Below are 57,671 nucleotides of genomic sequence, written 5' to 3'. Positions count from 1 at the left end.
CTTTTACTTCAAAAGCGAAAGACAAACCCGATTTGCAAAACAAATCTAGTAAAACCGCTTCAACAAGTGAAAAGAAAATAGAAGACCCGGAAATTACACTCACTTTCTCTGGTGATACAATGTTCGATTGGCAATTACGTCCTGTAATCGAAAAAAATGGGGCTGATTATCCATTCCAACATGTAAAAGAAGAAATAACAAAAGCTGATATTTCTTTCGTTAATTTAGAGTCAGCATTTACAACGAGAGAAAAGAAAGCTCCTGGACAACTGTTTTGGATTAAAAGTGATCCATCCACGCTACAATCTATAAAAAACACTGGATATGACATCGTAAATATCGGAAATAACCATACACTTGATTATGGGCAAGATGGATTATTAGACACGATTTCTCACGTAGAAAAATTAAAATTCCCTTATATCGGAGCCGGAAAAAATGCAAAAGATGCATATACAGCACGAGAAATGACTGTAAAAGGGAAAAAGTTCAAATTTCTTTCCTTCGTTCGATTTATGCCTGATACGAACTGGGTAGCTGGTAACAATAAACCTGGTGTTGCAAACGGATATGATTTAAATCTCGTAACAAAAACAATTAAAGAGCAAAAACAAGATGCAGACTATTTAATCGTCTATATGCATTGGGGCGTTGAAAAATCAAATCGTCCGGTAGAATACCAAAAACAATATGTACCTAAAATGGTTGAAGCAGGAGCTAACGCAATTGTCGGAAGCCATCCACATTGGTTACAAGGGTTTGAGTATTATAATAAAGTTCCTATCGCTTACTCATTAGGTAACTTTTTATTCCCGAGTTATGTGAATGGGAAAAGCGCCGAAACTGGCGTATTAACTTTAACTTTTAAAGGAAAGGATGTACAAATGTCATTCAATCCTTACATCATTCGTAACAACCAAGTTTCCCCTGTAAATGTGGAAGAAAAGAAAAAAGCTCTTCAATATTTACAAACAATTTCAACTGATGTAGAAATTGATGCTACAGGGAAAATAAAAAACAAACGAAACTAGACAGCTCAAGATCTATTTCTCTGTAACATACATTACAGAATAGGTGATGAACATGCTGAAAGACTTATTAGAAAATGTAAGTTTGTTAGAGAATATTTATAAAATATCTATAGCCGTTCTACTTTTATGTTCAATTTTCTCTGTTAGACTTCTAAAAAAAATAAAACGCGAACGAAAACTTACTACCTTTGAATTTACTATGTATGTAATCATTCGTATTGCGATACTCTTTTGGTTAACTAGCTTTATCCTTCTTGAATATGGAAAATATTTAGTTTAACTATAAAAAGATAGATACAAGTAGCGTTTCTACTGCTTATATCTATCTTTTTTATTTCTAGTAAAACCGTATGTTATCCCTTTCCTTCTATTAAATAAGTAAATCAAACAAAATAGGATTTTTATTAAGCTCCATAAATTGAATATTATTTTCTTTAAAGCGAGTAATTAATTGCTCATAATCTTCTTTATGTTTCAACTCTACGCCGACTAACGCTGGACCATTTTCTTTATTATGTTTCTTAATGTATTCAAAGCGCGTAATATCATCTTCTGGTCCTAATCCTTTATCAAGAAATTCTCTTAGCGCACCTGAACGTTGCGGGAATTCAATAATGAAGTAATGTTTTAATCCTTCGTAAATGAGCGAACGTTCTTTCATTTCTTGCATTCTATCAATATCGTTATTTCCACCACTTAGCGTGCATACAACTGTTTTACCCTTTATTTCATCTCTATATAAATCAAGCGCTGCAATAGATAGTGCACCAGCCGGTTCAGCTACAATTGCATTTTTCTTATACAGTTCTAAAATCGTCGTACAAACTTTTCCCTCTGGTACTAAAACAATGTCATCAATTACATCTTTACAAGTTTCAAATGTTAACTTTCCTACTTTTTTAACAGCTGCCCCATCAACAAAACTATCTATTTTCTCTAATGCGACATTTTCATTTTGAAGAAAAGCCTCTTTCATAGATGCAGCTCCCATCGGCTCTACACCAATAACCTTTGTAGCAGGACTAACACCTTTCACATATGTACCAACACCTGATGCTAACCCACCACCGCCGATTGCCGTAAAGATATAGTCAACCGATTTCTCCATATCATGCATAATTTCAACTGCAACTGTCCCTTGACCAGCAACTACATACGGATCATCAAACGGATGAACGAACGTCATTCTATTTTCTTCACAATAGCGCTGCGCTTCTTGGAAAGAGCTATCAAATGTATCACCAACTAATACGATTTCCGCAAAATCACCACCGAAAAATTGTACTTGTGATACTTTTTGTTTAGGTGTTGTCGTCGGCATGAAGATTTTTGACGCAATCTTCAATAAATTACACGTATAAGCAACTCCTTGCGCATGATTACCAGCGCTCGCGCATACAACACCGTTTTGTAATTGTTCTTTCGATAAACTTTGAATTAAATTGTACGCACCACGAATTTTGAAAGAGCGAATCAATTGTAAGTCTTCTCGTTTTACATAAACGTCACAATCATATTTCTCAGATAAAACTGTATCACGTTGTAACGGTGTTTTAATAACGATATCTTTCATGCAATTATGAGCCATTAAGATATCTTCAATTTTCACTCTCTCCTTTACCTTCTGCACCATTATATATCATCCTTATCTCTTTTAAATTGGCTCAATCAAAATCCGGGATTTTTAGAACTGCACCTGTATTCGCCGATGTTACCATCTGTGCATAACGTCCAAGCCAGCCAGTTTTCACTTTCGCTTCTGGTCGTTTCCATTCTTTTTTACGCTTATCTAATTCTTCATCACTAACTCTTACTTCTAGCAAGCGTTCTTCAACATCAATACATACAATATCCCCTTGTTCAAGAAGTGCAATCGTTCCACCCGCAGCTGCTTCTGGTGAAATATGTCCTACTGAAATACCACGTGAAGCACCCGAGAAACGACCATCCGTTAATAGCGCAACATCTGCACCTAATCCCATTCCAGCAATCGCTGAAGTTGGCGCTAACATCTCTGGCATACCAGGGCCACCTCTTGGTCCTTCATAGCGAATAACAACTACATCGCCTTTCTTCACTTTTCCAAGCATAATGCCCGCAAGCGCCTCATCTTGTGAATTAAAAATAACGCAAGGTCCTTCAAAACGCTTTACCTCTGTTGCACCGCTTTTAATAACCGCTCCATCTTTCGCAAGGTTTCCTTTTAATATACGTAATCCCCCTTCTTCACTATGAGGGTTTTCGAGAGAATGAATAACTTCCTTATCTTTAATCTCTGCATGAGCAATGTTTTCTCTTAACGTCTGCCCGGTAGCCGTTATTCGGTCTAGATGAAGCACCCCTTCTTTTCGGCTCATCTCTTTCAAAATTGCACTAATCCCGCCCGCTCGATCAATATCTTCCATGTGCCAATTGGAAGCAGGGCTTACTTTACATAAATGTGGTACACGTCTTGAAACGGCATCAATGCGATTCATATCGTAATCTAAACCCGCTTCTTGTGCGAGAGCTAATGTGTGCAATACTGTATTCGTTGATCCACCCATTGCCATATCAAGCGCGAACGCATCATCAATCGCTTCTTCCGTTACGATGTCTCTCGGTTTAATATCTCTTTCAATTAAAATTTTTAATTTCTCTGCTGCTTGTTTAATTAACTCTTCACGTCTTGGATCAATTGCTAAAATACTCCCGTTACCAGGAAGAGCTAAACCTAACACTTCACATAAACAGTTCATAGAGTTCGCCGTAAACATTCCGGAACAAGAACCACAAGATGGACAGCCATGATCTTCAATATCCTTTAATTCTTCTTCTGAAATTTTCCCAGATTGATAAGCTCCTACTCCTTCAAAAACAGAACTTAAATCGACAACTTCTCCTTTAGATGTTTTTCCTGCTGCCATCGGGCCGCCTGAAACAAACACAGTCGGAATGTTAATACGTAGTGCAGCCATCATCATACCAGGTGTAATTTTGTCACAATTTGGGATACAAATCATGCCGTCAAACCAGTGTGCATTTACAACCGTTTCTACTGAATCTGCAATAATTTCACGACTCGGAAGAGAATAACGCATACCGATATGTCCCATCGCAATACCATCGTCAACTCCAATCGTATTGAATTCGAATGGTACCATACCTGCCGCGCGAACTGCCTCTTTTACAAGTTTCCCAAACTCGTTCAAGTGCTTATGCCCTGGAATAATTTCAATAAAAGAATTACAAATCGCTATGAAAGGTTTATCAAAATCTTCATCTTTCAAACCAGTTGCTTTTAATAAACTACGGTGCGGCGCTTTATCAAAACCTTTTTTAATCATGTCACTTCTCATCTTGTCAAATCCCCTCTTACGTATTTTTCACTTACAATCACTTACTCTATTTTTTCACTAATTCTTTCGGTGCATGAATCCAGCTCATCATTTCACGAAGCTCTGCCCCTACTTTTTCTAACTGATGATTTCGCTCTGCTTTTTTCATCGCATTATACGTTGGACGCCCTGCTTGATTTTCTAAAATCCATTTCTTCGCAAATTCACCTTGCTGAATTTCTGTCAAAACTCGTTTCATTTCTTTCTTCGTTTCATCTGTAACAATTCTCGATCCTGTTACATAATCTCCGAACTCTGCCGTATCTGAAATAGAATGGCGCATGTTCGTTAAACCGCCTTCGTACATTAAATCAACAATTAACTTTAATTCATGTAAACATTCAAAGTATGCAATTTCAGGTCGATATCCACCTTCTGTTAATGTTTCAAAACCAGCTTTCACAAGCGCAGTTACCCCGCCGCAAAGCACTGCTTGCTCTCCGAATAAATCCGTCTCTGTTTCTTCTTGGAATGTCGTTTCAATTACGCCTGCACGTGTACAGCCTACACCTTTTGCATACGCAAGAGCTAAACTTAATGCTGTTCCTGTTGCATCTTGATGTACTGCCACTAATGCCGGAACACCATTTCCTTCTTGAAATACACGACGAACGAGGTGACCTGGACTTTTTGGCGCGACCATCGCTACATCTACGTAACTTGGCGGGTTAATTTGTCCGAAGTGAATATTAAATCCATGTGAGAAAAGTAACATTTGTCCTTCACGAAGATTCTCTTCTACCTCTGCTTTATACACATAAGCTTGCTGTTCATCTGGCAATAACATTTGTACAACTTGTGCGGTTCGAACCGCTTCTGAAACAGACATTACTTCAAATCCATCTGCTTTCGCTACTTCATACGACTTACCAGGACGAACACCAACTACAACTTCTACACCAGAATCACGTAAATTTTGTGCTTGCGCATGACCTTGTGATCCATAACCAACTACTGCAACAGTTTTTCCTTGTAATAACTCTACATTTGCATCTTTCTCATAATATGTTTTCATATTCCATACACTCCTTATAATTTATTTACTTGCAGTACATCAATTAATTTTTTCAACTGACTAACAAGTAATGTCGCTTCATTTTCAGTACAAACTGCTGTGAGTTTCATTTCAGAAACACCACTTGTATCTCTTTCATTTAAATGTAAAGAAGAAATATAATAACCACGCCGAGCAAAAATCCCACTTATACGTAATAAGACGCTTGGCTCGTTATGAATAACGAGTGAAAAAGTATGACTCATTCTTCCCACCTCTTCATAATCATTTCGTTATTCCCTTTGTTTGGCGGAACCATCGGAAATACGTTTTCACCTTCTTCTACACAAAAATCAACTACGGCAGGACCTTCATGAGCAAATGCTTCTAACATCACTTGTTTCGCCTCTGTTGAATTTGTCGCTCTTAATCCCTTCACTCCATAAGCTTCTGCCACTTTCACAAAATCTGGCGATCCAATTTTTGATTCTGATAAACGATTTTCATAAAACATTTCTTGCCATTGCCTTACCATCCCTAAAAATTTGTTATTTATGATAAATACTTTTACAGGGATGTTATTTTCAGCAATTGTTTGTAGTTCTTGAATGTTCATTTGAAAAGAAGCATCACCTGCAATACAAATGACAAGTTCTTCTTTTTTAGCTAGCTGAGCACCAATTGCTGCTGGAAAACCAAACCCCATCGTTCCTAATCCTCCAGAGGTAAGGAACGTCCGAGGTTTTCTTGCTTTATAGAAGTGAGCAGCCCACATTTGATGCTGTCCTACTTCTGTTGTGACAATCGCTTCACCATTCGTTAATTCACTTACTAAGTTGATCACATGCTGTGGTTTTAACTCAGATTCTTTTTGCTTATAAGAAAGTGGATATTCTTCTTTCCATGCCTTTACTTTCTGAAGCCATTCGTCTGTTTGTGTATAAATAGACATATGTAACAACATGTGTAACGCTTTTTTCACATCACCAACAATGGGATGCTCTACAGTTACATTTTTATGAAACTCAGAAGGATCAATATCAATATGTACTTTTTTCGAGTGCGGAGAAAAAAGTTCTAATTTTCCTGTTACACGATCATCGAAGCGAACACCTAATGCAAGTAGTAAATCACATTCTGTTACCGCCATATTAGCAGCGTATGTCCCATGCATACCAAGCATCCCTAAAAACAATGGATCTCCCGGTGGATATGCACCAAGTCCCATTAAAGTTGAAACGACTGGAATACGGTTCTCCCTTACGAATTCAAAAAGTTCATCGGATCCACCTGAATGAATGACACCTCCCCCAATATAAAGAAGCGGACGCTTTGATTTTGAAATTGCTTTAGCTACCTCTCTAAGTTTCATACTGTCTGGTACAAGTTCTGGTTTGTACCCCGGAATATCAACTTCTTCATTAAAGAAACTGGTGACTTTTGCATTTTGAACATCTTTTGGAATATCGATTAATACTGGTCCCGGGCGTCCGCTTTCGGCGATGTAAAAAGCTTCTTGCACAATTCGTGATACATGATTTACATCACGAACTTGGTAATTATGCTTCGTAACAGGTACTGTAATTCCGACAACATCCGCTTCTTGAAATCCATCTTTACCAATTAAAGGCGTTGCAACTTGGCCGGTAATGACAACTAAAGGAATCGAATCCATATAAGCGTCTGCTAAGCCGGTAACTAAATTTGTCGCCCCTGGGCCAGAGGTAGCAAAGACTACCCCGACCTTTCCAGAAGCTCTCGCATATCCTTCAGCCGCATGAATGGCAGCTTGTTCATGACGAGTTAAAACATGTTTCAAACCACTTTCGTATAACGCATCGTATACTGGTAAGATCGCTCCGCCTGGATAGCCGAAAACGGTCGTTACACCCAATTTTTTCAAACATTGAATCACGTGCCCAGCGCCTGTCATTTCTTCACACTGTAACTTCTCATACGCTGTATACTGCTGCTTCATTTCAATTAACTCCTCTCCTTATTTATGCTAAGCTTTCCGTCAGCCCGGGAACACGTACTCCTCTTTCTCTCGTTAATTTTTTAAATTCTTCGGTCAATTGTTTCGTTACACTTCCTGGTTTCCCATCTCCAATTTCTCTCGAATCAACTTTTACAACTGGAATTAACTCCGCTGCTGTTCCTGTTAAAAATACTTCATCCGCTACATATACATCATGGCGAGTGAATGGTCTTTCCTCACATGGAATACTCAGTCGTTCACATAGCTCGATAACACTATTTCTCGTAATACCTTCTAATGCTCCTAAATAGGATGGTGGGGTTAATACTTTTCCATCTTTCACAACGAAAACATTATCGCCAGAACCTTCACAAACATATCCTTGTTGATTTAACATAAGAGCCTCTAACACTCCTGCTTGTGCCGCTTCAATTTTTACAAGTACGTTATTTAAGTAGTTCATTGACTTAATGCGTGGATCTAATGCATCTGGCGTATTACGTCTTGATGCAACAGATACAACGCTTAATCCATTATCGTAAAATTCCTGAGGGAATAACTTTAATTGTTCTGCAATGATAATAACGCTCGGTTTCACACAACTTCTAGGGTCGAGCCCTAAGTCACCTTTTCCTCGTGAAACAATTAAACGAATGTAAGCATCCGCATACTCATTTTTTTGCAACGTTTGTAAAACTGCTTCTTCCATTTCGTCAACTGTCAGTGGGACTGTAAGTAAAATAGATTTTGCCGATTCATATAATCGTTTTACATGTTCTTTTAAACAAAATACATTTCCTCCGTAACTACGAATCCCTTCAAATACACCGTCTCCGTATAAAAAGCCATGATCATATACTGAAACAACTGCCTTTTCTTTTTCTACAAATTCCCCATTCATGTAAATGTACTGGTTTCCCATCTCACATCGCTCCTCTTTTTTTCTCTATTTTTTGCAATCTATTTCTACATCGATTGCTGAGATGAGTATTTTTAACAGAATATTCAGTATATAAATATTAAAAATATACTCGTCTCAACAATCGATTACTTACATACTTGTAGCAATCCATTGCTGAGACGAGGGAATCGTGGTACCACTCAGCTTCCTTACACTTCTCACGAAATATAAGCTCTGCAAGTCCAATTAGACTTTTGTTTTTCTATCGGGAACAAACCCGCTACTTTTTACTAATTTTCAAAAGTAGTGCTCCGAGGTGATTTTCAATGAGTGCATTGTTACCACCCTCACAGCCTCGGGGCAGCTCTCTGAAACAATCTTTATCATTTACTCTCCTCTTCCACGCATTCTCTTATTCTATTTTCTAAAATAAAAACTCTCGCCTCAGCAATCAACTACTACAATTTAGTAGCTTTGATTGCTGAGGCGAGAGTTTCGCGTTACCACTCAGCTTCCTTATACTTCTCGCGAAATATAAGCTTCGTAGGTCCAATTAGACCCCCGTCCTTTTACCGGAGACGATGCCGCCGCCCTCTACTCAGTTTCCCTTTCGCAAGCGATGCTCCGAGGTGATCTTCAATGATTCGATTGTTACTACCCTCACAGCCTTGGAGTAGCTCTCTGAAACGATCATAATCATCTACTTTCCTCTTCTTTGCATATACAACATATAAAGTTAGAAAATTCTTAATTAACTTTTATTTGTTACACGTATTATAGGACGTTGTTCTTTTCCTTGTCAACATGTTTTTTCAAAAAAATCAAAATTCATTCTATTTATTTTTTCTCTAATCAAAATTGGAATGCATTACTTACATACACTCATATATTACTTAAGTATGTTTGCATTACTACATAAAGAAAAACTTATAAAGTTTATGAGGAGATGAGGAAACTATGTTAAAAGGGAAAGTAGCGTTAGTTACAGGAGCAAGCCGAGGAATAGGACGAGCGATCGCTAAACGTTTAGCAAATGACGGTGCATTGGTTGCTGTTCATTACGGTAATCGAAAAGATGACGCTGAAGAAACTGTTCATGAAATTCAATCAAATGGTGGCCAAGCTTTTTCTATCGGCGCAAATTTAGAATCCTTACACGGTGTAGAAAACCTTTATAAAGTTTTAGATACTGAATTACAAAAGCGCACTGGTGAAACACAATTTGATATTTTAATAAACAATGCTGGCATTGGTCCTGGTGCTTTTATTGAAGAAACGACTGAACAATTTTTTGATAGAATGTTTTCAGTAAATGCAAAAGCACCATTCTTTATCATTCAACAAGCACTGCCACGTTTACGTGACAATAGCCGAATTATTAATATTTCATCCGCTGCGACCCGCATTTCTTTACCTGATTTTGTTGCATATAGTATGACGAAAGGCGCTATTAATACAATGACTTTTACACTAGCAAAACAGCTTGGAGCACGAGGAATAACGGTGAATGCAATACTTCCAGGATTTATTAAAACAGATATGAATGCAGAACTCTTGAGCGACCCGATGATGAAGCAGTACGCTACTACTATTTCCGCTTTCAATCGCTTAGGTGAAGTAGAAGACATTGCCGATACTGCTGCATTTCTTGCTTCTCCAGACAGCCGCTGGGTTACTGGACAATTAATTGATGTGAGCGGAGGATCTTGTTTATAAAAAACATATATTTTCAAATCTTTTTTATTGCGCAATAAAACAATTTATATAATACTATATAAAACATATACATTTAGGAGGATTACAGCAATGTCCGAAAAAACATACGAACTCGCAACCTTCGCAGGCGGTTGCTTTTGGTGCATGGTAAAACCATTTGATGAACTTCCTGGTATTCATAAAGTACTTTCTGGCTATGCAGGAGGTCATGTAGAAAACCCAACATATGAACAAGTAAAAACCGGAACATCTGGACATTTAGAAGTTGTTCAAATTACATTTGATCCTTCTATTTTTCCTTATCAGAAATTACTAGACTTATATTGGCCACAAATCGATCCAACTGATGATGGCGGACAATTCTTTGACCGTGGTCCATCTTATCGTACCGCTATTTTTTATCATAACGAAACACAAAAAGGGCTTGCTGAAAAATCAAAACAAGCTCTTGCAGAAAGCAGTATGTTTAAAGATCCAATCGTGACTGAAATTCGTCCTGCTGCACCTTTTTACGAAGCAGAGGAATACCACCAACATTTCTATAAAAAGAAGCCAGAGAAATATGCTACTGAGCAAAAAGAATCTGGCCGTGAAGACTTTATTAAAGAAAATTGGCAAAAAAAATAATAAAAACGCATCGTGCTTTTTTAGTACGATGCGTTTTTATTTTTGATAAAAGTACCATACAATTAACAGAACAATTGCTGTTAGTGACCAAAGTACTATCTCGTTTTTTACTCTATTCTTTTTCTTAGTCATTTCATTCCCTCCTAATAACTATTAAACATATTCAAGTTTTTCTTTGTTTAATTGTCCACCTTATATATATGAATACATCCTTACAAATTCTAATAGCAAGACCACCAATAATTCCGATTGCAATTGAAATTACTAACATCTGTCCAAAACTAAAAGAATTTGTGTACGTTATGTAGAGAACGATACATATAAGTAAAACATCCGGTAAAGAAAGTAAAAACCTTTTAAGCATTCCTTTATCTCCTCTATACTTTATTTATATCTTCTACTGTAATTTTGAAAGAAAGTTTGTTCAAAAATTCCATTTAGACCCTCATTTTACGAAAAATAATAAGAATCCCTTTTTAAAAGAGATTCTTATTCAACAGATTTAAGTTTAATTATTTTCTACATATCCTATTCCATAATTACTCCTAAAATAGAATAATATTACTAATCATTTATTGTAAATTGACTATTTGCCAGGCAACCGAATGTCGCGCCAGCTACCTACATCGCATTGGCCAAATTCATTATTACCTACCGCGACCACCGTGCCGTCTGATTTTAGTCCGACTGTATGTGCACAACCAGCCGCTATCGCTACAATATCGCGCCAATCGCTTACGTTACATTGACCATACTCATTCCAGCCCACTGCCACCACGGTACCGTCTAATTTTAGTCCGATTGTATGATTCGGACCAGCCGCTATTGCTACAATATCTATCCAGCCACTTACATCACACTGGTTATGTTTACCATTCCCCACTGCTGTCACCGTACCGTCTCGTTTAAGACCAACAGTATGAAGATACCCAGCCTTGACCGATACAATACCTCGCCAGCTACTTACATTGCATTGACCATATCGATTATTCCCCACAGTCGTCAATGTGCCGTCCAATTTAAGACCGACTGTATGCCAGTCACCCGCTGTGACTGCCACAATACCTTGCCAACTGCTTACATTGCATTCTCCTTCTTTATTTCGGCCCACCGCTACTACCGTGCCATCCGATTTAAGACCAATAGTACGACGCCACCCTGCCGCAACCGCTACAATATTATGCCAATCGTTTACATCACATTGTTCATGCTTATTCCAACCCACTGCTATCGCAGTATTGTCACATGTAAGACCGATTGTATGAGCATTACCTGTGTTCGTCGCCATATGAACATTGCCTGCTGCAACTGCTTCAATATCTCGCCAGCCACATACATTGCATTCTCCTTCTTTACTCCGGCCCACCGCTACTACCGTGCCATCCGATTTAAGACCAACAGTATGACCACGCCCCGCCGCTATCGTATCTTTTGGCCATCGCTTCAATTTTTCTTTCGGTAAAATGTAATCCATGTTTTACCTCCTTGCATATAAGCAACTGTATCATAATAGATATTTTTATCAAATTTCATTATAAATCTACATTTACAAAGAAAGCTTATTTTACTTCTTCAAAAAATAAAAACCTCCAGTTTAAATACTAGAGGTTTTCTCGTTATTTCTTCAAGCGGTCAATAAAATCGTTCAATTTATCTAGCGATTTCATATTCAGATTGCAAGCTACACCATCTTTGCAAATGTAGTTTCCCTTTTTAACGAAAGTTCCTGGTACATCACCTTTAATTTCAACTAAAAACATCCCTACTTCTTCATGCCCATGACATAATGAACAAATACTTTTTTTATTTAAACTTTGGAACGTTCCTTGCAGACCAACAAACTTATTTTTATCATTTTTCGCTATAATAAATTTCCTGCTTGATCCTTTGTCAATCCAGCTTAAATAAGATAATTCTTTCATATCCAGTTCTTCCATATCGGGAAGTTTTAGCTTTTTTGCTTTAGGAAATAATTTTTTTAATGTTTGTGCTGTAACTTCTTGAAACGGAATTACATACGGATTTATTTTCATTAAAAATGATTCTGCATCTTCTCTATTTTGAACTGTTAATACCGTATCAATTAACTCTTTCTGTTCATCGGTTAAATTCTCAAATACATGTATTATCTTTTCAATCGCAAGTGATTTTAACGCTTGAATTACACCTCTATCGTTTGCCGTTGCATGCCCGTTTGCTAAAATATAAGCTTGTGATTTTATAAAATTATATTGATCACTTCTAATAAACGCTTCCATCTTTATCACTCCATACAAATTGTTGATCTAGTTTTATTGTATACAATGATTACGTTTTTTGATATGTAAAAGATAACTTAGAAACAAACATTACATATATCACTTATTCTCTACCGCTGCATTTCCTGACAAAAGAAGCCATCATCTGTTTTCCATTCCGCATATAATACGTCTTCAAATTTAGTAATTCCTTTTTGCTTAATTTGTTTATAAAGCCATCCTTCATCAAATCCCGCTTCCCTCAAATTATCCTTAACTACTTTTCCATCACTAATTAATGAAATTGGTAAGTATACAGGCTTATGTTTTAAACTTAAATCATTTATAGTAGGAGATTCGTATTTACTTTTTTTCAGAACGCTTATGTTTCCGTTAGGCTCCAATATCATATATTCAACTTCTCGGATTGAAAATATATCTTTTTGTTGTCTTAACATTTGTTGTAATTGGTTAATGTCCAAATGATTTGATTTTAATTGTTCTCTATCAATATGCCCATTACGAATGATAATAGAAGGGTATCCTTCAAAGAACTTTCTTGTCCTTCTAAATTTTTGTGTTATTACTTCTATTGCGTAAATTAATATTACCCATACAAACACAGCGTATAAAATAGACCATACTCTCACCTCAGGATCATATACAGTGTTTCCAACTAGTTCTCCGATTACAATCGCAGAAATAAAATCAAAAGGGGTTAGCTGTGATATTTGTGTTTTCCCTAATATTTTAGTAGCAATTAATAAAACAAAAAAACCAACAAAAAGTTCTATCGTTATTTGTCCAAGATGATTCATATGTGTTCACCTTTCTGTAATATGAAATATAACGTTTTTATTCCTATTCACATTTCTATACAATACTATTGCGATTCATTTTTTCTATTATCATGCCCATTCACACCCTATATATCCAATACATACAAAGCAAAAAGAGTCTAGTTCAAAATAATATTTGAACTAGACTCTTTTATGCTCATTTAGAATACACAATCTTTTTAATCGTTTCCCCAGAAAGAAAATATTCTTCTGCAAGTTGATGAATAGCAATCCCACTTTTAAACGCTTCTTTAATTGCTTTATTTCTTTCATCTAGTTGTTTTCTTCCGCCAGATCGTGTACCCCATTTATAATGTTTCGTTTCTTGTTTCGGAATGTAAATTGTTTCACCTTGTATATACTTTTGAATTTCAGTAATTAAACTCTCTGGTAAAACAGCATTAGCTTTTACGTATTTCATTTCTGCTCGCCCCTTATTTTTTATGGTTCATTTCAATAAGGTGCAAAGCCAAATATAAAAAATGATACGAGCTCATATAGGCGATTGTATATTACTTGTCTACCTCACGCAAAGTATCGCCATTTCCATACTTGGCTTTGCATGAGACGTTGCAGTGTCTGGCAATTGAATTATAATCGCCATATAAACACCTCCTAATATACCTTTTGCATTTTATTATATGATAAAATCCCTCTCCTTGCATCTTCATACTTTTTCAGCAATAAATAATTAATTTTGATATAATACTTTTTATTGAATCAAAAATCATTGTGAGGTTACGTTATGAGGAAAAAAATTATCATTACAATCGTTACACTATTCTTTATTATCACGGCATTATTCGGAACATACAAATTGATGAACGCAAGAAGCTTTCAATTATTTGGAGATTTAACACAACGCGTAGAAACAAATGAAAAAGTGATCGCTTTAACTTTTGATGATGGCCCTACTAACAATGTAAAACAAATATTACCGTTACTAGATAAATACAACGCTAAAGCTACTTTCTTTTTAATTGGAAATGAATTAGAGAAAAGTCTATCATTAGGAGAAGCTATCGCGCAATCTGGGCACCAGCTTGGAAACCATACATATTCTCATAAAAGAATGATTTTCAAAACACCTTCTTTTATTAAAGATGAAATAGAAAAAACGAATTCATTAATCCGCCAAACAGGATTTACAGACGAAATTGATTTTAGACCGCCTAACGGAAAAAAATTAATTGGACTACCCTATTATTTAAATAAAAATAATATTGAAACGATTATATGGGATCTTGAGCCCGATACTTTTTATAAATCTGCGGCTGATAAAATTAAATATGTTAATAAAAATGTAAAACCAGGTTCTATCATTTTACTGCATTCTATGTATGATGAGTCTGATGACAATTTAAAAACGATTGAAGGTATTTTAGATTCTTTATCTAAGAAGGGCTATCAGTTCGTAACAGTAAATGAATTGCAAAAAAGAGCAAAATAAAAAGAAAGGTAGCGTATCTTTGTATGATACGCCACCTTTCTTTTTATATAATGCCAAGTACATTTAAGAATACGATAATAATCGCAATTGGTGCGATAAAGCGAAGTAAGAATAACCATAATACGAATAGTTTATAACCTTTATTTTTACTTACACCTAGCTCTTTCATTAATACATCTTTCTTCATTTTTAAAGGAACAAAGATAGAAACTAATAATACACCAAGTGGCATTAAAACGTTACTTACTGCATAGTCCGCTAAATCAAAGACTGTCTTTCCGAAAATCTTCAGATCACTTAATATACCGAATGATAATGCTGATGGTACCCCAACAACGAAGATTAATAACCCTACGATTAAGGCCATTTTTTCACGTTTCCCTTTACCTTTTGATGTTAACGATGCAACACTAATTTCTAACATCGAAATTGCTGATGTAATCGTAGCGAAGAAGAATAGTAATAAGAAAACGATGAAGAATAATTTTCCGAATGCCATTTTACTGAAAATAGCTGGCAACACGATAAATAATAGTCCCGGCCCTTGAGATGGTTCCATTCCAAATGCGAACACAACTGGGAAAATTGCAAGTCCTGCAAGTAATGTAATAACAAGAGTTAAGGCTACGATAGAAAATGCTGAACGTGGTAAGCTTTCTTCTTTCGGTAAGTATGAGCTATACGTTACCATAACGGCTACCCCGACAGATAATGAGAAAAACGATTGCCCCATTGCGTATAATATAACTTCTGATGTTACATGTGAGAAATCAGGTTGTAAGAAGAAACGAACGCCTTCTCCAGCACCATCTAATGTAAGTGCACGAACGATTAATACAAAGAATAAAACGAATAGTGCTGGCATGAAATATTTATTTACTTTTTCAACACCATTTTGTACACCTTTACTTACGATGAAAATAGTAATAAGGATGAATAATAGCTGTGATCCAACTGCTAAATATGGATTGGAAATGATTTCACCAAACGTAGCTTCGTATGCTCCATTTCCTTCCCATAGTCTACCTGTAATTGCATTCCATAAATATAATAAAATCCAGCCTCCTACAACACTGTAGAAAGAAAGTAATATGAAACATGTTACAATTCCTAATTTACCTAACCAAGGCCATAACGTTTTAGGAGCAATCTCTCTATATGCATCGACAGCCTCTTTTTGTGTACTTCTTCCAATAACAAATTCAGCTAATAATAGCGGTAAACCAATTAATAATGTGAAACCGATGAAAATTAGGAAGAACGCTCCGCCTCCTCCAATGCCGGCCATATATGGGAATTTCCAAATCGCCCCAAGACCAATTGCCGAACCTGCTGCAGCTAATACGAAACCTAATTTCGATGTCCATTGCTGTGAATTCATTTGTTAATCTCCTCTCTGTCTCTTTTTCTTTGTTACAATTCGGTATTTATATTGTTCTATCAATACTCTTTTCTAATACGTTCACTTCCTCCCTAATAATAAAAAACGCCCCTACGTAAATACGTAGGGACGACAAAAATATCGCGGTACCACCCTAGTTGTGAAGAATACTAAGAAACCACCTAAATAAAAATGCCCCTACGCAAAAACGTAGGGACGATAAAATATCGCGGTACCACCCTAGTTATGAAGCCACACCAAAGTTAGGACCTAAATAAAAAACGTCCCTACGTAAATACGTAGGGACGATAAATATCGCGGTACCACCCTAGTTGTGAAACAATCTTCACCACTTTATTTGATAACGGTATAAACTACCGTCTTTCATTTCCTCATAATGCGAGATTTATGAAAGATGCTCCAGGACGAACTTCATGAATAATCTATATACTGATTCACACCAACCATCAGCTCTCTGAAATAGGGAGATATTCACTACTATACCCTTTCATTGCCCAAATATTATTTTCCGAATTGATTACTATCATTTTTATCACACATTAAAAATAGTGTCAACTTATATTTTGAATTTTTATGTATTACAATCTATTTAAAAATTTGAAATATAAGTTTTAGTTTAGAAAACAAGTAGATTAGTACATAACGAATTCTAACAGGCAATAGAAAAAGAATTACGTATTATTGATACTTATTCCAGAAGAAAAATCATCTAGAAACATAACCTATCTCTATCTGTATTAGTTTTTAAGAGTTTGATGGATACCAAGAAAATTTCGCATCACTATCCAGTGGTCTATTTTTCGTTTCTTCTTTAATTACACGAAACCATTCATTTAAAATTTGAGTTTTGGGCAATTGAGCAGCAAGGTTATCTTCCCAAATTATATGTGAGAACCAGGCTTTCGTTTCCCATTCAAACTGCAATTGTGCGAACGAAATTATAGGGTGATCAGCTTCACGAAATTGCTCATTTACTGCATTTGAAACTTCTGGAGCTTGCGGTAACAACTCGTTCTGAATTCTATTTCTTATCGTCACATTTTCTAGCTGATCCCAGAAATACAATTGCCCATTTATTTGATAAAAAATATCAAATGAAGCCTCACCTTTCTTCAAATTCAATAATACGAAAGCACGTTCCACATCATTGTCAGCCGCCTTTACAGCATTAACAATTATATTTTGTGCCATTGATACCCAGTAACTAGTCGCTTCCTCTACCGGTGATTCAACATACAATTCTTCACTTAATTCATGAAGAGTGGCTTCTTGCTCATTTACTTTTTCAACTTTTTTAAAAAACCTATTAAAAAAACCCATAACTTCCCCCTTATTACTGTTTTCTATTTCACAAAATAAAAAATAGATTTTTCTTGCTCATCCACATTTACTCCTGGCGCGTATGTATGAACTTGTTGCAACACTTCTTCTATTAGCAACTCTAACTCCTGCACACTATTTTCTGGATTCCCTATTAATGTGTCCGCCATACGTTCATATAATTTTTCAGGTTTAATAGTCATTCGTTCCACATTATTAGGCATCCATTTAAACGCTGGATGATGTACGTACATTTTATTCAAACCAAATAAAACACCGAATACGTTCCTTTGTACTTCGCAAATAACGTCATAAAGCATAAGCCAATCTTTCCGTTTTAAAAGCGCCTTTCGATTGTGCCAACGATTACTTAACCATAGATTTTCTGAAATCATCCGTTTTACTAGTTCATCTGGATATGCCGCTACTTTTTCTTTTAATTCATTCACTTTCCCTTCTCCATACAAACTAACACCATCATGAACGGATGATACAATACATTGTTTTTCATAACTTATATCATATTGATCCACCACATCCGAAATCACTTTCTCTACTGTCTCTGTTAAAAAGTTACTAATCTCTAATTTAATTCCCTCTTTCGTTAAATACGTTTCCGACCATTCTTCTTCCTCATACGGATGATACGATAATATTTTCCCATCAATATGATAAATAGGGGCCCTACGATCCTCATCTTCCGGCGGTGTTGACCATAAAATATGTAATTCTATATCTGAATGTTCATCTTCAAGCTTTCTAGCTACTGAACCCGCTAAAATAATGGCTTCTACTTTCGGATTTTTCCTATAAATCTCTGACATCTCTATCGCTTTCTCTTTTAATCCCATTTCATTTCCCCCTAAAATTGCAGTAATCCCCTATATTCCATTTATCTATTTCGATATTACAGCTTGCATTACCTTTTCAAATTCCTACTGCATCATATTTCTATCCAAAAGCGCTGAATAACTTCACCAGTACGAGAAGAAACTATTTCATTTTCTAACACACCGCCGACCTTTTGAATCGTTTTAGCAGAACCGATATTGGATTTATCGCAAGTTATTAATACTTTCTGCAATCCTAATTTTTGCGCTTCAGCTAATGCAAGCTTTAGTTGTTTCGTAGCGTAACCGTGGCGACGTTTATTCGGATGGACACTATATCCAATATGACCGCTTTCCCGTAATAATTCTGGATTTAATCTATGTCTAATATTCACAAAACCTATAAGTTCTCCTTTTTCAAAACTTAAAAACTGACTAGATGGCATTCGATTAGCTAGTAAATTTTCTCCTAATTCTTGTTTACTCACTTTTTCAAACCATTCATCAAGAGAATCAAAGTTTTGTAAAGAACTACTTCCATGTGGTTGTTCCCCTGAGTGTAAAAACGCGTGTCTATACGCTGTAATATGCTCACTATATTCATGGGTTGGTTTTAATAGTTTCATTGTTCTTCTCCCCCTCTTTATTCCATAAAACAAACACCTTAATAGCAGTTATTCACTATTAAGGTGTTTCTATCCTTTTTATTCAAATAACCCCATACTCAAATAACGTTCACCTGTATCAGGCGCAATACATAAAACTTTTTTACCAACGCCTAGGCGTTTCGCTATCATGATTGCAGCGTAAACAGATGCTCCAGAAGACGGACCAACTAATAATCCCTCTTGTCTAGCTAAGTTTCTCATTGTCGTTAAAGCCTCTTCGTCTGCAATTTGAATAATTTCGTTATACACTTCTGTATTTAAGTTTTTCGGGATAAACCCTGGGCTTGTTCCTACTAGTTTATGAGGACCTGGTACACCACCTGATAAAACGGGAGATCCTTTCGGTTCCACTACTGCAATATATAAGTTTGGTAATTTCTCTTTTAACGTTTCACCAGTCCCTGTAATCGTTCCGCCTGTTCCTGCCGTTGCAACAAAGGCGTCAAGCTCTCTATCCATTTGTTCATAAATTTCAAGCGCAGTCGTATAGCGGTGAATATTCGGATTAGCTGGGTTTTCAAATTGTTGCGGAATAAAACTATTCGGTATTTGCTTTTGCAATTCTAACGCCTTCGCAATTGCTCCTGGCATTCTTTGTTCTGCTGGTGTTAAAACTACTTCTGCTCCGTATGCTTTCAATAAATTAATACGCTCTTTTGACATATTATCTGGCATAATTAAAATCGCTTTATACCCTTTAGCTGCTGCATTCATCGCTAAACCAATCCCTGTATTCCCGCTTGTCGGTTCAATGATTGTATCTCCTGGTTTGATGAGACCATTTTCTTCTGCAACGTGAAGTAAATTATAAGCAGCACGGTCTTTCACACTGCGCGATGGATTAAACATTTCTAGTTTCACATACACATCTGCTGCGTCTTCCGGAATAAATTTAGATAATCGGACGACAGGTGTATCGCCTATTAATTCTGTTACGTTTTCACATAATTTCATAGCGCATCCCCTATTCTATCGTTTTCTTATCACTTGGCAGTAACCATGAAGTGAGTCCAATTAATGGTAGACAACTACATAATAGCATAATAAATTGCAGGCTATATATATCTGCTAATTTCCCAAGAACTACTGCACCTAATGCTCCAAGTCCAAACGCAAGACCTACGATTAATCCTGACACCATTCCCACTTTTCCAGGTACAAGCTCTTGTGCATATACAACAATTACACTAAAACTACTTGAACTAATAAAACCGATACATAAAAATAACGGTACGACCCACACAAGTGAGACATGTGGTAATAACAGTGCAAGTGGCGCTGAACCTAACATTGAAAATACGATGATATTTTTCTTACCAAATCGATCTGCTAACGGTCCTCCGAAGAAAGTTCCTAACACACCAGCAATCATAAATGCGAATACGAAATACTGGGCATTTTTTATAGATAAACCGTAATGCTCTATTAAGTAAAATTGATAGAAATTCCCGATACCAGCACCGTACCAAGAGCGTACAAAAGTAAGAAAAACAAGAAGTATAATAACGAATTTAATGTGTGTACTTACAATTGCATTTTCCGCCTCAAGCGCAGCCCTCTTCTTCCTTCTTACAGCGCCGGTTGCTAATTCATTTTTGTACCAATTCGATACGAAAATTAATAATACAATTCCTACTGCTGCAAATGCTGTAAAACCTAATGAACCAATTTGACCGAGTGGAACGAAAATTAGCGCTGTAAAAATAGGAGCTAAGGAATTCCCCGTGTTTCCCCCAACTTGATAAATCGCTTGCGCTAACCCTCGTTTTGCACCTGCCGCCATATACGCAACACGAGCGCCTTCTGGATGAAAAACTGCGGAACCTAAACCAATAAATAAAACAGAAATAATAACAATAATAAAGTTTGGTGCAAACGCGAGTCCAATCATTCCAAGCATGCTTGAAAACATACCGAGTGGTAATAAAAATGGTGATGGCTTCTTATCTGAATACATACCAAACACCGGTTGCATAATCGATGACGTCATATTTAAAGCAAACGCAATCCACCCTACTTGCATATAGGATAAATTCATCGTTTTTTCCAAAATAGGAAACAACGCCGGCACAACTGCTTGCATCGAATCATTTAAAAAATGCCCAAAGCTAATCGCAAATAAAATTCGATATATTGTCGGTGTTTCTACAGTTTTTTTGTGTGAAACTGCCTGCATATGTGAATCTCCCCTTTCTGTACAAAATATATATTTATTACAGTAGGTGTAATAAATTCTGACTTTTGAAACATTTCTATTCTATACTGCTTTCATTTCTTTTTCCAGAAATATAACTTAACTCCAGTCATTGGCTTGCATCCTTGTAACTTTCAGCGGTAAAACAGTACAAAAAAAGACAACCCAATCACATACTGGGTTGCCTCTTACATTAAATTGCAAAATGCTTATACTTCTCGTAATCACTCGTCTTACATTCTATTTCTAATTTGGTACCTTCGTTTTCGTAACTCGTAGATAAAACGTGTGCATGATTATTGAAATACGAAACTACCTGTCCTTGATCATATGGAATTAACATTTCACACTTCGTATACTCTTTATAGATGTGTGAGCGAATCATTTCTACAAGTTCTTCAATTCCAACATGTTTCTTCGCTGATAAATAAACGCGATCTTCTTGCACTTTCGGAATTTCAACATCTACCATATCTGATTTATTATAAGCATAGATCGTTGGAATATTTTCTACTCCAATTTTCTTTAACGTTTCATTTGTAATATCAATTAATTGTTCATAATTTGAATTTGCGTAATCTACGACGTGAATAAGTAGGTCTGCTTCCGCTACTTCTTCTAACGTTGAACGGAACGCCTTCACAAGATGATGTGGTAATTTACTTACAAATCCAACTGTATCTGTTAATAAGAATGATTTATTATCTGGCAAATCAATATTTCGTACAGATGTTTCTAACGTCGCGAATAACATATCTTTTTCAAATACTTGTTTTTCTTCTGTACCATTATAAATTTCAAGCATTGCATTCATCGTCGTTGACTTTCCTGCATTCGTATAACCTACTAATGCTACTACAGGTATTTCATTTTTCTTACGTTGCTTTCGCTGCGTTTGACGCTGGGCAACGAGCGCTTCTAAATCTTTATTTAACACTGAAATTTGTTCTTCAATTTTACGACGGTCTAACTCTAACTTCTTCTCACCGACACCTTTATTTTTCGTACCAACGCCGCCGCTCTGTCTTCCTAACGATTCACGAAGACCGATTAAACGAGGCATCATATACTGAAGATGGGCTACTTCTACTTGTAGCTGTGCTTCTTTCGTTTTCGCACGTTGCGCAAAAATATCTAAAATTAAAATGGTACGATCAATTACCTTACAATCTAAATCCTCTTCTAAATTTCGAATTTGTGAAGGAGATAATTCATCATTAAAGATGACCATATTCGCATCTATTTCTTGTACATACGCTGCTACTTCTTCAATCTTTCCTTTTCCGATATAATGCGATGGATTTACTCGTTGTAAATTTTGCGTTACTTGCCCAATTACCTCTACATCACAAGCTTCCGCAAGATTTGTTAACTCTTCCATCGAATATGCAAAATCATCTTCATTACCTACATTTACTCCAACTAAAACTGCTCTTTGTAATACTTCTTCCATATATTTATTCCTCCATTTCGATTACGTAAAATAAAAAACACAGGTCGCTGCCTGTGTTTTCGTAAACGGATAAGGGTTCATCAAAGAAATAGAAGAAAGCTGTGCTTTCATCCTATCTCATAGTAAAAAAAGTCCCAAAATCGTATACGTATCCACAATAAGTGTTCACCTATACAATCCCATTCTATTTATAAAGGCAAAACAAAAAGAGGGCGTATTCGTCCCTCCCTCTTTTTCACATATAAGCTTAATAAAGGGTTCCTTTAAAATAGGCAGACCAATCCCGTTCACTCTGTACACAGACAGAGCCTTTGAGCGCTATTCAATTATTGGCACAAAGTATTGAGACGTAATCTGATTAAGATCAAAGGAAGCCCCTCCGTTCATTTTAAGTTACATAAAGTGTAGCATAAGTAATTCGCTTTCACAAGGTTTAACAACCTATATCACACCAAAGAAAATCGTTATATTTTTACTTTAATCGTCATTTTTTGCGAATTTTTCTCACAATAAAAATAACAAAAGCAATTATCAATTTTAGAAACTTCTCGTATATTATTTTTACAACACTCGCTAAATTCCTTCATAGTAAGTTAAGTCGTTCAATACATCAAAAATCTATATTGACATTTTTATAACCTAATATTAGTATCAGGTTATAAAAATAAAAATTAGGAGATGTTCCTATGCATTCTAAATCTCGTATTACTGCAATTGGTACTTATGTTCCAAATCAAATATTGTCTAATAACGATTTAGAAAAGATGGTCCATACGAATGATGAATGGATTGTACAAAGAACAGGAATGAAGGAAAGAAGAATCGCTAGCGAAGAAGAATATTCCTCAAACTTAGCCATTAAAGCAATTAAAAATTTATGTACAACATATAAGAAAAACTTAGAAGATGTCGACTGTATCATTGTCGCTACTACTACTGCTGATTACGTTTTCCCTAGCGTTGCTTGCCAAATACAACAATACTTCAACATACCTCATACACTAGCTTTTGATTTAAATGCAACTTGTGCTGGTTTTACATATGGACTACACGTCGGTAATAGCTTAATCACTTCTGGATCACATGAAAAAGTACTTGTCGTAGCGACAGAGACATTATCTAAAGTTACTGATTATACCGATAGAACGACCTGTATTTTATTCGGTGATGGTGCTGGAGCTATTTTATTAGAAAGAGATGAAGACACCCCAAGCTTTATCGCTGCTCACATGGGAACAAACGGTGATGGCGGCATTCATCTATATAGAACAAACTTATCTACTACTATGAATGGCACACCACTGCAAACAAATGAAAAAATCGTTCAAAATGGAAGAGAAGTATATAAATGGGCAACACGTACAGTGCCAAAAGGCATAAAAGATTTAATACATACCGCAAATATGCCAGTAGATGATATAGACTGGTTCATACCCCACAGCGCTAACTTACGAATGATCGAATCTATTTGCGAAAAATCTCAAATTTCAATACAAAAAACATTAACGAGCGTGGAATATATGGGGAATACCTCTTCAGTCACCATTCCACTCGCTCTAGATTTAGCTATAAAAGAAGGGAAGTTAAATAATGGAGACACACTTTTACTATACGGATTCGGTGGTGGTCTTACACATTTAGGGCTTATTGTAGAGTGGAATTTAATTTAAGTGTATAAAAAGAGGCTCTAGTCAGTAACTAGAACCTCTTTTTCATTTAATTTCTTGCCCCTTTTCGAGACCATATCACAACAGGAATAAGTAATAACGCTAACACGCCTCCAGCCAATGACAATACCGCATAACTTGAATTCGCTACTACCATACCTGACATCGCTCCACCAGAAGCTCCAGCTAGCGCAATACAAACATCTATTTTCCCTTGTGTTTTAGCACGTGTAGACGGTGTTGTGGAATCAACGATTTGTGCTGTACCACTTATCAATCCGAGGTTCCATCCTAGCCCAAGTAAAGAAAGAGCAACGATTAATAATAATAAAGAATCACTTGGCGCTATCGCAGCTATGACACCCGCTGCAAGTAAAATCACTCCACCAGCTATACTCATTGTAGTTCGGCCAATTTTATCAATTAACATTCCTGTAACGAGAGATGGAAGATACATTGCACCTACATGAAAACCTATCACAAGTCCTACTGCACTTAAACCGTGACCGTGGTGTCCCATATGAACTGGCGTCATCGTCATAATCGCAACCATCACTATTTGCGTAAGTATCATTACGATTGCTCCAACTGTAATACCTCGTTTATTTTCTTTCGCTTCTTCTGTTACTGGTTGCCCTTTATATGTATGTTCCTGTTTATATCTTTCTATTATGTTAGCAATAATTAACGGATCTGGACGAAGCATAACAAAAAGAACTAGACCCGCCAGTATAAATGCTGCTGCCGATAGTATGAACGGACCTGCAAGTTTAGGAACTCCAATTGAATGAGCAAAACTTCCCATTACCCCTACTAAATTTGGTCCTGCAACTGCACCGAAAGTCGTCATTACCATCGTAATACTAACAGCCGTTGCTCTCTGCTTCTTATCTGCTAAATCTGTACCTGCATAACGAGCTTGTAGATTCGTGGCTGTACCGGCACCATATATGAGTAAAGAAATAAGTAAAAGAATAATACTATTTGTTAAAGCTGCCATTACAACACCAATTGCTCCAAATCCACCTACTATGAACCCTGTTGCAAGACCTATCCGGCGTCCATATCGTTGCGAAAGCTTCCCTACTATGAAAGCTGCTAATGCCGATCCTAATGTAAACATAGCAGTTGGTAATCCTGCAAATGCATCTGTTCCAAGCATTTGCTGCGCAAGAAGTGCTCCCACTGTAATACCAGCAGCTAGTCCTGCACCGCCAAACATTTGTGAAATGCTGACGATTATTAACGTTCGTTTGTATAGTTTTTGTTGCTCTTCTTCTGTGTACACATGATTATCTATTAAAGCCCCTGCCTTATCTAGCAATTCCCCATCCTCCTTTTAAAATTAAGCCCTCTTGTTAATGTACTATGTATAACGTTACATATTCAATGGCATTTTCCATTCATCCCTTTCATTCTAAAAAACTTTCTAATCATACTCGACTTATCCCATGCTATATTAAAAATACTACTATTCACAATATGCAAGGAGGAAACAATGAAAAAAACAGGCTGCTATAGCCTGTTTTTCTTTACGCTTCTTCTACTAATCTTCCCCTTCTCTTTTTACTCAAAGCTTTCCCTTCCCAAAACAACAAACTTACGAAAGCACAAATTAAAATAATTGGCACACTTGCTTTATATAAATCTGTAAAACTCATAGCCATCTGATTCTTGGCATAATGATTCACATCATTTGAAAATGTGAGTACCTCTTTCTTTATACTTTCCTCTTGTTTTTCAACTTCTTTTGTCACTTGCCTCATAACTTCTTCTCTTTTTACATCTCTATATTCTACTGGAACTTCTCTTAATATTTCATCCGTCTTGTCGCGAATCAATTCTTCCTTTTTCTCTTTACTTAATCCTATTGTCATTGCATTTTGTTTCTTATTTATATTCGACTCTAAACTTTGATTCTCTATTTTCTCTTTAGTCATTTGTAAAATTTCAGTTTGCTCAGCACTATTCACATGAATATTACGCACCTTTTCTTCTGCATAACGATATACTTTTTCTTTATTTACAGTTAAATTGTGAGTTAAGTTAGAGACAAATATTGCAACCGCCAATACAATTCCAACTTGTCGTAACATTGATACAACACTTTGAGAAGCAGTTAACAGTTCTCCTTCAAATGAAGAAGCACTTAAAACTGTAATTGGCCCCACTACTAAACCATATCCAACACCTAATATCATACACGGAATAATAATTTCTATATTTGTTGAATGAACATCAATCATTTGCAACCAATAGTAGGAAAGCCCCATAACAAGAAATCCTGACAAAATAATAGTTACTTTTCCGAGTTTTTTAATTAAAGTTGCTGCAACTGGTGAGATTAAAAATATCATTGCTGAAATAGGTGTCACTAAAAAAGCCGCTTCAATTTCCGTCCGACCTTGTAGTTTCGTCAAGAACGTTGGAAGCAATACAGTAACTCCAATTAAAAATAAATTACTTAATATAACAACGATAGACGCTCCGACAAACATTCGATCTTGAAATAACTTTAAATTCACCATTGGGTTATGAATCTTTCGTTCTACTAAAACAAATAGAATATGAGAAATAGTGCTAATTGCATAACAAGACAAAGCAATATTACCTTGCCATCCCCATGTATTACCTTTTACTAATATGAGAGTAAATGAAAAAATTGCTGTGCTACTTAATAGTAGTCCTATCCAATCTATTTTTGAGATAATACGTTCTTCATTTTTTATTTGTAGCATGATGCAACATAACACGATTCCTATTATACAAACCGGAACATTAACGAAGAACACCCATCTCCATCCTAAATTTTGCGTAATAATTCCACCTATCACTGGTCCCATAGCAGCTGACAATCCTTGTGTTACTCCTAAAATCGCAAGCGCAACATGCCTCTTAGCTAATGGCATAGCTGATACACCAATTACCATACTTGTTGGAAATAAAATCGCCGCACCAATACTTTGTATAAAACGAGAAAAAATAAGAAAATCACCTGTATTAGCAAAAGCGCAAAGTACCGATCCACCACCAAAAATCACCAGACCAAGAACATACATCTTTGCTTTTCCAAAGATATCAGCTATCCGCCCTAACGGAATGGCAAGTACTGCAATCGTCATTGTATAAACATTTAATACCCAAGACATCTTTTCTAATGAAGTATTTACACTCGATTGTATTGCTGGTAAAGCTATATTCATAATTGTCGTATCAATCATACAAAGAAAGATACCTAGACACATTAAAAAGACAATCTTAATACCCTTTGATTGTTCCATCTTTATATACCCCTTTATTTATTGTGAACGCGTTTTTCATTCTTCTGTTTTATTGTTTTCTTCCGCCTCTAACTCTTCTAATTTTTTCTTCAAAGTCTCTACTTGTGCACTATACGATGCAATACCTACATCTAGTGAAATTTCTTCGACGAAAGTAATACCTACTCTCCACTTTTCATATTTCAATCGAAGATCTGCAATGTACGCTTCTTTTCTTTCAATTTCATCTTTAATCCATTTTTTTATCGTCACATCATCACTATAGTTGCCAAAATACATTCTCATTAAAAAATCCGAACGTAAAACATCCTTCTCTACAGGCGTCTGCATATATTGATAAAACTCTTCACGTCCTTCATCTGTAATAAAGTACATTTTCTTATTCGGTTTCCCCTCTTGCATGACAACCTCTTTTTTTATTTTCCCCTCATTCTCCAATTGTCGTAACGTTGGATAAATCATTCCAAAACTTCCATCAAAAAAGTGGGTAAATACGTCTTCAAAAACAATTTTAATATCGTAACCAGACATTTCTTTTCCCATTAATAAACCTAAAACAACATCTCTTCCCTTCAAAGTAAAACCCCCACATATTATATAATCAATAATCATATTAACAATGTTAATATGATTATTGATTATATACCTTATTCTGTTAATTGTAAAATGTTTCTAAATAAAAAAGCCCCATAATTTGGTTTTACCAATTCACAGGGCCATTTTCTTATTTACTCCTTCACACCTACATCTTGCAAAACTTCAATATCCTCTTTCATTTCATAATAATAAGAAGGCAATTCTATACCATGTTCTAAGAAATAATCCTCTATGAATGAAATAATGATTTTTAACGTTTTCACACGGGCATACAATTTATCGTTACTTTCAATAATATGCCACTTCGCATTTGGCTTACTTGTTCTTTCAAACATGTCTTCCATCGCTTCAACATACTCATCCCATTTTTCACGATTACGCCAATCTTCATCTGTAATTTTCCATCTTTTCAAAGGATTTTTCTCTCTATCGTTAAATCTCTTTAACTGTTCCTCTTTACTTATATGGTAGAAGAACTTCCCTATTATGTAATGGTCATCTGTTAGTAGTTTTTCAAAATCATTAATCTCATCATATGCTCTCATCCACTCTTCCTTTGTAGCAAAACCTTCAACACGCTCAACTAACACACGACCGTACCATGAGCGATCAAAAATGGTAATTTGCCCGTACTGTGGAATTTTGCGCCAGAAACGTTGCAAATAATGGTAACGTTTTTCATGAGGTGCAGGCGCTCCAATTGGATCTACTTGGAACCCACGTGGGTCAAGATGTTCCGTCACCCGCTTAATTGCCCCACCTTTACCAGCCGCATCCCATCCTTCCATAACAAGCATAACCGCGATTTTTTCTTCTTTCAAAATTTGTTGTAATGCTAATAAGCGCCTTTGATATTTTTCGAGTTTCTTGTTGTACTTAGATTTTGATTCAATTTTTTTCGTTAAATCTACTTTAGCAAGATGTCCATTTTCCATAAAACAAATCCCCCTTGTTGTATGACAATGTTATTTTAACATATTTTTGGTAATTTTTTCATATCCTAAAAAGCTGTGTAGGAACATCTCTACACAGCTTCCTTCTCTAATTTCACATCTACAAGCACATTTAACTACATTAAAATAAATAATTTATACGGAACTCTTAGTATATTCTTTTTTTAAAACGTAAAAATAGCCCTTTTAAAAAGGGCAGTAATCTAAGTATAGAAAAAACAAATTTATTCTTTCTTACTACATACGTAATTATGCCAGCTATAAGAGTAGTGAATAAGATATTGATTCACTACTCACAATACTCACTTTACATTATATGGTATATTTACTCGTAAAAAGAAGATAATAACAAGTAAATCCATTAAAGAATGGGAGCTCTCAAAAAATGAAACGAAAAATATTAACTCTCTTTACGCTTATATGTTTAGCACTACCAATGCAAGCTAGTGCTTACACATTTCAGTCACTACCGATTGCGTCAAAGTCTAAACAATGGTATGTCGAAATTGATAAATCTCATAACTCAAACAAGCAAGCAATCCAGCCAAAGCAAGGTGTATTTGATACGTATAGTTTACTCGTAAAAAACATCGGTCATGATGTATCAAACGTATCTGTGGAAATACTTGATAACAATCCTACCTCTAAGGCTACCTTTAAACCTACTACACCTAATGAAAATATTTCTAAAAGTCATACAAGCTTTGAGTACATGGTATTCCCATTAGACTTTAATAGTCATAATTTTAAAGTTGTGATCACTTGGGAAGAAAAGAATTTCTCTTATAACGGCCATCCGGTAAATGAAGGTAAAAAAATGAAACAAACATTTGTATTTAATGAAGAATAAGTCCTAATTTCTTTAGGACTTATTCTTTCTTATGGATACCAATCGATACAGCACTACATCTTCCTATGCAAGATTGGTTTAAAGAGAGATTCCCATTATTTTTTGAAACAGGCACTTTTGAAATTCAACGTGTTTGGGATAATGAGCTAAATAAACAAATTTCTATGACAATTACCCATACATAAAAAAAGCTTGGAAACCTGTCCAAGCCTTTCTTACTTCTAAGTAATTTTTTCAATCTTATAATGAATATGTAAAAATTTAAGTCCAAATATCCACATGCTATGATGAGCTGTTAACATTTTATCCTTATCCTCTGTAATGACGAAAGTCTCTGCTAACGGTAAACGGATTGTTAAGAACCGAGTATGTAAATAAATACCCTCATCTCCCTGACCATTTTCTCTTAACTTACTAGTAATGATTAAATCATGACTATCATTATATATTTTCAAAATACCAGTCATATTCGAATAAGGTAAAGGTAAGGCGATATTCATATATGTCTCATTCTTATTTGTATGCTTTGAATAAAGAGCTACAAAAATAGATTCACCTGCTTCATTTTTCCTTAGCCAAGCCCTTACATTCTCTCTTCCATCTTTCTCATCTATTACATTAATGATAGAGCCATGCATCGTTTCCCAATTGCCGCCCATCCCTAAATGTATTTGTCCCACACGCTTACTCATTTTCTCATAACAAAATGCAAATGGGCGGAACCAACGAGCCCATTTAATATTTGATTGCAACTCATACTCTGTTGTATTTTCATAAAAACGAATAATACTTAAAGGTACCTTCGTCACGTCAAATGACTCACTATGAAAATCAGTTATTTGATCAACTAAACCGTTGTATTCCTTACTGCCTACTAAATTGCCGCTATATAAAAAAGCCTCACCAATTGCCACACTTCCTCTTAATTTACTCATTGGTTTCCCATAGTATTTATAATTCGGAACACTCTTTTCGATCATCCAGCCGACAAATGCCGGTAACGCTACTCCAATTCCGTTGACAACACCATGAATCCAAACCATTTGAGCAATTGTAATCGTCAAGACATGCTTCAAATTCCCGTATGAATATATAAGTGAGAACATAATTGTAACCATGAGTGTACTAGACGAAACGATTAGAAAAATCTTTGCACTGATAGCATTAAATTTTGCTCTCCAAACGTAAAATCCATACCCATAAATTGCACATAAATATAGGAACACTGCAAAAAATTCAAATATTCTTGAGTATGTAATTCCTATTGCAACTGTCATAGGTGAAATCATGATGATAAACATAATAGCATCATACACTTTACTTCTCTTTTCTCTTTTTCTCCCTATTAAACCAGCTGATAATGGCAATAGAAACGCCGAATAATGAAAATGTGCAGCTGTGAGTAAAACAATGTCAGAGCTAAACTGCATAATTGAAAGTTTTGCTACTGAAGCAAAAAACCAAAAACCACCTAAAAACAAATAAATAAACGCACTATCTATGGCGGTCTCTTCTAACGGCTTCCATCCTCTTTCTAGCAATCTACTTACACCAAATAACGCAACAATTCCTGTATATACAAACCAAACTAGCGCAAATACATAGTGATTTGTGACGAAAGCTAGCATTGCACAAATTGCTGCAATTGGATATAAAAACGATACGAATTTATAAAATAATAAATACGATCCATCTCTTTTTCTTTTATCAATAATACAAAGTGACATTGGTATAAATAATAAAACAGATAATAATATAATTGCTTCAACAGGATTTATATTCGACCGCTCACATAATAGAAAAACAACATAACCAGCAAGCCCAAATATTATATTTTTCATATCGTTTATTTCCTTTCCACAAATGTTCCCTTATATGAAAAAAGCGAGCCAATTAACGGGTTTCGTACTTGTACATGAATTCGAAAACACTGTAGTGTTGCATCATAACTTTCAACAATTTTTGCTTCACCATACAAGAATTTTGGCAACGGAATTTTTCTTCCAAACATATAAAACCATTGTTTCTTTGAAGCAATATGCATTGCCCCTAACTCATCGATATGAAAATGTAGTGTAGAAACGAGTAAATGTGGTTCGCCAAAATAATCTACAATTTCATTTTCGTTTTCATCCAATTGCATAACTGCGTTAAAATATCTTTTCTTATTATGAAAATAAAAAGTACGGTTCCACCTTACTAATTCTTGTCCATATTCATCTCGCTCAGCTATGTTTTGTATCGTAAATGGAATTTCCTCTCCTCGTTCCGAGAAAAACATTCGAAACTTCGATGCAATTTTTAATATAAATTTCACGAAAAAAGAGCCACCGTAAATTTCATCCATCTTTCCTTCCCCTGTAAAACTATTCTCTTCTGTAATCGCATAACGCTTCTGCAATTCAGGATGAAGATTTTTATAGGTATCCCCTAATAATCGTTCATACATATTAGCCATACACTTATCCCTTTCTCGCCCTCTTGCAATTTTTCGCTCTTGGTAAATCGAAACTATTTATATAACCGACAATTGATAACCCCATTAAAAGAACATTTAATGTAATAGGATTAAACGGCCCTGTAAAGCTTGCGATATTCGTAAATCCTGCCGCTATCGTTAAAACTAGTAACACAATAATATGCAATATAAATAGTTTTCGTTTTGTTAGTGGCAACAGCCATACGACACCGAAAATTATTTCTAACACCCCAATTATTTTAAGTATATATACACTATTTTCATTTGAAGCGATTAATACAGACAGCATCTTTACTTCTTCTAAATGAGTAAACAGTAGTTTCGGCACTATTCCTTGATATATCCATACAAAAGCAAATAAGAAACATACGAGCCAATACGTCATTGTTCTTCTAATGAGTAACCTAGGATGAAGCCCCTTTTCTAACCATAATTTTAAAGCATCAAAACTCCAAGCAGTCGCCCACCCTAATAACGGACGAAAAATATAGGAATCTATCACATTTCCGATACGACCAAATCTTGTATCATAATCATATTGTGTTTCAAAATGAATGTATTCTTTACCCGGTGTATACTTCCAATAACCACGCCCTATTTGAATAAGAGATAATGTATTATCTGTCCAAAATTTTAAAGAAGAAATTCTTTCACCAGTTTCTTTTCTTATTTCACCTATTGATTCCCCTTCTCCAGCTATTTCAAGCCCAAATCCAATCTTTGTTTTATACAAAAACTTCTGTGGTTCTCCTTCTTTTTTCTCTAAATACGAAATTTCAGTAAAGCGAGCATCCCATTCTGTATGTATATCTGGTTCTTGCGTATATTCCCATAACTTTTCCATCGTCGTGTTCATTTTTGTCGCAACATAAATAGGCTGTTTCCTTTTCATTCCCCCCACCTCCTATGCACTATAAGTTTAATGTACATGCAATGCATTTATTTTGCTACATTTTTCACAAACTTTTCTAGGGAAAGAAAGAATTTTTAAAATATATATAAAACACTTGATTCCCCGAAAAATTTAAATTATTATAAAACAAATGTTACCAACAACTTCATAAATCAAACACTCTCGCCTAAAACGTGAGATAGAGGTTGCGATACTTATGAGTATTCTAATGGAGACACAGAGATGTCTATGAACTTAGATGAAAGGAAGTATTGCCGAAATTGATAAGTTTCTCTGTATTTATCAATTGGGGCTGTTTTCGAATAGAAACAGAACTGTCATATGTACAGACGTGTACGTATGAAGAGCTATCTACAAAAAAGAGATATCATTTTTTATGATATTCCTTTTTTGGCGGTTTTTTTATTAGCTCCGTTTTCTGTTTCCCTTTTCCTGTAACAGCACCATCCTCACTTATTTGAGATGGTGTTTTTTGTTTGTCTTTCTGGTAACTACAGGAGTATTGGGATTTATATATTTCCTAATCTATTCTTAAAAATAGACGAAAGAAGGAATTTGTAATGGAAACAATTGTTCAAAAATTTGGTGGCACTTCTGTCGGAAGCGTCGAGCGCATTCAACATGTAGCAAATTTAATTATTGAAGAATATGAACGAGGTCATAGCGTTGTCTCTGTCGTTTCAGCAATGGGAAAAAGCACGGATGAACTTGTCGCACTCGCTAACGTTATCACAGAAAATCCAAGTAAACGTGAAATGGATATGCTTCTATCTACAGGAGAACAAGTAACTATTTCATTATTAACAATGGCACTGCAAGCAAAAGGCTATCGTGCAATTTCATTAACAGGGTGGCAAGCTGGTCTTACGACAGAATCTGTACATAGTAGTGCACGGATTACTGACATTCATACAGATTGTATTCAATCTTATCTTGCTGAAGGCACGATTGTTATCGTAGCTGGTTTCCAAGGTATAAGTGTAGAAAATGAAATTACAACGCTTGGCCGTGGTGGCTCTGATACGACTGCTGTCGCACTAGCCGCTGCACTTAAAGCAAAAAAATGTGATATTTATACGGATGTTACAGGCGTATATACGACGGATCCACGAGTTGTAAAAGATGCTTATAAATTAGATGAAATTTCTTATGACGAAATGTTAGAACTTGCAAACCTCGGTGCTGGTGTATTACACCCGCGTGCTGTTGAGTTTGCTAAAAATCATAATGTCATTTTAGAAGTTCGCTCAAGTATGGAACAAGAAAACGGAACAATTGTAAAAGGAGAATGTAACATGGAACAACAATCAATCGTTAAAGGTATTGCATTTGAAGATAATATTACACGCATCACAGTGAAAGGATTAGAACAAGGTTCACTTTCAACTGTTTTCTCTACATTAGCAGCGGCACATATTAATGTAGATATCATCATTCAAAGTATTACAAATGAAGGAACTGTTCATCTCTCCTTCTCCATCCATTCTAATGATTTAAGAGAAACATTAGAAGTATTGGAACAAAATCAAGAGGCACTTCACTATGAAGCAGTAGAATATGAAAATCATTTAGCAAAAGTATCAATCGTAGGATCTGGCATGGTATCTAACCCTGGTGTCGCTGCAAATATGTTTACTACTTTAAAAGAAGAAGATATTCATATTAAAATGGTAAGTACATCAGAAATTAAAGTGTCTGTCGTTATTGACCGCCTTCATTTAGTAACAGGTGTTGAGGCACTGCATCAATCATTTATGGCGAAAATTGAGCCTTTAGTGCAGATGAGCTAATCTCATCTATTTAGTAATACTAAAAAAATCATATTAATGTATTACATTCCTATTAAATAAAAAGCTGTTCGTTAACACGATGCTATATGACATATTAAAAAACACCTTGTCACATTTTCCTATACTGTGACAAGGTATTTTTAACTGAAAGGAATTTGTAACTACTTAGTAGTATAATTATGAGGATAATTAAATGATAGACTTTTATACATAAGGAGATAAGACTATGGCAAAAAACAAATTACTACGAATGGACAATGTCAGCATCGTTGTAGAATCCCTTGATAACGCAATCTCTTTCTTTGAGGAGATTGGCTTGAATCTCGAAGGTCGAGCCAATGTCGAAGGTGAATGGGCTGGTCGCGTAACTGGACTCGGTTCTCAGTGCGTAGAGATCGCTATGATGGCCACTCCAGATGGCCACAGCCGAATTGAACTTTCGCGATTTCTCACCCCTCCTACTATAGCAGATCACCGAACAGCTCCTGTAAACGCCCTCGGTTATCTACGCGTCATGTTCACCGTTGAAGATATTGACGAAATGGTATCGAGACTCACTAAGCATGGTGCAGAGCTCGTTGGCGAAGTAGTTCAGTACGAGAACTCGTATCGTCTCTGCTACATTCGTGGAGTCGAAGGAATTTTAATCGGTTTGGCGGAAGAACTCGGTAATAAGTAAGCAAGTGACGTTTTGTAAAAAAGAGGGAATAGCTCTATATTTAAGCTATTCCCTCACTTCTATTAAAACAGATGAATGTTTTCTTTTTTACAAGCTGCACGTAAATCGTCAGGCCATACAGAAGATTGAACTTCACCGATATGTGCTTTACGTAAGAAGTACATGCACATTCTTGATTGTCCAATGCCACCGCCGATTGTTAATGGTAGTACGTCTTCTAATATACCTTTATGGAAATCATACTCACGTTTGAAGTCTTCACCAGTTTTCGTTAACTGCTCATCAAGTGATTTACTATCAACACGAATTCCCATTGATGATAATTCAAATGAAGATTGTAGTACTGGGTGCCAGAATAAAATATCACCGTTTAATTTCCAATCGTCATAATCAGCTGCGCGTCCGTCGTGCTTTTCACCTGAACGAAGTGCATCACCAATTCCAATAATAAAGACTGCACCGTGTTCTTTCGCAATTGCATGTTCACGATCTTTCGGTGTTAATTCTGGATATTTATCTTCTAGTTCTTGAGAAGTAATGAAAACAATCTCTTCTGGTAAATACTTTCCAAGGAACGGATATTTTTCAAATAAGTGATCTTCTAAATCTTTGAATATTCCATAAATTGTTTGTACTGTTTTTTGTAAGTAATCGACAGTACGCCATTCTTTTTGAACGATTTTTTCCCAATCCCATTGGTCAACGTAAATGGAATGCGTTGCATCAAGTTCTTCATCACGACGAATCGCGTTCATGTTTGTATATAAACCTTCACCAGCTTCGTATCCGTATTCATGTAATGCAAATCGTTTCCATTTCGCTAGTGAATGAACAATTTCTAATTCTTCTCCTGAATGTAACATATCAAATTCAATTGGGCGTTCTACACCGTTCAGGTGATCGTTTAATCCTGATTTTTTCGTTACGAATAATGGTGCAGATACGCGGAATAGTTCAAGGCGTTTTGCTAATTGGTCCTCGAAAAATGTTTTAACTTCCTTAATTGCGATTTGAGTCTCTCTTACTGTCATTAATGATTGATACATGGTGGTTTCCTCCTAAAATGTTTGGATGTTGTGAAAAGAAGCCAACAAAAAAAGCCCTTCTTTCCCAAAAAACTGGGACGAAAGGCTTTGGTTCCGCGGTACCACCCAAATTAGCAACAGAGGTTGCTCACTTATACAGTACGGAGATAAAATATCTCGATACTGTTCTTCTTGTAACGGCGAAGTTCCCGGCTAAGTCTACTTTCCTATAAAGGATTTCGGTTAGCAACTCCAGGAGGTTCTTCATAATAGGCTTCGTATCAGGCTCACACCACCCCTGACTCGCTTAAACTACGTCCTACTACTACTCGTCCTTTCATAGTCGTTTTGTTGTCACATCTCTGAAACATTTTATTAATGATTATTCTATACAAAAAATAAAGAAAGTCAACAAAAAGTTTTAAAATGTTTTTCAATTCTTTATTTTACGGCTTTATTGATTGTTGTTAATTTAACATCTTTACTTTTTCTGCCTCGTCAATCCAAAAAATGTTTCACTGATCGAAACTAACGTATACACAACAATTAATGTGATCGTTCGGAATATAGAATCCGCAGTATTTCTTATTATTTTCATTTTCTTTATAATTCCTTTCAGTTTACTTGCAATTTCATGATATACTATAGCATTCAAGCAGTTTATTTTTACTTAAAGTAATCATAGTCATTTATAAAGAGTATTTTCTAAATCATTGACTATTATCAAATAAGATTTTTATATAACGGAGTGATCATATGAGTAAAACGAAAGCAAAACCGAAAAAAGGTGTAGGACAAGGTACAGGAAGTAAAGGATGGAACCGTTGGCAATCAAGTGCAAAGAAAAAGGCAGCTGCCAAACCATACAAAAGTAAAGGTACAAAGAAGTAATTTAAATAACATTTGATTTCTTTACTTTGTACAAAACAAAATATAATTATTACAACAAAAAAGCTATGCCCTCATCAATTTGAAGGCATAGCTTTTTTATATTAAATCATTAAAATATCTCGAATTTCTTCCTCTGTGATTGAGGACAATTTCTCTTCTCCCGGCTCAATCACTTCAGCGATTAAATTTTTCTTACTTTCTTGCAGTTCATGCATTTTCTCCTCAATTGTTCCCTGAGCTACTAGCTTTATAACTTGCACTGTATTTTTTTGTCCCATTCGATACGCTCTATCGGCCGCTTGTTGTTCAACAGCTGGATTCCACCATAAATCATATAATATTACTGTATCTGCACCAGTTAAATTAAGTCCGGTACCACCAGCTTTTAAAGAAATGAGAAATAGCTCTCCTTCTCCTTCGTTAAACCGATCGCACAGCTCTACACGTTCCTGCGCTGGTGTACTCCCGTCTAAATAAAAGTATGGAATTGCTTGTCGATTTAACTCACGACCAATAATAGAAAGCATCTTCGTAAATTGAGAAAAAATTAATATTCTCTTCCCTGTACTTCTACATTCCTCTAGAATCTCTAACAGTTGTTCAAATTTAGCTGAACTTCCTTTGTAATCATCAACAAATAAAGCGGGATGACAACAAATTTGTCGCAATCTCGTTAAACCAGCTAAAATTCTAATTTTATTTTTACGTAACGTGTCTTTGTCTAAATGCTTTAACGTTTCTTCCCTTAACTTCGCTAAATAAGCAGCATAGAGACTCTTTTGATCGGGTAATAACTCCGATGATTGTAAGTGCTCTATTTTCTCTGGCAACTCATTTAATACGTCCCCTTTTAACCGTCTTAATACGAATGGTTTCACTCGCTTCGCTATATCTTCACGCCTTAAATCACCGAACTCTTTTCTTCCTGGTAATAATTCCGGGAAAACGACATGGAAGATAGACCATAGCTCTTCTAATGAATTTTCTACAGGTGTCCCCGTTAGTCCGAAACGGTATTCAGCTTGAATTGTTTTCACAGCTCTTGCCGTTTGTGTTGTAGGGTTTTTAAACGCCTGTGCTTCATCAAGAAATAGTGTATGAAATGGTCTTGCATATAATCTTATATCTCTTCTCAGTAATGGATATGACGTAATTATGACATCAAATTCCGCTATATCTTTCAAAATCTTCCGGCGCTCTGCTTGGTTTCCATCTGCAATAACCGCTCTAATATGCGGGGCGAATTTTTTCAATTCACTAAACCAATTATAAACAAGAGATGATGGTGAAACGACTAATATAGGCAGCTTCTTTTCTCGAATCTCAGGCAAAACAGAATCTATAAAAGCAATGCTTTGCAACGTTTTTCCAAGTCCCATATCATCTGCCAAAATACCGCCAAAACGGTAATAAGCAAGTGTTTTCATCCATTCGAACCCATATACTTGATACTTTCTCATTTCTGCATTTAAAGTATTTGGCACAGCAAACTTTAATTTTTTCGGATTTTGAATGTTTTCTACTAACTCTTGAACAGAATCATCCACACTTAAAACATTGCCTTCATGAAGTCCATTCATCCATTTTACACTCCGAATAAGCGGAACATTTACCTCTTCTCCATGTAAAAATTCTTTCCGAATACCTGATTCTTTTATAAACTGATTAATTTCATTAAACTCTTTACTCTCTAGCGATAAAAAAGAACCGTTCGCCAATCGATAATATTTACGTTTCTCTTCAAGGGCCGCTAATACATCTTTAATTTCTGCTTCTGGTATTCCTTTTATATCAAAACGAAATGACAACCAATCAATTCTTTCTTTTCTTCTCACTCTAATAAGAGGAACTACATCCCCTTTACTAATTCGCAATTTAATTGCTGTCGTCGCATAAATATCAACTAAACCTTTTAATGTTGGCACGACGTGATATAAAAAGTTATACTCAGCTTCTTCATTATGCATAAAGTAACCGCCTTCTGTTTTTGCAAAGGCACTTTCACTCATAATGTCTAAAATCTCTTTTTCCTTTTTCTCATCACGATTAAAAACAGACGGCTGTCCATCCTCTTCTAGCGGATTAATCATGACGTTCCCATAGTGAAATTCAAGACCTGCTAATAAGCGATTTTTCACGCGGTCTAAATACAATTTCGCTTTTAGCGAAGGTGTTTCAACACGATCCGATATTACTTCATCAATGTGTACAGTTCCGAGCTTCATTAATCCTGGTACAACTTTCCCGACGAAATGTTCCATCTTACTTTCTGGAATATAAAACTGATTACTATTTGAGCGACTTATCATCTTTTGTAATTCAATAAGTCGCATACAATCTTCAATGTGTAAGTGATATAATTTCCCATCGTAAAGTGCATTGTTATACATATCCATAACTCGTACACGATTTAGACCATCTATATGAAGTGTAAATCCGCCATTATTTCCCTTTGTAAATTCAAAGTGTAACGGCAACAAACCTTTTGAAACTTGTAATCCCTGAAACAGTTGTTCATTTTGTTTCAGCTGTACATATTCAACTTTAGAAAGTGAAGAGAGCATATCTTTCCATGAAGCTGGTGGTATGAATATCATACTTTCATCTTGTTTCGCATGTACTTCTAGCGCATCCTCATACATTTTTTCGTTATGATACATTTTAATGAGCTGCTGGATAATCGCATCCGTTTCTTGTTTAAAACTATGTACATCTGGCGTATATGTAAATTCATTTGAACAATGAAAAGACTCTCTTTTCTCCACCTTAGAAAGAAATTCTCTAATATGATTTATGAAATACACTTTGGCAAGTTTCAATTGAATTCCAAGTAGAGCCCCACCACTTCTCGTAGCTACTGGTGTACATATAAACTCAACATCTAATATTTCGCGTGTATCAAAACGGTGTTGTTTACTTTTTGGCCTCAGTGGTTTGTCCGCAAACAGCTGAAACATACCACTTGTCAATTGATCGTTTCTGTTACTAGTGGAGCTCATTCCACCTGTTTGTTGATTATAGTTTATTTGTATTAATACTGCTGCAACATGTTGACAATACGTTTGAAAAGACGATAATGAAGGACAACTACATTTTGCAACAACATCACCCTTTTTAGCTTTTTCTACTGTAACATGGAAATCCTCGTTCCCTTTTACTGTAGCCTCGCAAATTTCTTTATTTTTATCATAATGATTTATTATCACTTTATTTGATTTATAATAGGCTTCACCTCTTTTATATGAGGTCTCTCCGCACACTTCTTTAATAATCGATTTATTCAATGTGAAACTCATCGCTTTGACACTTCCTTAATATAAAACCATTTTCTCTTACTTAACATTTTACATGCTCCACGAGAAAATATAAAATGTTGATTTAACAAAAAAGATGCTTATTTATAAGCATCTTCTTCACTCTATTTCCATCAACCTCTTCGCCTCAAAATACAACACTTGAATAAACTTCTTTGTATTAATTCGCGTATGACCAGAAGATGCAAGTTCATCTTTCGTCATTTCTGTCATCCGTTTTCTAACTACAGTGAAATCGAAAAATTTTGGAGCATAGCTTTCAAATTTTGGATTTGAAAAGTCTGTTAGTCCTAAAGAAGCCAAATGATTTAACGACTGATAAATAGCTCGACGTACTCTTTGTTCAGACGCTTTTTTCTCTTTATCAATATCCGCCTCTAAAGCTATATCCCCTAATTTCCTTATCGTAATATGATGAAAAATTTCTTTTAACGCAGGAAAGCCAAAGTCAAATGTCTGTGCCTTTTCTTGACCATATAAATATTCCAGCATACTAAGTAAATCTTTACTTCCATTCTCTCCCGCAATACCGAGTTCTGATAGTAAAAAGCGCCCTAAATCCCCTATCTTTTTTCCTTCTTGTACTGGTTCAGTACGCAATTGCGGTTTTTCCCACTGAAACACGTTATTCAATGATTTTTGAATATCATGTATAGAACGCTCCAATCTAATACGCTCTATCACTTTGCGTACAACAGATACAACTTCGATTTTATTTAATGGTTTTGTAATATAATATTCTACACCAAATGTATATGCCTCACCTATAAGCTGCTTCGATTCCACTTGAGAAATCATAATAATTTTCCCCGTGAAAGTTGACGCAATGTGACGAACTGTTTCAATTCCGTCCCTCATCGGCATCAACAAATCAATAAATAAAATATCTATTTTTTTAAAATTTAGTTGATCCGCTTCAATAAAAGCTCCGTCATCCGCCTCACCAATTACTTCTCCAAGATCTCCATCTTCAATAATTTGCGACAGCATTGAACGGAAAACTTCATCATCGTCTACGATATAATAAAACAAATCTATTCCCCTTCCCGCTTTAAACTGCACTCCGGTAAACAAACGATAAACTTACACCCTTTTCCGGTTTCATTGTCTTCTAATCTTACTTCTCCGCCTAGCTCTGTTACCATTTCATGTATGTAAGAAAGTCCAATGCCTGTTGACGGTGTTCCTGTTTGATCATACTTGGAAGTAAACCCGGGCTTAAATACTAATTTTTTATACTTTTGTGCAATACCAGGGCCATCGTCAATTACTTCAAATATTACATGTTGCTCTCGTTTATATAAATCAATATGAATGAGACCTCTATCTTCAATTGCTTCCACTGCATTGGCAACTAAGTTATTAAAGATTGATAGCACTGTATACACGTGATATGCAGCGTGTTCACCTTCTATATATTTAGAAAAACGTATATCTTTCTCTAGCATTCCAGCGTACTTTTCATTTATTCTTACAATCATTTCTGTAAGCTCATGTCCGTCTACATACTCAGCTACATTTTTATCTAATAAGAGTTTAGATAATCCCGCAAAAATTCTTTGATTATCCTTTTTTATTTCGTGCACTTCTCCTGCTATTTTCAATGCTGTTTTATTATTGGGATCATCGTTCGCTTGTAAATTTCGATATAGTTGATATGCTTCTTGTGTAATTAACTCTGCATTTTGTAATGTCTTTTTCAAATGAACAGATTCCACATATAAATTAGAAAGATGCATTAACATGTTTTCATTTTCTTTTCGAACTTGCGATTCTTTTAATTTCGTTTCATATAAATTCATCATATTTAAAAAACCAAGTGCAAAGAAACTACGAAAAATAGCAATAATAATAAGTTTATTTACTTCAGAAATCGTTATTGTTGTACCGAGTACTAACATGTGATAGAACGCAAGTTCTGACATACTTGCAACAATTTCAATTGAAATGCCAAGGCATCCAATAATGATTGGTTTCTGATGGAACTTATTTACCCTGCAAAGCGAAAAAAGACTGCCATAAATAAAGTAATAGAAGAACACAGGATAACGCAAATAAAATGATTCTGTCATATGAAATGAACCTTGCATGATCCAGTCAAGACATACTCGGAATAAGACTACAGATATACCAACAAGAATACCTGCAACTCCTGCTGGTACTCTTCTTAAAAATAATAATAAAAAGAAAAATAGCGGTGTACCGAAGCTAACTCGAAACGTATCATTAAAGGGATGAAAGTTCAGCTCCCCAGCAATAGGAACAACGACCATTAATATAATTAAAAGGGACATATCTTTCTTCCATAATTGATTCCAATTCAAAGGTGCCACTTCCTATACTTTTTTTCAGTAGTAAAGCGAAAGCCCGCTTATTGTTATAAACGGGCTTTTTTTCTATATTCTAACCTTTTCTACCGCTTTTATTTGGCGGTACTCCGGCTCCCATATTGCTTCTTTCACTGCCATCTTAATATCGTTATCACTTAAGTTCACTCTTGCAACACCTTCTGCAACTGCAACTTTAGCTACTTCAATTGCAACCATTTCTGAGATATTACGTAATTCTTCGACCTCTGGTAAAATAGGTGCTCCTGGCTGACTTGTATCTACCATACTTGCAACTGCTTCAGCAGCTGCTGCGAACATTCCATCCGTCATAACGCTTGCACGTACTACAATTGTTCCAAGACCAAGCCCTGGGAAAATAAGTGCATTATTTGATTGTCCAATCACATACGTTACACCGTTATATGTAACTGGTTCAAATGGACTTCCTGTTGCAACTAATGCTCTTCCTTCTGTCCACTCGATTACATCTGCTGGCTTTGCTTCAGCAAGCGGTGTTGGATTCGACATTGGTAAAATGATTGGTCTTTCTACGTGAGAAGCCATTTCTTTAATAATTTCCTCTTTAAATGCGCCCGCAACAGTAGATGTACCAATTAAAATTGTCGGTTTTACATGTTTCACAACTTCAGCAAGTCCGATCATATCATTTTGCTTCCACTCACTTACTTCCGCTTCTTTTCTTGCGTACGGAATTTGGAAATCAAGAAGGTCTTCCATATTATCTGTAACTAATCCGTTACGATCAATACACCAGAAACGCTTATATGATTCTTCTTCAGATACGCCTACGCGGACCATCGCATCTCTAACTTGATCTGCGATACCGATTCCAGCCGTACCAGCACCAAATACAACAACGCGGTGTTCACTTAATGGTACACCAGAAGCTTTCACTGCCGATAACACAGCAGCAAGTGAAACTGCACCTGTACCTTGAATATCATCATTAAATGTACAAATATCATGACGATATTTATCTAAAATTTTTCGTGCATTTCGAGAACTAAAGTCTTCCCAATGTAAAAGTGCTTTCGGGAATTGTTTATTCACTGCTTGTACAAATGTATCAATAAATTCATCGTAAGCTTCACCAGTTATACGAGGGTGACGATTTCCAATATAAAATGGATTGTTTAATAGTTCCTCACGATTTGTACCCACATCTAAAATTACCGGTAATACACGGCTAGGATCGATACCAACTGCGGCCGTATAAACAGCTAATTTCCCGATTGCGATGTTTATACCACCAACACCCCAGTCACCAATTCCAAGTATGCCTTCTCCATCTGTTACAACGACTAAATCAATGTTTTCAGCTGTTGCACCGATATTGGCGAATGCTTCTTCGATACCCGACGGATCGTTAATTGATAAATACACACCACGCGGTTTACGGTATTCATGACTATACCTTTGAATTGCTACACCGACTGTTGGTGTATATACAATTGGTAACATTTCACGTAAGTGATTTGTTAATATACGATAAAATAATACTTCATTTCGATCATGTAACGCTGTTAAATATACGTTCTTTAATAAATCATCCGGCTGAGAACAGAATTGTTCATATGCTCGGCGTGCTTGTTCTTCTAATGTTAAAACTGCTGGCGGTAATAACCCTTTTAAACCTAATTCTTCTCTCTCTTCTTGCGTGAAAGCGACCCCTTTATTTAAAAGTGGTGTCGATAATACTTCTACTCCTCTTAATGTCGTTTCTAATGAACCATTAGAAGCTACTGTAAACTTACTCATAACATCCCTACCTCTATTCATATATAGCATTTCTATATTGTAAACAAAAAAGAGGGGATTGTCCCCCCTCTTCTTTTAATTTTTCTTTAAAAGAGTTGCTCCTGCAATCCCTGGGTGCGTCATTTCGAATGGATCTAGAATTAACTCTAAGTCTTCTTGTGACAGTACACCGTTTTTCACACAAAGTTCTCGAACGGATTGACCTGTTGCAATTGCTTCTTTCGCAACGCGAGCTGCTGCTTCATAACCGATATGAGGGTTCACGGCTGTAATAATTCCTACACTCTTCTCAACATACTCTTTTAAGCGATCTTCATTCGCTTCAATTCCTTTTAAGCAATTATCTGTAAAGGCACGGAAACCGTTATTCATAATGCTAATAGATTGAAGTAAGTTGAAAACAAGTACTGGTTCCATAACGTTTAATTCTAACTGTCCTGCTTCTGAAGCAAGGCAAATTGTATGGTCGTTACCAATTACTTGGAACGCAATTTGATTAATTACTTCTGGCATAACAGGGTTTACTTTCCCTGGCATAATAGATGAACCTGGTTGACGAGCAGGCAACATAATTTCCGCTAAGCCAACACGTGGACCTGATGCCATTAAGCGAAGGTCATTCGCAATTTTAGACATATTCATCATACATACTTTCAGTGCTGCTGATACTTCTGTGTATGCATCCGTATTTTGCGTTGCATCTACTAAGTCTTCTGCACCAACAAGTGGCAGTTCACTAATTGTAGCTAAATGTTTTACAACTGCTTCAATATATTCTGGATCTGCATTTAAGCCTGTACCAACTGCAGTTGCTCCCATATTTACTTCATATAGATGTTGACGTGATTGCTTGATACGTTTCATATCACGTTCAAGTACGCGAGAATACGCTTTAAATTCTTGTCCAAGACGAATTGGCACAGCGTCTTGTAAATGTGTACGACCCATTTTAATAACATGATCGAACTGCTCTGCTTTTAATTCAAATACATCGTGCATATAACCCATCGTTTGTAATAAGCCTTCTAATGCATTTAATGTTGCAATATGAATCGCCGTTGGGAATGCATCGTTTGTTGATTGCGCCATGTTTACATGACTATTTGGACTAATATAATGATAGTCTCCCTTTTCCATTCCTAATAATTCAAGAGCACGATTGGCCATGACTTCATTTGCATTCATATTCATTGAAGTACCTGCTCCGCCTTGGATTGGATCTACGATGAAATGATCATGCCATTTTCCATCAAGAATTTCTTGAGCGGCTTCTGCGATCGCGCCGCCCTTGTTCAATTCCAATCTTCCTACATCTGTATTAGCAAGCGCTGCAGCCTTTTTTACAATTGCGAATGCTTTAATTAAGCCTTCATGGATTTTATATCCTGTAATTGGGAAGTTTTCTACTGCACGCATTGTTTGTACGCCGTAGTATGCATAGTTTGGCACTTCTTTTTCACCTAAAAAATCTTTTTCAATTCGAACACCATTTTTAACTTCAGTTAATGTTGCCATGATTATTCACTCCTTAACGATTTCTTATGCTGCTTTTGTTTCTTTGACTGTTTCTACATATTGTTTTGCTTTCTCATTATCGAATTCGCCTTCCCACTTCGACATAACAATGGCCGCTAATGCATTTCCTAATACATTGACAGATGAGCGAATCATATCTAAAATGCGGTCAATTCCCGCAATTAACGCGATACCTTCTAGTGGTAACCCCATTGAACCTAACGTTGCTAATACAACAACGAACGATGCACCTGGAACTCCCGCCATACCTTTGGATGTTAACATGAGAACGAATAATAACGTTATTTGCTCCGTTAATGACATGTGCACACCGTACATTTGTGCAACAAACAATGCCGCTAACGCTTGATAAATAGCCGATCCAGTCAAGTTAAATGTATAACCTGTCGGAATTACGAAAGAGGCAACTGCCTTTGGACAACCGAACTCTTCCATTTTTCTCATTATATTAGGTAAAACAGCTTCTGAACTTGCTGTCGTAAACGAAAGAATCAGTTCTTCTTTTAAAATTTTCATTAATGTAAAAATGTTTACGCCAACCATTCGTGCATTAATACCTAATACAATCACAACGAATAGTATAACAGTTACGTATACAGCTAGCACTAGTTTTCCTAGCGGAAGTAATGTCGCTACACCAAATTTTGCAACCGTAACGGCAATTAATGCGAATACACCAAATGGTGCAAATTTCATCACTTGATTTGTAACCCAAAACATGGCTTCGAGTACGCCTTCAAAAAAGTTAAAGACAGGCTTTCCTTTTTCCCCAATTGCCGCAACTCCTAAGCCGAATAATACTGAGAAGAATATAATCGGTAATAGGTCACCTTGTGCAATCGATTCAAATACGTTTTTCGGTACAATGTGAACAATTGTCTCAGCAAAACCTTTCTTCTCGGTTGCATCTGCAGTTTGTTTATAAGAAGAAATATCACTTTGCTGTAAATTACTCATATCAACACCAGTACCTGGTTGGAATATATTCGCTGCAAGTAATCCCATTAAAATAGCAATTGTCGTAATAATTTCGAAATAAAGAATTGTCTTACCGCCCAGTTTCCCAAGCTTTTTCATATCTCCTACACCAGCTACTGCAACAATTAATGCTGAAATAACAATTGGTACTACAATCATCTTAATTAAGTGAATAAATATATCTCCAATTGGTGTGATATAAGAAATCGCCGTTTTATTGCCATAAAAGACTGCCCCTACTACAATTCCTAAAACAAGCGCTACAAAAATTTGTGTTGCCAATCCGAATTTTTTCATTTATGTTCATCCCCTTCATGCGAACGCTTTCAATTTGAATTTATAAAAGCTACTTACACATCTTATAAGCGAACCTACAAAATCATACAAAAACCTACAAGTTCGTCACAAAAAATTCAAATATTTTTCTTCTTTTTTTCATTGACACCATTTTGTTAAAAAACGATAAAATAAACTTGATAAGTAATCAGATTGTTTCGTATAATCAAAAAGATATATACTTAAAAAAAATCGAAATGAAAAGGAGTGGATGTTATGAGAAACTATACAAAGAAATTCGTCCTATCTTCTTCTTTTCTTTTTCATTTTCTTAAAAAGGAACAAAGGCATTCGCCTTTGTTCCTTTTTTATTGCGATCTATATAGGGGGAATAGTTATGAGACCATATAAACGTGTCTTAATTAAATTAAGCGGCGGTGCACTTGCCGATCAAACTGGAAATAGCTTTAACTCCAAACGATTAGAACATATCGCAAACGAAATTTTATCCATTGTTGATTTAGGTATCGAAGTATCCATCGTCATCGGTGGCGGTAACATTTTTAGAGGTCATCTAGCTGAAGAATGGGGAATTGATCGCGTAGAAGCTGATAATATCGGTACGTTAGGTACAATTATTAACAGCTTAATGCTTCGCGGTGTTTTAACAAGTAAAACAAATAGAGAAGTGCGCGTTATGACTTCCATTCCATTTAATGCAGTAGCTGAACCATACATTCGTTTGCGTGCAGTCCACCATTTAGATAACGGTTATATCGTTATCTTTGGAGGCGGAAACGGGCAACCGTTCGTGACGACAGATTATCCAAGCGTACAAAGAGCTATTGAAATGAATAGTGATGCCATATTAGTCGCAAAACAAGGTGTCGACGGCGTTTTTACAAGTGATCCAAAGCATAACAAATCAGCAAAAATGTACAGCAAACTAAACTATAATGATGTTGTTAGACAAAATATACAAGTCATGGATCAAGCAGCATTACTGCTTGCCCGAGACTACAATTTACCAGCACATGTCTTTAACTTTGATGAGCCTGGAGTGATGAAACGAATTTGTTTAGGGGAGCATGTAGGGACGTTGATTAATGATGATGCTTCATTGCTGGTGCATGAAAAATAATGATTTCCCACCAAAAAAGGGTGTCTTTTGTAGGCACCCTTTCCTAATTCATCATCACAAATAGAAGTCAACCAATCCCGCTACTTTCTCCTTACAACGCTCCCAAAAAGATAACTTTTCAAAAAACTCTTTCGTCATTTCTTTCGAATCATGAAAATCCTCTGTTAACGCCTTATTAACTTGTTCTACAATAGGACCACCATAAATATAAAAATTCATTTCATCATTTATATTGAAGCTACGCGAAGTAAAGTTTGTTGTACCTATAACAGTTAACTCATTATCAATCAGCATTAACTTTCCATGAAACATTCCTTTTTTATACCCATATACAGTAATCCCATTATTAACAGCCTGACGTATGTATGGATACGCCGCTTCTTTTATAAGAGGTAGATCTGGTTTATATGACCAAAGTATTTTTACTGTAACACCACGCTTTTGCGCCGCGATTAAAGCATTCATAGATTCTTTATTTTTCGCTATAAAATACGGCGTTGCAATTACAATTGAGTGCTGAGCTTGTTTTATGAGCTCTATATATTTCTCAGCAACGTAATGGCCATTGTAACTAGTCATAGTATGTAATGTATTCCCTTTGCTAGCCTTATTCGTACTTCTCTTTATATCTTCTTTCGTATCTCGCTTCCAATCTAAAGCGAATTGCTCCTCTAAATCTTTTGCTCCTTCTCCTTTAAGCCGTACATGATAATCACGCCAATATCCAAATCGCTTATCTTTCCCCAAGTACTCATCTCCTATATTAAATCCGCATGTATAGCCAATTTCTCCATCAATCGTCGTAATACGGCGATGATTACGATGATGTAGGGAATAAAACCCGAATGGTAATTCCTGTTTTCTACTATATGTAAAATGCACGCCACTTTCCTGTAATTCTTTTTTCACCTTTCTTTCAAATGATAAATCGTTAAGTAAATCGACAGATAAATATACGTTTACTCCTTCTCTCGCCTTCTCTTTTAATAAGTTTAAAAAAATATGGCTACTTTTATCATCCGACAAAATGAAAAAGTACGTGTAAATAGATTGCTTCGCCTCTCTTATATCAGTAAATAACTGTTTATAAAATGACTTTCCTTCTACATATAATTGAAAATCACTATAATGAGGAGCGTACTCTGTCGGCATATTTTTCCCGACTTCCATTTTTCTTCCGAGCGTAACGTCAATATGCATCCAAATTAAAACAAAAACGAAAATAGTAATTACAATAGAAGTAACTCGCAATATTTTTTTAATCATTTTGATTTCCTTCCGCTCATTTTCTTTCCACCTTTCTATTTTGTCATTCAAATTTAGATTTCATGCTTCATACAAAAAAGGATGCGACTTAACGTCACACCCTTTTCATATTAAACAAAGTTTCTCGCATCATTATTTCTTCCAAACTTATAAATAGCAATTAAGAAGAATGCTACTGCAAAGGCAAATAAGATTAAAATATTTAAATACAAATCTGAAATTGGAATTCCTTGTTGTAGTTTTGATACTGTGTCTAATAGCCATCTCTGCGGAAGAAAATCAGCTACTTTTTGTACCGCTTTTGGCATAATGTCATAAGGAAAATAACATCCAGCCAGTAAACATGTTGGTACAATAATCATATTTTGCAGTGCATTTGCTGATGCTGAGTTTTTCGAAAAAGCGACAAGGACTAACGATATTCCAATCGCTATTAAAGCAAATAGCATGAGTACACCAATCATCACTATGAAAGGCATATTGATATTTATATGAAAAATATTCGTTAGGAATAAGATTGTAATCAGAATTTGTACTGTTAATAGCAGCATATTTACCCCGACATTAGATAATATGAATTTCTTCCCATCTATCGGCGTTGATAAGAGTCTAAAATACGTTCTATTTTCTTTTTCTTTTAAAATATAACCTGATAAGTTCGCTGCTGAAAATAGCATAAACATAATAAGGTAACCCATCGTTTGGTTTGTCATATCTTTATTTTTCGAAGTATCTTCTAGCGTCTCAGTTTTCATTTTAAATGAACCTTTTTGATATCCTGCGTACATAGTATCAAATGCACTTTGATCTGTTCCTGCTACTTTACTAATAGCTGCTACATTATCAATATAATTGTATAAATATGATTTTATAAATCCTGTTACTTGATCACCTTTAATCGATGAAATTTCAATATGATTTGGTTTCCCTTCTCGAACACTTTTTGAAAAACCAGAATCTAATGTAATAACTCCATCAAGTTTTTTGGAAGTGAGTTTATCTTCTACTTCAGATTCTTTAATTTTACTTACCTTTACATGATTTAATCCTTCTAAAAATTTCACCGTATCATTTGCTATAGATTGATTTTCTTTATTAATAACCCCGATATTTAACGTCCCTTGCCCCATATTCCCATACATCGAGAAGGAGATTAGTGTTCCAATTATCGGCAAACTAATAATAATGAATAACCCTTTTTTATTTTTCAAAAGTACAGATAACGTTTTTTGTATGAGCCATAAAATATCTTTCATACTATAGCCCCTCCCGTCTACGTAATGCAATAATTGCAATTAATAAAAAGAGTGCTGAAATGCCAAGGTTTAAACATATTACCGGTAGTGCTGCTCCTACATCATTTGCATAAATAATTTTCATAACAGCTGTGTTTGCCCACGTTAATGGTGATAAATTCGTAACGAAATTTTCTTCTATTACGAAATATGCACCACCAAAAATAGAGGATAATTGCACAATAACCATAATAATTGCTCTAGATGATTCCGGTGTTTTTGTAATATATCCAATTCCTAAACCGAAGCTAATTGCTAGAAAAATTTGTGTTAATAAAATAAGAAATATGATTCCAAGATGGTCGCCCCAATTCGCTTGAAAAACAAATTTACTAAATAACATGACGAGTAATATGCACAGAGCATTTGCTACTAGGCTACCAAGTACTTTTCCAATAAATATTTCAGCCTTACTTATAGGTGCAGCAATGAGACGATCTCCTGTTTTACGTATTCGTTCTCCTCGAATTAAAGAACTCGCTCCCATCGCAGCATATAGTGCAATCATCGTTGTCATTACAACCGCGTAGTAATCCATAGAACCTGGTTTTTTCGCAGCTTGTAAAGATGTTTCTTTTATATAATCATTATGATTTCCGCTTGAAAAAACTGTGCTCACCTTACTAGGATCTACTTTTGCAACTTCGGCCGCTACATTGTACTTATCAACAAATGTTGTAAGCATGCCTTCCACAATACTTCCCTCAACACTACTTTTGTCACTTCCATAAAATTTTGCACCATCTTTATTTAACTCTACATAAGCAGCATATTTATTTTGCTTCACTTCTTCTTTCCCATCTATACCTTCGGAAGCTTTTTTAAAATGAATACCCGATTTATCGACTTCTTTCGTAAATGCTTCGAACGATTGAGAAAATGTGCTACTCGCTTCATCTTTGTAGAGCACTTGTATATCTTTAATCGCTTGACTATCGCTATCAAATGCATTCGTTAACGCTGTTCCTAACACAAGCATAAGTACAACCGGAAATGCTAACATAAAAACTAAAGTTCTTACGTCTCTGAAATCTCTTTTAATATGCATAACTGCAATATTGAAGATGTTCAATTGATGAACCTCCCTTTACCTTTTCTTCATTTACCTTTTATTTATCTCGTAAGTTTCTTCCAGTCAACGTAAGGAATACTGTTTCTAAGTTCGGGGCCTGCTCCTCTACCGAACGAATTTCAATATCATGATTAATGAAGTGCTGAATAATTTTATTTAAATTGTTTACTCCTGCATCCGAGTTTACTTTAATTACGTTCTCTTCAATTTGAACAGCTTTCACACCGTTTATCTCTTTTAACTTTTTTACATCTAAATTTTCTACTGACTTCACTTCAACCCAAATATCTTTCGTATCAGTAATAATCGCTTTTAACTGTTCTTTCGTACCTTCTGCAATTACTTTACCGTGATCTACAATTGCTATTTTCGTACAAATCTCTTCTACTTCTTCCATGTAGTGGCTCGTGTAAATAATGGTACTTCCCATTTCATTTAATTTTCGAACAGACTGGAGAATATAGTTTCTTGACTGTGGATCAATTCCCACTGTCGGCTCATCCATAATAATTAACTTCGGTCTATGAGCGATCGCACAAGCGATATTCAATCTTCGTTTCATCCCGCCAGAAAAGTTTTTCGGATAACTTTTATGTTTATCACTAAGCCCCACAAACTGAAGCGCTTCCTCTACTCTTGCTTTTAGCTCTGCTCCTCTTAAACCGTACAATCCAGCAAAGAATTTCACATTTTCATAGGCAGTTAACTCTTCATAAATCGCAATATCTTGCGGAACGATACCGATATTCATCTTCGCAAATCGATTATGTTTTTTTATATTTTTTCCTAATATGCTAATTTCACCTTCATTACTTCTTAACAACCCAGCAATCATATTTATCGTTGTACTTTTACCAGCACCATTTGATCCTAAAAAGCCAAATATCTCTCCTTCTTTAATAGATAAAGACATATTATCTACCGCGATGAAATCACCAAATTTTTTCGTTAAATTTTTAATTTCTAATGTATTCATCATTTCACCCCTATTTCGGTTTCTCTGCTTTTAGTATAAACAAAAAAAATGAACCTGCTCAGTGCAGAAGTTCATTCTTTTCACATGAGATTATTCACTTTTTTCATATGAGATGGTTCATCTTCGTCCCATTCTCTTATATCGGCAACAACATCGTCACTGAAAAACCACTTGTTCCATCTACAATAATTTTCCCATTTACAGACGCTGTTCGCTCCTCCATCCCCATAATACCGAGACCTTTCTTAACAAGATCTGCGCCTTTTCCGTTATCCTTCACTTGCACCTTAACCATCTTATTAAGTACATGAATATCTATAGAAATAACTGTCGCATCAGCATATTTCATCGCATTTGTTAGTGCCTCGGTAACATTTTCACCAATAATTTTCCACTGAATGGGAGAAATCATATCTAAGTTTCCCTTATATACGAAAGGAATGTTTACATCATGCTTACTAGCAAACTCCTCTATGAATAATTTCATACGGTGAATGCCAATTTGCTCAGTTGGTGGCTTCATATTTTTTAATGTAATGCGAATACTTTCAATTCCATCTTTTGAAATATGAATTGCATTTTGTAATAACTCCGCAGATTTTTCTTTATCTATCCCCATTAATCTCTTTGCAGCTTCCATTTGAATTAATGCACCTGTCATCGAGTGACCAATTTTATCATGAATTTCTTGTGATAACCGATTTCTCTCTTCTAGCTTAAATGTGTATTCTGATTGTCTTATGTACTCTTTATTTTCATGTAAGCTTTTCGTAAGTCGTTGCATATCTTTTCGCATCTTATCATTTTGCGATTCAAGCTTTACTACACGTGATATATATCGATCTGCCATAGTTAAAACGAGAAAAGAAAATGCAACAATTAATCCATAAGTCATTCGAATGCTTTCATCTGTAATTGTAATTGGAAGCATCATAATAACAAAGCGTGACCAATTCTTGTCTATGTAATGGAATGTAATTTCGTATAAATTCAAAGGTAAAAACAAAATAAAAAACGGATGAACCCTCCATGTTAATAACATAACTACACTAATTGAAATACAAATCAATATTTTTTTGTACGTATCTTTTTTTAATATAGAGATTAGCACGTTTACAGAAAGATATAAAAGCAAAGCAAATATAACCCATGGTAAGTTCGTAACATTTGAATGTATGTAACTGAACACAATATATATAAAGACAATTAATTTACTTACAGTTAACCAAAATTCCATATCATTAATCTACTTTCCCTGTTAAGTAGTAAATCGCAATTTGTGTGCGATGTTCAAGTCCCGTTTTCCCTAAAACTGATGTAATATAATTTGCGATTGTTCCTTCAGATATAAAAAGCTGTTTCGAAATTTCTTTATTTGAGAAACCTTTTGCAATTAATGCGATAATACTAAGCTCTCTTTCAGTAAAAAGACTTTTATCTATTTTACATTCTTCCTCTTTACTTTCCATTAAATTGGACTTAATTTTATCGAGAACTACATCTTGCATAACAGTTTGGCCATTATATACCCCTTTTATTGCATCACGAATACGCTCCGGATCGTTATTTTTTAATAAATACCCTTTCGCTCCGTTTTTTACTGCATCCAAAATATATTCATCATCATCAAACGTCGTTAAAATAAGCGGTTTTGTTTTCGTCTCTTCACAAATAAACTTCGTCGCCTCTACACCGTTCATATTTGGCATACGAACATCCAAAAGAGCAATATCAACTTCATGCTTTTTACAATATGCTACAGCTTCTTCTCCATCATTTACTGTATCTACCACTTCGAACTCTTCATATGTATTTAAAATAATTTTCATGCCTTCTCTAATAAAAGAATTATCGTCTGCTATTAATATTTTAATTTTCATGTTTGTTAGTATGGACCTTCCTCCTACTAACATTCACATCCTTTCTCCGTATAACATTTCCTACTTGCTCATTATATACTTCTGCTTACCATTTTTTCACACTTTTTTCATCTAGCTCTTCTGCAAAAAATATATTATTCTTTTTTTACAAAATGTGTAGGGTGACTTATCATTCTTTACGTCTATATAATAGAATGCGTCAAAAAGGAGGGAGAGACCCATTGAGGAAAAACAATTAATTGAAAAAGCACAACAAGGAAGCGAACATGCTTTTCGTATCCTCGTGCAAACATATCGTCATTATATTTTTCAAGTTATCTTTTCTATTGTAAGACATGAAGAAGATGCGAAAGATGTTACACAAGAAGTATTCGTAAAAATTCACGCCTCTCTCCCAAATTATCAATTTCGCGGATTAAAAACGTGGATGGCACGTATTGCCACCAATCACGCTATTGATTATAAGAGGAAGAAAGCTCGAGAAAGTGAAGAACTCTCCTTATGTAAAGAAAATGAGGAAAATATACAGTCCTCTCATAATATTGAGGCTTTATTATTGACGAAAGAGCAGAAATTACTCATTGCTCAAAAACTGAGAGAACTTCCTGAAAATTACCGTGACGTCGTTCTCGCACATTACTTACAAGAAAAAAGCTATCAAGAAATTGCTTTACAGGAAAACATTGAAGTAAAAACAGTCGAAATGAAACTGTATCGGGCAAGAAAATGGATTAAAAAACATTGGAAGGAGGAAGAGTTTCTATGATGCATTATTCAAAAGAAGATTGGCGCAATTATACATTAGATTTTATAGAAAGCAATGAACGTGAATCTATGGAAGAACATCTTTATGAATGTGATCATTGTTTAGCACTTTATATGGAAAGTATTGATGAACAACATGAAAACCTTCCAATGATAAATGATGATTCATTTACGAACGAAGTTATGACGCAAATTAATTTTGAAACACTACAGTCTAATGAAAATATAAAAACAACCTCACTAAAGCGCACGATCATTCACTACATAATTGCGACTGCGGCTACAATTATTTTTATGGTAAGTGGTTTATTTCAGTATATTTTTACAGCGACATCAAATTTAGAGAAATCTTCAAAACATAACGAGTCTTCTATCTCACAACAAATTGTAAACAAATCGGTAGACACATCGAAAAAGGACGGAGGTTCAAAGCATGAATAAAAATCCCTTTTTAGCACTTGTATTAGGGCTAATTCCTGGGCTTGGACATTTATATTTAAAGAAATTTGGACGGTTTATTTTATATAGCGGAGGGGCTGTATTTCTATTTATCTTTGCAGCATTTTGTACAATAGCATTAGGAGCCCGTGATATTGCTTTTCTTTCTCTATTTTTACTAGTCGTGTTATGGGCAATCAATTTATTAGATTTAGTTATCACTATTATTAATCAATCGAAAAAACAAGCTGCCGGAGAATTCATAGAATCCTCTAAAGAGAGCGAACGATTTTATATCATTCTCTTATCCATCATCCCTGGACTTGGCCATTTTCAATTAGGACTTATGCAACGCGGACTTACATTTTTAGTAGCTTGCACAGGAATCGGAAGTATGATCATTTTCGTTGCACTTTTAACATCGCAAGAAAGTTTTCTTATCTTCCTTATTACATTACCTGTTTTATGGATTTACAATTTCTT

At 35.4% G+C, this 57,671-nt stretch carries 52 protein-coding genes, 1 pseudogene, 1 riboswitch and 3 other annotated features (2 of these 57 running past the window's edge); of the genes and pseudogenes, 15 read left to right on the top strand and 38 right to left on the bottom strand.

Features of this window, described 5'->3' with window-relative positions; all coding sequences use genetic code 11:
- Both NZ044_RS09210 and NZ044_RS09205 read left to right on the top strand, forming a co-directional pair.
- Positions 1-1,031 carry the 3' portion of a CapA family protein gene (locus NZ044_RS09210; RefSeq protein ID WP_000854497.1) on the top strand. Its footprint begins 73 nt before the window's first position, so the window shows 1,031 of its 1,104 coding nt (coding positions 74-1,104); its start codon lies off the left edge, out of view; the stop codon is at positions 1,029-1,031.
- 52 nt (positions 1,032-1,083) lie between these two features.
- Positions 1,084-1,311: a hypothetical protein gene (locus tag NZ044_RS09205; RefSeq protein ID WP_000910225.1), complete on the top strand. Its 228-nt coding sequence runs from the start codon at positions 1,084-1,086 to the stop codon at positions 1,309-1,311.
- 90 nt (positions 1,312-1,401) lie between these two features.
- On the opposite strand, the gene ilvA is transcribed toward NZ044_RS09205, so the two are convergent.
- The 6 genes from ilvA to ilvE are packed head-to-tail and all read right to left on the bottom strand — an operon-like array spanning position 1,402 to position 8,302.
- Positions 1,402-2,664 carry a threonine ammonia-lyase IlvA gene (gene ilvA, locus NZ044_RS09200; RefSeq protein ID WP_000250342.1) on the bottom strand — a complete coding sequence of 421 codons (1,263 nt, stop codon included), beginning with the start codon at positions 2,662-2,664 and terminating at the stop codon, positions 1,402-1,404.
- Between the two features lie 31 nt (positions 2,665-2,695).
- On the bottom strand, positions 2,696-4,369 hold the full coding sequence (gene ilvD, locus NZ044_RS09195; RefSeq protein ID WP_001255822.1) for a dihydroxy-acid dehydratase: 1,674 nt from the start codon (positions 4,367-4,369) through the stop codon (positions 2,696-2,698).
- A gap of 46 nt (positions 4,370-4,415) precedes the next feature.
- On the bottom strand, positions 4,416-5,423 hold the full coding sequence (gene ilvC, locus NZ044_RS09190) for a ketol-acid reductoisomerase (protein ID WP_000861150.1): 1,008 nt from the start codon (positions 5,421-5,423) through the stop codon (positions 4,416-4,418).
- 14 nt (positions 5,424-5,437) lie between these two features.
- Entirely contained in the window at positions 5,438-5,668 is a 231-nt protein-coding gene (locus tag NZ044_RS09185) for an ACT domain-containing protein (RefSeq protein ID WP_000019916.1), read from the bottom strand.
- Positions 5,665-7,380 carry an acetolactate synthase large subunit gene (ilvB, locus tag NZ044_RS09180; protein ID WP_000813469.1) on the bottom strand — a complete coding sequence of 572 codons (1,716 nt, stop codon included), beginning with the start codon at positions 7,378-7,380 and terminating at the stop codon, positions 5,665-5,667. Before ilvB ends, NZ044_RS09185 begins: the two co-directional genes overlap by 4 nt.
- A 22-nt stretch (positions 7,381-7,402) precedes the next feature.
- Positions 7,403-8,302, bottom strand: a complete 900-nt coding sequence (gene ilvE, locus NZ044_RS09175) for a branched-chain-amino-acid transaminase (RefSeq protein ID WP_000528163.1) — start codon at positions 8,300-8,302, stop codon at positions 7,403-7,405.
- Positions 8,303-8,453: 151 nt separating this feature from the next.
- Positions 8,454-8,693: a binding site (T-box leader), on the bottom strand.
- Between the two features lie 545 nt (positions 8,694-9,238).
- Here ilvE and NZ044_RS09170 point away from each other — a divergent pair.
- Both NZ044_RS09170 and msrA read left to right on the top strand, forming a co-directional pair.
- Entirely contained in the window at positions 9,239-9,997 is a 759-nt protein-coding gene (locus NZ044_RS09170) for an SDR family oxidoreductase (RefSeq protein ID WP_000911803.1), read from the top strand.
- 90 nt (positions 9,998-10,087) lie between these two features.
- On the top strand, positions 10,088-10,624 hold the full coding sequence (gene msrA, locus NZ044_RS09165; protein WP_001291895.1) for a peptide-methionine (S)-S-oxide reductase MsrA: 537 nt from the start codon (positions 10,088-10,090) through the stop codon (positions 10,622-10,624).
- 163 nt (positions 10,625-10,787) lie between these two features.
- Here the strand turns inward: msrA and NZ044_RS09160 are convergent, their stop codons facing one another.
- From NZ044_RS09160 to NZ044_RS09140, 5 genes are all read right to left on the bottom strand, one after another.
- Positions 10,788-10,988: a hypothetical protein gene (locus NZ044_RS09160; protein ID WP_000919317.1), complete on the bottom strand. Its 201-nt coding sequence runs from the start codon at positions 10,986-10,988 to the stop codon at positions 10,788-10,790.
- Between the two features lie 222 nt (positions 10,989-11,210).
- Positions 11,211-12,098 carry an RCC1 domain-containing protein gene (locus NZ044_RS09155; protein ID WP_000384549.1) on the bottom strand — a complete coding sequence of 296 codons (888 nt, stop codon included), beginning with the start codon at positions 12,096-12,098 and terminating at the stop codon, positions 11,211-11,213.
- 142 nt (positions 12,099-12,240) lie between these two features.
- Positions 12,241-12,882 (bottom strand): FusB/FusC family EF-G-binding protein, encoded by a 642-nt coding sequence (locus tag NZ044_RS09150; RefSeq protein WP_000387066.1) that lies wholly within the window; start codon positions 12,880-12,882, stop codon positions 12,241-12,243.
- 110 nt (positions 12,883-12,992) lie between these two features.
- On the bottom strand, positions 12,993-13,679 hold the full coding sequence (locus NZ044_RS09145; RefSeq protein WP_001015968.1) for a DUF421 domain-containing protein: 687 nt from the start codon (positions 13,677-13,679) through the stop codon (positions 12,993-12,995).
- Between the two features lie 178 nt (positions 13,680-13,857).
- Positions 13,858-14,121 (bottom strand): CD3324 family protein, encoded by a 264-nt coding sequence (locus NZ044_RS09140; protein WP_000878325.1) that lies wholly within the window; start codon positions 14,119-14,121, stop codon positions 13,858-13,860.
- Between the two features lie 324 nt (positions 14,122-14,445).
- Here NZ044_RS09140 and NZ044_RS09135 point away from each other — a divergent pair, with 324 nt between their 5' ends.
- Positions 14,446-15,150, top strand: a complete 705-nt coding sequence (locus NZ044_RS09135) for a polysaccharide deacetylase family protein (protein WP_001227581.1) — start codon at positions 14,446-14,448, stop codon at positions 15,148-15,150.
- A gap of 43 nt (positions 15,151-15,193) precedes the next feature.
- On the opposite strand, the gene NZ044_RS09130 is transcribed toward NZ044_RS09135, so the two are convergent.
- The 7 genes from NZ044_RS09130 to hflX all read right to left on the bottom strand — a co-directional run bounded on the left by NZ044_RS09130 (position 15,194) and on the right by hflX (position 23,017).
- Positions 15,194-16,531, bottom strand: a complete 1,338-nt coding sequence (locus NZ044_RS09130; RefSeq protein WP_001088185.1) for a sodium-dependent transporter — start codon at positions 16,529-16,531, stop codon at positions 15,194-15,196.
- Between the two features lie 298 nt (positions 16,532-16,829).
- Positions 16,830-17,052, bottom strand: a binding site (T-box leader).
- A gap of 244 nt (positions 17,053-17,296) precedes the next feature.
- A complete protein-coding gene (locus tag NZ044_RS09125; protein WP_000505549.1) occupies positions 17,297-17,872 on the bottom strand; it encodes a hypothetical protein in 576 nt (191 codons plus the stop codon).
- 23 nt (positions 17,873-17,895) lie between these two features.
- Positions 17,896-18,723 carry a DUF4037 domain-containing protein gene (locus tag NZ044_RS09120; RefSeq protein WP_000523177.1) on the bottom strand — a complete coding sequence of 276 codons (828 nt, stop codon included), beginning with the start codon at positions 18,721-18,723 and terminating at the stop codon, positions 17,896-17,898.
- A 92-nt stretch (positions 18,724-18,815) separates the two neighbouring features.
- Positions 18,816-19,328 carry a GNAT family N-acetyltransferase gene (locus NZ044_RS09115; RefSeq protein WP_000771300.1) on the bottom strand — a complete coding sequence of 171 codons (513 nt, stop codon included), beginning with the start codon at positions 19,326-19,328 and terminating at the stop codon, positions 18,816-18,818.
- Positions 19,329-19,406: 78 nt separating this feature from the next.
- Positions 19,407-20,324: a cysteine synthase A gene (cysK, locus tag NZ044_RS09110; protein ID WP_000762276.1), complete on the bottom strand. Its 918-nt coding sequence runs from the start codon at positions 20,322-20,324 to the stop codon at positions 19,407-19,409.
- A 10-nt stretch (positions 20,325-20,334) separates the two neighbouring features.
- Complete coding sequence (locus NZ044_RS09105; RefSeq protein ID WP_001149399.1) at positions 20,335-21,546, bottom strand: MFS transporter; 1,212 nt, start codon at positions 21,544-21,546, stop codon at positions 20,335-20,337.
- Positions 21,547-21,757: 211 nt separating this feature from the next.
- Positions 21,758-23,017, bottom strand: a complete 1,260-nt coding sequence (hflX, locus tag NZ044_RS09100; protein WP_000393288.1) for a GTPase HflX — start codon at positions 23,015-23,017, stop codon at positions 21,758-21,760.
- A 686-nt stretch (positions 23,018-23,703) separates the two neighbouring features.
- Between hflX and NZ044_RS09095 the strand changes: the two genes are divergently transcribed.
- On the top strand, positions 23,704-24,687 hold the full coding sequence (locus NZ044_RS09095; RefSeq protein ID WP_000555770.1) for a ketoacyl-ACP synthase III: 984 nt from the start codon (positions 23,704-23,706) through the stop codon (positions 24,685-24,687).
- A 46-nt stretch (positions 24,688-24,733) separates the two neighbouring features.
- On the opposite strand, the gene NZ044_RS09090 is transcribed toward NZ044_RS09095, so the two are convergent.
- The 4 genes from NZ044_RS09090 to NZ044_RS09075 all read right to left on the bottom strand — a co-directional run bounded on the left by NZ044_RS09090 (position 24,734) and on the right by NZ044_RS09075 (position 29,497).
- Positions 24,734-26,008, bottom strand: coding sequence for an MFS transporter (locus NZ044_RS09090; protein ID WP_098506623.1), 1,275 nt, complete (start codon positions 26,006-26,008; stop codon positions 24,734-24,736).
- 208 nt (positions 26,009-26,216) lie between these two features.
- Complete coding sequence (locus NZ044_RS09085; protein ID WP_118961909.1) at positions 26,217-27,965, bottom strand: MFS transporter; 1,749 nt, start codon at positions 27,963-27,965, stop codon at positions 26,217-26,219.
- A gap of 36 nt (positions 27,966-28,001) precedes the next feature.
- Positions 28,002-28,541: a PadR family transcriptional regulator gene (locus NZ044_RS09080; protein WP_000678344.1), complete on the bottom strand. Its 540-nt coding sequence runs from the start codon at positions 28,539-28,541 to the stop codon at positions 28,002-28,004.
- A 152-nt stretch (positions 28,542-28,693) separates the two neighbouring features.
- On the bottom strand, positions 28,694-29,497 hold the full coding sequence (locus NZ044_RS09075) for a polyphosphate kinase 2 family protein (protein WP_000427314.1): 804 nt from the start codon (positions 29,495-29,497) through the stop codon (positions 28,694-28,696).
- Between the two features lie 403 nt (positions 29,498-29,900).
- Between NZ044_RS09075 and NZ044_RS09070 the strand changes: the two genes are divergently transcribed.
- Positions 29,901-30,365 (top strand): hypothetical protein, encoded by a 465-nt coding sequence (locus tag NZ044_RS09070; RefSeq protein ID WP_000823338.1) that lies wholly within the window; start codon positions 29,901-29,903, stop codon positions 30,363-30,365.
- A gap of 29 nt (positions 30,366-30,394) precedes the next feature.
- Positions 30,395-30,550: pseudogene (locus NZ044_RS09065) on the top strand (DNA mismatch repair protein MutT); the annotation flags it as partial.
- Between the two features lie 36 nt (positions 30,551-30,586).
- Here the strand turns inward: NZ044_RS09065 and NZ044_RS09060 are convergent.
- From NZ044_RS09060 to NZ044_RS09050, 3 genes are read right to left on the bottom strand one after another with little or no spacing between them, the layout of a single operon-like run.
- Positions 30,587-32,206, bottom strand: coding sequence for a YndJ family protein (locus NZ044_RS09060; RefSeq protein WP_063675207.1), 1,620 nt, complete (start codon positions 32,204-32,206; stop codon positions 30,587-30,589).
- Between the two features lie 5 nt (positions 32,207-32,211).
- Positions 32,212-32,823 (bottom strand): DUF4166 domain-containing protein, encoded by a 612-nt coding sequence (locus tag NZ044_RS09055; RefSeq protein ID WP_000002648.1) that lies wholly within the window; start codon positions 32,821-32,823, stop codon positions 32,212-32,214.
- Between the two features lie 4 nt (positions 32,824-32,827).
- Complete coding sequence (locus NZ044_RS09050) at positions 32,828-33,736, bottom strand: DoxX-like family protein (RefSeq protein WP_063675206.1); 909 nt, start codon at positions 33,734-33,736, stop codon at positions 32,828-32,830.
- A 192-nt stretch (positions 33,737-33,928) separates the two neighbouring features.
- Positions 33,929-34,115: riboswitch (Lysine riboswitch) on the top strand.
- 202 nt (positions 34,116-34,317) lie between these two features.
- Here NZ044_RS09050 and NZ044_RS09045 point away from each other — a divergent pair.
- Complete coding sequence (locus NZ044_RS09045; protein WP_063675205.1) at positions 34,318-35,547, top strand: aspartate kinase; 1,230 nt, start codon at positions 34,318-34,320, stop codon at positions 35,545-35,547.
- A 226-nt stretch (positions 35,548-35,773) separates the two neighbouring features.
- Positions 35,774-36,226 (top strand): VOC family protein, encoded by a 453-nt coding sequence (locus tag NZ044_RS09040; RefSeq protein ID WP_001107256.1) that lies wholly within the window; start codon positions 35,774-35,776, stop codon positions 36,224-36,226.
- Positions 36,227-36,288: 62 nt separating this feature from the next.
- Here the strand turns inward: NZ044_RS09040 and asnA are convergent, their stop codons facing one another.
- Positions 36,289-37,272, bottom strand: coding sequence for an aspartate--ammonia ligase (asnA, locus tag NZ044_RS09035; RefSeq protein WP_000284912.1), 984 nt, complete (start codon positions 37,270-37,272; stop codon positions 36,289-36,291).
- 70 nt (positions 37,273-37,342) lie between these two features.
- Positions 37,343-37,601 (bottom strand) — a binding site (T-box leader).
- Between the two features lie 406 nt (positions 37,602-38,007).
- Here asnA and NZ044_RS09030 point away from each other — a divergent pair.
- A complete protein-coding gene (locus tag NZ044_RS09030) occupies positions 38,008-38,142 on the top strand; it encodes a DUF3934 domain-containing protein (protein WP_000047588.1) in 135 nt (44 codons plus the stop codon).
- A 101-nt stretch (positions 38,143-38,243) separates the two neighbouring features.
- Here NZ044_RS09030 and NZ044_RS09025 read toward each other — a convergent pair whose 3' ends face one another.
- The 6 genes from NZ044_RS09025 to NZ044_RS09000 all read right to left on the bottom strand — a co-directional run bounded on the left by NZ044_RS09025 (position 38,244) and on the right by NZ044_RS09000 (position 48,376).
- Positions 38,244-41,438 (bottom strand): DEAD/DEAH box helicase, encoded by a 3,195-nt coding sequence (locus tag NZ044_RS09025; RefSeq protein ID WP_063675204.1) that lies wholly within the window; start codon positions 41,436-41,438, stop codon positions 38,244-38,246.
- A gap of 117 nt (positions 41,439-41,555) precedes the next feature.
- Positions 41,556-42,488 carry a response regulator gene (locus NZ044_RS09020; protein ID WP_000500296.1) on the bottom strand — a complete coding sequence of 311 codons (933 nt, stop codon included), beginning with the start codon at positions 42,486-42,488 and terminating at the stop codon, positions 41,556-41,558.
- 2 nt (positions 42,489-42,490) lie between these two features.
- On the bottom strand, positions 42,491-43,789 hold the full coding sequence (locus NZ044_RS09015) for a sensor histidine kinase (protein ID WP_003256022.1): 1,299 nt from the start codon (positions 43,787-43,789) through the stop codon (positions 42,491-42,493).
- 63 nt (positions 43,790-43,852) lie between these two features.
- Entirely contained in the window at positions 43,853-45,565 is a 1,713-nt protein-coding gene (gene malS / locus NZ044_RS09010; protein ID WP_000033289.1) for an oxaloacetate-decarboxylating malate dehydrogenase, read from the bottom strand.
- Positions 45,566-45,640: 75 nt separating this feature from the next.
- Positions 45,641-47,080: an aspartate ammonia-lyase gene (gene aspA / locus NZ044_RS09005; RefSeq protein WP_000224183.1), complete on the bottom strand. Its 1,440-nt coding sequence runs from the start codon at positions 47,078-47,080 to the stop codon at positions 45,641-45,643.
- A gap of 24 nt (positions 47,081-47,104) precedes the next feature.
- A complete protein-coding gene (locus tag NZ044_RS09000; protein WP_000713293.1) occupies positions 47,105-48,376 on the bottom strand; it encodes a cation:dicarboxylate symporter family transporter in 1,272 nt (423 codons plus the stop codon).
- A gap of 376 nt (positions 48,377-48,752) precedes the next feature.
- Here NZ044_RS09000 and pyrH point away from each other — a divergent pair, with 376 nt between their 5' ends.
- Complete coding sequence (gene pyrH / locus NZ044_RS08995) at positions 48,753-49,496, top strand: UMP kinase (protein WP_001248060.1); 744 nt, start codon at positions 48,753-48,755, stop codon at positions 49,494-49,496.
- Positions 49,497-49,550: 54 nt separating this feature from the next.
- On the opposite strand, the gene NZ044_RS08990 is transcribed toward pyrH, so the two are convergent.
- From NZ044_RS08990 to NZ044_RS08965, 6 genes are all read right to left on the bottom strand, one after another.
- Positions 49,551-50,762 (bottom strand): phospholipase D-like domain-containing protein, encoded by a 1,212-nt coding sequence (locus tag NZ044_RS08990; protein WP_340949681.1) that lies wholly within the window; start codon positions 50,760-50,762, stop codon positions 49,551-49,553.
- Positions 50,763-50,872: 110 nt separating this feature from the next.
- Positions 50,873-52,018, bottom strand: a complete 1,146-nt coding sequence (locus NZ044_RS08985; protein WP_000651861.1) for an ABC transporter permease — start codon at positions 52,016-52,018, stop codon at positions 50,873-50,875.
- A 1-nt stretch (position 52,019) separates the two neighbouring features.
- A complete protein-coding gene (locus NZ044_RS08980) occupies positions 52,020-53,129 on the bottom strand; it encodes an ABC transporter permease (RefSeq protein WP_001020189.1) in 1,110 nt (369 codons plus the stop codon).
- Between the two features lie 37 nt (positions 53,130-53,166).
- Complete coding sequence (locus NZ044_RS08975; protein ID WP_001093814.1) at positions 53,167-54,105, bottom strand: ABC transporter ATP-binding protein; 939 nt, start codon at positions 54,103-54,105, stop codon at positions 53,167-53,169.
- A 136-nt stretch (positions 54,106-54,241) separates the two neighbouring features.
- Positions 54,242-55,342, bottom strand: a complete 1,101-nt coding sequence (locus NZ044_RS08970; protein ID WP_063675200.1) for a sensor histidine kinase — start codon at positions 55,340-55,342, stop codon at positions 54,242-54,244.
- A 4-nt stretch (positions 55,343-55,346) separates the two neighbouring features.
- Positions 55,347-55,985: a response regulator transcription factor gene (locus NZ044_RS08965; protein WP_000694093.1), complete on the bottom strand. Its 639-nt coding sequence runs from the start codon at positions 55,983-55,985 to the stop codon at positions 55,347-55,349.
- A 283-nt stretch (positions 55,986-56,268) separates the two neighbouring features.
- Here NZ044_RS08965 and NZ044_RS08960 point away from each other — a divergent pair, with 283 nt between their 5' ends.
- The 3 genes in view from NZ044_RS08960 to NZ044_RS08950 are tightly spaced (each overlapping or abutting the next) and all read left to right on the top strand, a layout consistent with a single transcriptional unit that may run on beyond the window.
- The gene (locus NZ044_RS08960) at positions 56,269-56,751 is read left to right on the top strand and encodes an RNA polymerase sigma factor (protein ID WP_001195483.1); all 483 of its coding nucleotides are present in this window, start codon (positions 56,269-56,271) and stop codon (positions 56,749-56,751) included.
- Positions 56,748-57,191, top strand: coding sequence for a hypothetical protein (locus NZ044_RS08955; RefSeq protein WP_000972351.1), 444 nt, complete (start codon positions 56,748-56,750; stop codon positions 57,189-57,191). Before NZ044_RS08960 ends, NZ044_RS08955 begins: the two co-directional genes overlap by 4 nt.
- Positions 57,184-57,671, top strand: partial view of a hypothetical protein gene (locus NZ044_RS08950; protein WP_001039098.1) — the 5' end (the start) only. The gene runs 583 nt beyond the window's last position; 488 of the gene's 1,071 nt are visible here — the first part of the coding sequence; it begins with the start codon at positions 57,184-57,186; its stop codon lies beyond the right edge, outside the window. Before NZ044_RS08955 ends, NZ044_RS08950 begins: the two co-directional genes overlap by 8 nt.

The sequence above is a fragment of the Bacillus sp. FSL K6-1338 genome, from assembly GCF_038006965.1.
Lineage (GTDB): Bacteria > Bacillota > Bacilli > Bacillales > Bacillaceae_G > Bacillus_A > Bacillus_A thuringiensis_S.
Note: the sequence above shows the minus strand (reverse complement) of the source record. Positions and strands in the feature narration are given on the sequence as shown.

What these genes read in the sequence shown, in the direction of transcription:
- NZ044_RS09205 (WP_000910225.1), top strand. Translation starts at nt 1,084, where the DNA reads ATGCTGAAAGACTTATTAGAAAATGTAAGTTTGTTAGAGAATATTTAT.
- ilvA (WP_000250342.1), bottom strand. Translation starts at nt 2,664, where the DNA reads ATGGTGCAGAAGGTAAAGGAGAGAGTGAAAATTGAAGATATCTTAATG.
- ilvD (WP_001255822.1), bottom strand. Translation starts at nt 4,369, where the DNA reads ATGAGAAGTGACATGATTAAAAAAGGTTTTGATAAAGCGCCGCACCGT.
- ilvC (WP_000861150.1), bottom strand. Translation starts at nt 5,423, where the DNA reads ATGAAAACATATTATGAGAAAGATGCAAATGTAGAGTTATTACAAGGA.
- NZ044_RS09185 (WP_000019916.1), bottom strand. Translation starts at nt 5,668, where the DNA reads ATGAGTCATACTTTTTCACTCGTTATTCATAACGAGCCAAGCGTCTTA.
- ilvB (WP_000813469.1), bottom strand. Translation starts at nt 7,380, where the DNA reads ATGAAGCAGCAGTATACAGCGTATGAGAAGTTACAGTGTGAAGAAATG.
- ilvE (WP_000528163.1), bottom strand. Translation starts at nt 8,302, where the DNA reads ATGGGAAACCAGTACATTTACATGAATGGGGAATTTGTAGAAAAAGAA.
- NZ044_RS09170 (WP_000911803.1), top strand. Translation starts at nt 9,239, where the DNA reads ATGTTAAAAGGGAAAGTAGCGTTAGTTACAGGAGCAAGCCGAGGAATA.
- msrA (WP_001291895.1), top strand. Translation starts at nt 10,088, where the DNA reads ATGTCCGAAAAAACATACGAACTCGCAACCTTCGCAGGCGGTTGCTTT.
- NZ044_RS09160 (WP_000919317.1), bottom strand. Translation starts at nt 10,988, where the DNA reads ATGCTTAAAAGGTTTTTACTTTCTTTACCGGATGTTTTACTTATATGT.
- NZ044_RS09155 (WP_000384549.1), bottom strand. Translation starts at nt 12,098, where the DNA reads ATGGATTACATTTTACCGAAAGAAAAATTGAAGCGATGGCCAAAAGAT.
- NZ044_RS09150 (WP_000387066.1), bottom strand. Translation starts at nt 12,882, where the DNA reads ATGGAAGCGTTTATTAGAAGTGATCAATATAATTTTATAAAATCACAA.
- NZ044_RS09145 (WP_001015968.1), bottom strand. Translation starts at nt 13,679, where the DNA reads ATGAATCATCTTGGACAAATAACGATAGAACTTTTTGTTGGTTTTTTT.
- NZ044_RS09140 (WP_000878325.1), bottom strand. Translation starts at nt 14,121, where the DNA reads ATGAAATACGTAAAAGCTAATGCTGTTTTACCAGAGAGTTTAATTACT.
- NZ044_RS09135 (WP_001227581.1), top strand. Translation starts at nt 14,446, where the DNA reads ATGAGGAAAAAAATTATCATTACAATCGTTACACTATTCTTTATTATC.
- NZ044_RS09130 (WP_001088185.1), bottom strand. Translation starts at nt 16,531, where the DNA reads ATGAATTCACAGCAATGGACATCGAAATTAGGTTTCGTATTAGCTGCA.
- NZ044_RS09125 (WP_000505549.1), bottom strand. Translation starts at nt 17,872, where the DNA reads ATGGGTTTTTTTAATAGGTTTTTTAAAAAAGTTGAAAAAGTAAATGAG.
- NZ044_RS09120 (WP_000523177.1), bottom strand. Translation starts at nt 18,723, where the DNA reads ATGGGATTAAAAGAGAAAGCGATAGAGATGTCAGAGATTTATAGGAAA.
- NZ044_RS09115 (WP_000771300.1), bottom strand. Translation starts at nt 19,328, where the DNA reads ATGAAACTATTAAAACCAACCCATGAATATAGTGAGCATATTACAGCG.
- cysK (WP_000762276.1), bottom strand. Translation starts at nt 20,324, where the DNA reads ATGAAATTATGTGAAAACGTAACAGAATTAATAGGCGATACACCTGTC.
- NZ044_RS09105 (WP_001149399.1), bottom strand. Translation starts at nt 21,546, where the DNA reads ATGCAGGCAGTTTCACACAAAAAAACTGTAGAAACACCGACAATATAT.
- hflX (WP_000393288.1), bottom strand. Translation starts at nt 23,017, where the DNA reads ATGGAAGAAGTATTACAAAGAGCAGTTTTAGTTGGAGTAAATGTAGGT.
- NZ044_RS09095 (WP_000555770.1), top strand. Translation starts at nt 23,704, where the DNA reads ATGCATTCTAAATCTCGTATTACTGCAATTGGTACTTATGTTCCAAAT.
- NZ044_RS09085 (WP_118961909.1), bottom strand. Translation starts at nt 27,965, where the DNA reads ATGGAACAATCAAAGGGTATTAAGATTGTCTTTTTAATGTGTCTAGGT.
- NZ044_RS09075 (WP_000427314.1), bottom strand. Translation starts at nt 29,497, where the DNA reads ATGGAAAATGGACATCTTGCTAAAGTAGATTTAACGAAAAAAATTGAA.
- NZ044_RS09070 (WP_000823338.1), top strand. Translation starts at nt 29,901, where the DNA reads ATGAAACGAAAAATATTAACTCTCTTTACGCTTATATGTTTAGCACTA.
- NZ044_RS09060 (WP_063675207.1), bottom strand. Translation starts at nt 32,206, where the DNA reads ATGAAAAATATAATATTTGGGCTTGCTGGTTATGTTGTTTTTCTATTA.
- NZ044_RS09055 (WP_000002648.1), bottom strand. Translation starts at nt 32,823, where the DNA reads ATGGCTAATATGTATGAACGATTATTAGGGGATACCTATAAAAATCTT.
- NZ044_RS09050 (WP_063675206.1), bottom strand. Translation starts at nt 33,736, where the DNA reads ATGAAAAGGAAACAGCCTATTTATGTTGCGACAAAAATGAACACGACG.
- NZ044_RS09045 (WP_063675205.1), top strand. Translation starts at nt 34,318, where the DNA reads ATGGAAACAATTGTTCAAAAATTTGGTGGCACTTCTGTCGGAAGCGTC.
- NZ044_RS09040 (WP_001107256.1), top strand. Translation starts at nt 35,774, where the DNA reads ATGGCAAAAAACAAATTACTACGAATGGACAATGTCAGCATCGTTGTA.
- asnA (WP_000284912.1), bottom strand. Translation starts at nt 37,272, where the DNA reads ATGTATCAATCATTAATGACAGTAAGAGAGACTCAAATCGCAATTAAG.
- NZ044_RS09030 (WP_000047588.1), top strand. Translation starts at nt 38,008, where the DNA reads ATGAGTAAAACGAAAGCAAAACCGAAAAAAGGTGTAGGACAAGGTACA.
- NZ044_RS09025 (WP_063675204.1), bottom strand. Translation starts at nt 41,438, where the DNA reads ATGAGTTTCACATTGAATAAATCGATTATTAAAGAAGTGTGCGGAGAG.
- malS (WP_000033289.1), bottom strand. Translation starts at nt 45,565, where the DNA reads ATGAGTAAGTTTACAGTAGCTTCTAATGGTTCATTAGAAACGACATTA.
- aspA (WP_000224183.1), bottom strand. Translation starts at nt 47,080, where the DNA reads ATGGCAACATTAACTGAAGTTAAAAATGGTGTTCGAATTGAAAAAGAT.
- NZ044_RS09000 (WP_000713293.1), bottom strand. Translation starts at nt 48,376, where the DNA reads ATGAAAAAATTCGGATTGGCAACACAAATTTTTGTAGCGCTTGTTTTA.
- pyrH (WP_001248060.1), top strand. Translation starts at nt 48,753, where the DNA reads ATGAGACCATATAAACGTGTCTTAATTAAATTAAGCGGCGGTGCACTT.
- NZ044_RS08990 (WP_340949681.1), bottom strand. Translation starts at nt 50,762, where the DNA reads ATGATTAAAAAAATATTGCGAGTTACTTCTATTGTAATTACTATTTTC.
- NZ044_RS08985 (WP_000651861.1), bottom strand. Translation starts at nt 52,018, where the DNA reads ATGAAAGATATTTTATGGCTCATACAAAAAACGTTATCTGTACTTTTG.
- NZ044_RS08975 (WP_001093814.1), bottom strand. Translation starts at nt 54,105, where the DNA reads ATGAATACATTAGAAATTAAAAATTTAACGAAAAAATTTGGTGATTTC.
- NZ044_RS08970 (WP_063675200.1), bottom strand. Translation starts at nt 55,342, where the DNA reads ATGGAATTTTGGTTAACTGTAAGTAAATTAATTGTCTTTATATATATT.
- NZ044_RS08965 (WP_000694093.1), bottom strand. Translation starts at nt 55,985, where the DNA reads ATGAAAATTAAAATATTAATAGCAGACGATAATTCTTTTATTAGAGAA.
- NZ044_RS08955 (WP_000972351.1), top strand. Translation starts at nt 56,748, where the DNA reads ATGATGCATTATTCAAAAGAAGATTGGCGCAATTATACATTAGATTTT.